The following is a 53,002-nucleotide window of genomic DNA, read 5'->3' as shown; positions in this document are numbered from 1 at the left end:
CCGACCGGGAACCTGGACAGCCGCTCCACCGAGGAGGTGCTCGGGATCATCGAGGGCCTCAACCGGTCGGGCCGCACGGTGGTGATCATCACCCACGAGGACGAGGTGGCGGCCCGGGCCCGCCGGGTGATCCGGCTGGTGGACGGGGCGGTCGTCTCGGACGTCCGGCAGCACGAGGAGGTGGCGGTGTGATCGTCTGGCAGATGGTGCGGTTCGCGTTCGGCGGGCTGGCGGCCAACAAGGTGCGCTCCGCGCTCACCATGCTCGGCGTGCTGATCGGCGTGGCCGCGGTGATCCTGCTGCTGGCGGTGGGCAACGGCTCCTCCGTCGCGGTGAAGAACTCCATCACCGCGCTCGGCACCAACTCACTGACCGTCAGCTCCTCCAGCCTGCGCGGCTCCGCCACGGCGGCCAAGCCGCTCACGGTGAACGACGCCAAGGCGATCGCCCAGCAGGGCGCCGGGGCGGTCAAGTCGGTGGCGCCGGTGGTGACCACCTCGGCCGCCGCGCTGTACGGGAACGTCTCGCACACCCCCGGTTCGGTGGTGGGCACCTACCCGGCGTACTTCGAGACGGCCAACCAGAAGGTGGAGAAGGGCGACTACTTCTCCAACGACGACGTGCTCAACTCCCGCAAGGTGGCGGTGATCGGGGCCACCACGGCGACCCAGCTGTTCGACCGGGAGGACCCGGTGGGGAAGCGGATCGTGGTCGGCGGCACCCCGTTCACGGTGACCGGCGTGCTCAGGGCCAAGGGCTCCACCGGCTTCAACGACCCGGACGACGTGGTGATCGCCCCGCTGCCGACCGTGCAGAACGCCTTCACCGGCTTCGGCTCCGTCAACCAGATCCTGGTGCAGGCGAGTTCGGCCGAGACCACCACCGAGGCGCAGGCCGAGGTGAGCCGGGCCCTGCTCTCCTCGCACGCCATCGCCGACCCGGCCAAGGCCGACTTCCGGATCTCCAACCAGGCCTCGCTGCTGACCGCCCGGGAGTCCACCACCAAGACCTTCACCGTGCTGCTCGGCGCGGTGGCCGCGATCTCGCTGCTGGTCGGCGGGATCGGGATCACCAACATCATGCTGGTGACCGTCACCGAGCGGACCAGGGAGATCGGCATCCGGAAGGCGCTGGGCGCGCCCCGGATGGCCATCCTCGGACAGTTCCTCACCGAGTCCACCCTGCTCTCGGTGCTCGGCGCCGGGCTCGGCGTGGTCGCCGGGCTGGTCGGCGCCCGCTTCACCATCGTCGGGATCACGCCCGTGGTGATCCCCGAATCGGTGCTCGGCGCCTTCGGCATCGCCGTCGCGATCGGGCTGTTCTTCGGCAGTTACCCCGCCAACCGGGCCGCCGGGCTGCGCCCGATCGAAGCCCTCCGCCATGAATAGGAGTACGAGTCCGATGGACGACAAGGACGTGCTGGCCACCCCGCCGGACGCGCGGGACATCGCCGCCGAGCTGGCCGCGCCGCCCCGGCGCAAGCTGCCCTGGCTGACCCTGGTGCTGGGCGGGGCGGTCCTGGCCACGGCGGGCTTCGTCGGCGGTGTGCAGTACCAGAAGAGCGACTCCACCGGCTCGAACGCCCCGCGCGCGGCGGCCGGCCAGGGCCAGGGCCAGGGCGGGTTCGGCGGTGCCAACCGCCGGGCCAACGGACAGAACGCGCAACCCGGGCAGAACGCCCAGAGCGGACAGAACGCTCAAGGTGGACAGAACCGGCAGGGCGGCTTCACCCGGGGCACGGTCAAGGCCGTCGACGGCACCACCGTCTACCTGACCGACGCCAACGGGAACACCGTCAAGGTCTCCACCACCGACGCCACCAAGGTCCAGCTCTCCAAGCAGGGCAAGGCCTCCGACCTGACGCCCGGCCAGAGCGTCACCGTGGTCGGCACCCCGGACGGCAGCGGCGGATACGCCGCGACCCAGCTCACCGAAGGTGCCGGAGGCTTCGGCGGGGGCTTCCCGGGAGGCGGTCAGGGCACCCGTTGAGTACGGGTGCGAGCAAGCTCATCCCCGCTTCATGAAACGCGCGTAGCCTCGCCGGGCTATCGTCCATCGGAGGACAACCGGGGGACAGGGCAGACCGGGAGGCGGATCTACCGTGCAAGGGACAGCGACCAGGGCGACGGGGCAGCCGGGGACCACCGGCGGCGAGGCGTACCTGTTGGTGGTGGACGACGAGCCGAACATCCGCGAGCTGCTCTCCGCTTCGCTGCGGTTCTCCGGCTTCCGGGTGGAGTCGGCGGCCACCGGTGAGGAGGCGCTGGCCGCGGTCGCGGCCGAGCGCCCCGACCTGGTGGTGCTCGACGTGATGCTGCCGGACCTGGACGGCTTCACGGTGGTGGAGCGGCTGCGCGAGCAGGCGCAGTGGCCGCAGCCGGCCGACCACGTGCCGGTGCTGCTGCTGACCGCCAAGGACGGCACCACCGACAAGGTGCACGGCCTGGCGGCGGGGGCGGACGACTACGTCACCAAGCCGTTCAGCCTGGAGGAGCTGATCGCCCGGATCCGGGCGATCCTGCGCCGGGCCGGCGGCCCGGTCGAGGACGGGCGGCTGACCGTCGCCGACCTGACGCTGGATCCGACCGCCCACGAGGTGACCCGGGGCGGGGAGCCCGTCGGCCTCTCCCCCACCGAGTTCAAGCTGCTGCACTACCTGATGGCCAACGTGGGCCGGGTGGTCTCCAAGGCGCAGATCCTGGACCACGTCTGGGCCTACGACTTCGGCGGCGACCTCTCCATCGTCGAGTCGTACATCTCCTACCTGCGCCGCAAGCTCGACGCCGGCCCGGCGGTGCACGGCCCCAAGCTGATCCACACCGTGCGCGGCATCGGCTACGCCCTGCGCAGGCCCCCGCAGTAGCCGCGCCGCCCGTGCTCTCCAAGGTCTCGCTCCGCACCCGTCTGCTGGTGCTCGTCCTGCTGCTGGCCGCCGCCGGACTGGCCGTCAGCGACGTCGTCGTGCTCGGCACCGTCCGGGGCAACCTGGTGGGCCGGGCCGACCAGCAGCTCAAGCGGTTCGGCGAGCAGGTCTCCCGGCGGCCGCCGGACAAGGTACTGGACGGCGGCCGCCCGCTCGGCGAGCGCCGGGTCGCCCTGGCGCTGCCCAGCCAGTACGTGCTCCGCTACCTGGAGACGGACGGGCGGGTGCAGTCCGAGAACAAGGTGCCGATGGGCGAGGAGGTCAGCGGCCCCCGGGTGACCGGGCTCGGCCCGGCGGTGGGGCGGGCCTTCGACGCTCCCGCCCAGCGCGGGAAGGGGAGTTGGCGGGTGCTGGTGCTGCCGCTCGGCAAGACCGCGCAGGCCTCCGCGTCCGCCTCGCCGTCCGGTGCCACTACCCCGTCGGGCTCCGCCGAGACCCCGCGCTACGTGCTGGTCGCGATGGCGCTGGACGACGTGGAGGACACCGTCGACCGGCTGGAGGCGGCCTTCCTGGCGATCGGCGCGGTGGTGCTGGTGGCCCTCGCCGGGGTCGGCGCGTTCGCGGTCCGGGCCGGGCTGAAGCCGCTCAGCCGGATCGAGCAGGACGCCGAACTGATCGCCGAGGGCGGCGTCTCGCACCGGATGGCCCAGCCCCCGGGCCGGACCGAGGCGGCCCGGTTGACCGCCGCGCTCAACAGCATGCTCGCCCAGCTGGAGGAGGCCTTCGCCGCCCGGGCCCGTTCCGAGGCGCGGATGCGCAGCTTCGTGGCGGACGCCTCGCACGAGCTGCGCACCCCGCTGGCCGGCATCCGCGGCTTCGCCGAGCTGCACCGGATGGGCGCGCTGGAGGACGTGGACCGGGCGATGGACCGGATCGAGTCGGAGGCGGTCCGGCTGGGCACCCTGGTCGAGGACCTGCTGACGCTGGCCCGGCTGGACGAGGAGCGCCCGCTCGACCTGGGGCCGATGGATCTGCGCACCCTGGCGGCGGACGCCCTGCACGACCTGACCGCGCTGGACCCGGGCCGCCCGGTCACCCTGACCGGCCCGGGCGGCGGCACGGTCCCGCGCCCCGCCCCGGTGCTCGGGGACGAGGCCAGGCTGCGCCAGGTGGTGACCAACCTGGTCGGCAACGCCGCCAAGCACACCCCGCCGGGCACTCCGGTGCGGATCGGGGTCGGCCGGACGGAGGACGGCTGCGTGCTCGAAGTGGCGGACGCCGGACCGGGTCTGACCACCGATCAGTCCGAGCGGATCTTCGACCGCTTCTACCGGGTGGACGCCTCCCGGACCCGGCAGGAGGGCGGGGGAGCCGGGCTGGGCCTGGCCATCGCCTTCGCGCTCACCCAGGCCCACCGCGGCGAGCTGACCGTCAGCTCGGCGCCCGGCGAGGGTTCGGTCTTCCGCCTCTGTCTGCCCGCCGTCTGACCCTCCCTCAGCCCCGCCCGTCGGTGTGACACCGACCACGTACCCCCGGTGTTCGAACCTCCGTAAGGATCGGGGATACTCACCTTGTGAACGTGTTCACGTTCACAAGCGGGCAAGCTTTGCCGGTTTTCCTGGGACGACCTGGTAAAAGTGCTTTTTGTCCGTTATGTGAGCATCGGTCAGGAAGAAGGCGAAGTGGACCTAGCAGTCGCTCACGAGACCGTCGCGCGGTGGCAGTTCGGTGTGACCACCGTCTACCACTTCCTCTTCGTACCGCTGACGATCAGTCTGGCCGCCCTGGTGGCCGGTCTGGAGACCGCCTGGGTGCGGACCGGCAAGGAGAAGTACTTCCACGCCACCAAGTTCTGGGGAAAGCTCTTCCTGATCAACATCGCCATGGGCGTGGTCACCGGCATCGTCCAGGAGTTCCAGTTCGGGATGAACTGGTCGGACTACTCCCGTTTCGTCGGGGACGTGTTCGGCGCCCCGCTGGCGATGGAGGCGCTGATCGCGTTCTTCTTCGAGTCCACCTTCATCGGCCTGTGGATCTTCGGCTGGGACAAGCTGCCGAAGAAGATCCACTGCGCCTGCATGTGGATGGTGGCCCTCGGCACCGTGCTCTCCGCCTACTTCATCCTGGCCGCCAACTCCTGGATGCAGCACCCGGTCGGCTACGCGATCGACCCGGTGACCGGGAAGGCCCAGCTCACCGACATCGCCCGGGTGCTGTTCCAGGACACCACCGTGGTGGTGGTCCTGCACACCCTCACCGCCGCCTTCCTGACCGGCGCCGCCTTCATGGTCGGCATCTCCTCGTACCACCTCTGGAAGGCCAGGCGGACCGGCGAGAACGACCCGAAGAAGACCGCCGTGATGCGCACCTCGCTGCGGCTGGCCCTGGTGGTCGCGGTGGTCGCCGGCCTCGGCACCGCGCTCAGCGGCGACAGCCTGGCCAAGGTGATGTTCCGTCAGCAGCCGATGAAGATGGCCTCGGCCGAGGCGCTCTGGGACACCGAGGCGCCCGCCCCGTTCTCGATCTTCGCGGTCGGCGACGTCAACGAGGGCCACAACAAGGTCGCGCTGGAGATCCCGGCCATACTGTCCTTCCTCGCCAACAGCGACTTCACCTCGGCCGTGCCCGGCATCAACGAGACCGCCGCCAGTGAGGCCGCCAAGTACGGCGGGCAGCCCCAGGACTACATCCCGAACATCTTCGTCACCTACTGGGGCTTCCGCCTCATGATCGGCTTCGGGATGACCTCCTTCGTGGCCGCGGCGATCGGGCTCTGGACCACCCGGAAGAAGTTCTTCCTGGACCGGGCGTACCGGACCGGGGACGAGGAGCCGCCGCGCCTGATGCTCTGGAGGAACAAGGAGCTGGGCACCTTCTTCACCAAGTGGAGCTGGCGGATCGGCATCCTCACCATGGGCTTCCCGCTGCTGGCCAACAGCTTCGGCTGGATCTTCACCGAGATGGGCCGTCAGCCCTGGGCCGTCTTCGGCCTGATGACCACCGCCGACGCCGTCTCCCCCAACGTCAGCGTCACCATGCAGGTGGTCGCGCTCACCACCTTCACCACGCTCTACGCGATCCTCGCGGTGATCGAGGTGAAGCTGCTCGCCAAGTACGCCAAGGCCGGGCCGGTGGTCAGCGAGCAACCGCCCGCCAAGGACCCCACGCTGCGCGGCGGGGACCCCGAGGACGCCGACAAGCCGCTCGCCTTCGCCTACTGATTCGCTGACTGGGGATCTCGGATGCAACTCCACGACGTCTGGTTCGTGCTGATCGCCGTGCTGTGGATCGGCTACTTCTTCCTCGAGGGCTTCGACTTCGGCATCGGCGTGCTGACCGGGCTGCTGGCCAAGGACCGGACCGAGCGCCGGGTCCTGATCAACACCATCGGCCCGGTCTGGGACGGCAACGAGGTCTGGCTGCTGACCGCCGGCGGCGCCACCTTCGCGGCCTTCCCCGACTGGTACGCCACCCTGTTCAGCGGCTTCTACCTGCCGCTGCTGATCATCCTGGTCTGCCTGATCGTGCGCGGCGTGGCCTTCGAGTACCGGGTCAAGCGGGACGGCGAGCGCTGGCAGCGGAACTGGGAACAGGCCATCTTCTGGACCTCGCTGATCCCGGCCTTCCTCTGGGGCGTGGCCTTCGCCAACATCGTGCGGGGCGTGGACATCGACGCCGAGAAGAACTACATCGGCGGCTTCTGGGACCTGCTCAACCCCTACGCCATCCTCGGCGGCCTGGTCACCCTGGCGCTCTTCACCTTCCACGGCGCGGTCTTCGCCTCGCTCAAGACCCTCGGCGACATCCGCGGCCGGGCCCGTGCCCTCGCCCTCCAACTCGGGCTGCTCACCGCCGTGCTGGCGCTGGTCTTCCTGGTCTGGACCCAGTCCGAGGGCGGCAACGGCTGGAGCCTGGGCGTCATGGTGCTCGCGGTGCTGGCCCTGGTCGGCTCGCTGGCGGCGATCCGGCTCGGGCGCGAGGGCTGGTCGTTCGCGCTCTCCGGCGTCACCGTCGCGGCGGCCGTGGCGATGCTCTTCCTGGTGCTCTTCCCGGACGTGATGCCCTCCACCCTGGACCCGGCGTACTCGCTCACCGTGGAGAACGCGGCCTCCTCGCCGTACACCCTGAAGCTGATGACCGTCGTGGCGGCGGTCTTCACCCCGCTGGTGCTGCTCTACCAGGGCTGGACCTACTGGGTGTTCCGCAAGCGGATCGGCACCCAGCACATCCCCGCCGCGCACTGAACCTTCGCCCTCCTGGAGAGCCGAGCCATGCCGAAGGACCGCAGAGGGCCCGTCGATCCCCGACTCCTCCGGGAGGCCCGGGCCACCCGGGCCTTCCTGGCCGGATCGGTGCTGCTCGGCGGGGCGGGAGCCCTCCTGACGGTGGCTCAGGCGGGCGTGATCGCCGAGATCGTGGTGCGGGCCTTCCAGCGGGGGGAGTACGGGCTCACCGGCCCGCTCCTCCTGCTGGCGGCCACCGCGCTGGGCCGGGCGCTGGTCGCCTGGCTCACCGAACTGACCGCCCACCGCTCGGTCGCCCGGGTCAAGTCCGACCTGCGGCGGCGGCTGCTGGAGCACGCCACCGCCCTCGGCCCGGCCCACCTCTCCACCCGGCGCACCGGTGAGCTGGCCACCCTGGCCACCCGGGGCATCGACGCGCTGGACGACTACTTCGCCCGCTACCTCCCGCAGTTGGCGCTGGCCGTGGTGGTGCCCGGGGTGGTGCTGCTGCGGATCCTCGGCGCCGACCTCACCTCGGCCGCGATCATCGCCGGCACCCTGCCGCTGATCCCGCTCTTCATGGTGCTGATCGGGATGGCCACCCAGAGCCGGATGGACCGTCAGTGGACCAGCCTGGCCCGGCTCGGCCACCACTTCCTCGACGTGGTGGCCGGGCTGCCCACCCTCAAGGTCTTCAACCGGGCCAAGGCCCAGGCCGAGACCGTCCGCCGGATCACCGACGACTACCGCCGGGCCACCCTGCGGACCCTGCGGATCGCCTTCGTCTCCTCCTTCGCGCTGGAGCTGCTGGCCACCCTCTCGGTCGCCCTGGTCGCGGTCGGCATCGGCTTCCGGCTGGTGAACGGCTCGATGAGCCTGGAGACCGGCCTTCTGGTGCTGGTGCTCGCCCCCGAGGTGTACTTCCCGATCCGCCAGGTCGGCGCGCTCTACCACTCCAGCGTGGAGGGGCTGAGCGCGGCCGACCAGGTCTTCGAGGTGCTGGAGACCCCGCTGCCGCCGACCGGTGACCGGCCCGCGCCCGACCTGCGCACCGCCGCGGTCACGGTGGACGGGCTGACCGTCGGCGACCGCCTGGCGCCGGTCTCGCTGACGCTGGAGCCGGGGACGGTCACCGCGCTCACCGGGCCGAGCGGGGCCGGGAAGTCCACCCTGCTGGCCGCGCTGCTCGGCTTCGTCCCGGCGGACAGCGGCACCGTCCGGGTCGGGGGAGTGGAGCTGTCCGAGCTGGACCGGGCGAGCTGGCACGCCCAGATCGCCTGGGTGCCGCAGCACCCCTACCTGTTCGCCGGCACCGTCGCCGAGAACCTCCGGCTGGCCCGGCCCGAGGCCACTGACGAGCAGCTGCGGGCGGCCCTGGCGGCCGCGTACGCCTCCGACTTCGCCACTCCCGAGCTGGTGCTCGGCGAAGCCGGCGCCGGGCTCTCGGCCGGGCAGCGGCAGCGGCTGGCGCTGGCCCGCGCCCTGCTGACGGACCGTCCGCTGCTGCTGCTGGACGAGCCCACCGCCAACCTGGACGGGGCCGGCGAGCAGGCCGTGGTCGACGGGCTGGCCGCGCTGACCGGCACCGGGCGGACGGTGCTGTTCGTCGCCCACCGCCCCGCTCTGCTCGCCATCGCCGACCGGCACCACCACCTGACGGCGGCTCAGGCCCCGGCGGGCGCCGTTGTTTCACGTGAAACCGAGCCGGTCGCCTCGCCGGTCGCCTCGCCTGTCGTGGGGCCCGCCGTGGGGCCCGCCGTGGAGCGTGCCGCCGAGCCGGAGCCCGGGCGGACCGCCGCCGTGCGGCCTCGGCTCACCCTGGCCATCGTGCTCGGCAGCCTCGCGCTCGGGTGTGCGGTCGCGCTGATGGCCACCTCCGGGTGGCTGATCTCGTACGCGTCCGAGATGCCGCCGGTGCTCTACCTGATGATGGCCGTCACCTCCGTCCGGGCCTTCGGCATCGGGCGCTCGGTCTTCCGCTACGCCGAGCGGCTGGTCTCGCACGACGCGGTGCTCCGCGCCCTCGGCTCCGTGCGGACCACCGTCTACCGCCGGCTGGAGCGGCTGGCCCCGACCGGTCTGCCGGCGTTCCGGCGGGGGGACCTGCTCTCCCGTTTGGTGGCCGACGTGGACGCCGTCCAGGACCACCACCTCCGGTGGCGCCTGCCGGCCGCGGTGGCCGCCACCGTCTCGGTGTTCGCCTCGGTCGGTCTCGGTCTCTTCCTCCCCGCCGCCGGTCTGCTGCTGGCGTTCGGCCTGCTGTTGGCCGGGGTGGCCATACCGGCGCTGTCGGCGCGGCTCTCGGCCCGGTCGGAGCGTCAGCAGGCGCCCGCCCGGGGCGAGTTGGCCACCGCCGTGGTGGACACCCTGACCGGTACCGCCGAGCTCACCGTGGCCGGTGCGCTGCCGGCCCGGCTGGCGGCGGCCCGCGAGGCGGACCGGCGGCTGACCGCGCTGGCCGCCCGTTCGGCCGCCGCGCTCGCGCTGGGCGGCGGTCTGATCGCCGCCGTGACCGGTCTGACCGTGGCGGCGGCCGCCGCCCTCGGCGTGCACGCGGTCTCCACCGGGGCGCTGGCCGGTGTCTGCCTGGCCCTGGTGGTGCTCACCCCGCTGGCCGCCTTCGAGGCCGTCTCGGGCATGCCGTCGGCCGTCCAGGCCCGGGCCCGCAGCCGGGGCGCCGCCGCCCGGCTGGACGAGCTGCTGGCCGCCGAACCGCCGGTGGCCGAGCCCGCCGACCCGGTGGTGCCGGAGCAGCCGGGCTCCCGGGTGACGGTCCGCGGCCTGACGGTCCGTTGGCCCGGCCGCGCCGAGGCCGCTCTCGACGGCGTCGACCTCGACCTGGCCCCCGGCCGCCGGGTGGCGGTGGTCGGCCCGTCCGGCTCCGGCAAGACCACCCTGGCGCTGGCCCTGCTGCGCTTCCTGGAGCCGGCCGCCGGGCGGATCGAGCTGCACTGTCCACAGCCTGTGGACACTCGGCGGATGGACTCCGACCTGGTCCGCCGTTCGATCGGCCTCTGCGCCCAGGACGCCCACCTCTTCGACAGCTCGCTGCGCGAGAACCTCCGGCTGGCCCGCCCCGGCGCCACCGACGCCGAGCTGCGCGGCGCCCTCGCCGAGGCCCGGCTGCTGGACTGGACCGAGGGCCTCCCCGACGGCCTGGACACCATGGTCGGCGAGCACGGCGCCCGGCTCTCCGGCGGCCAGCGGCAGCGCCTCGCGCTGGCCCGGGCACTGCTCGCCGGGTTCCCGGTGCTGGTGCTGGACGAGCCCGCCGAGCACCTCGACCTGCCGACCGCCGACGCGCTCACCGCCGACCTGCTGGCCGCCACCGGCGACCGGGCCACCCTGCTGATCACCCACCGGCTGGCCGGGCTGGAGGAGGTGGACGAGATCCTGGTGCTGGACGGCGGCCGGGTCGTCGAGCGCGGTGGCTGGCGGGAGCTGACGGCCGATCCGGCCGGGCGGCTGACCGCCATGTGGCAGCGGGAGCAGCTGGCCGACGGTGCGCCCGGCCGGATTCCCGAGACCCGCCACGAGCGCTCGCACACCCCCCTACAAACCATCACAAACTAGGCTCAACCCATGGAGACTCCGGACCAGGCCACCGACCCCACCGCGCACCGCGTGCCCGAGATCGCCTCGCTCGGTCTGGACACCCTGGTCACCGAGGTCTCCGAACGTCTCCAGTCGGCCGCCGCCGTCACCGACCGGATGCAGCGCCTGCTGGAGGCGGTGGTCTCGGTCGGGGCCGGGCTCGACCTGCACGCCACCCTGCAGCGGATCGCCGGCGCCGCCGCCGAGCTGGTGGACGCCAAGTACGCCGCCCTCGGCGTGGTCTCCCCGCACAACGACGGTCTCTCCGACTTCATCCACGTCGGCATCGACGACGAGGCGGCCGCCGAGATCGGTGAACTCCCCACCGGGCGCGGCATCCTGGGCGCGCTGATCGAGCAGCCCGAGTCGCTCCGGCTGGCCGACCTCTCGGCCGACCCGCGCTCGGTCGGCTTCCCGCCGCACCACCCGCCGATGAAGTCCTTCATCGGCGAGCCGATCCGGGTCCGCGGCGAGGTGTTCGGGAACCTCTACCTGACCGAGAAGAAGTCGACCACCGGCGCCTTCACCCCCGAGGACGCCCAGGTGGTGCACGCCCTGGCGGCCGCGGCGGGCGTCGCGATCGAGAACTCCCGGCTGTACGAGGAGGGCCGCCGCCGGGAGCGCTGGATCGCCGGCGCCTCGGCCGTCACCACCGCGCTGCTCTCCACCGACCGGGCCCAGGTCGCCCTCACCGTCGCCGCCGAGCAGGTCCGCGAACTGGCCGACGCCGCCCTCGGGATGATCCTGCTGCCGACCGGCGACGGTCAGATGCGGGTGGCCCACGCCTCCGGCGAGAAGGCCGAGTTCGTCCAGGGCGAGCTGCTGCCGCCCAGCAGCTTCGCCGCCGAGCTGCTGCGCGGCGAGAGCGTCCACCTCGACGACATGTCCACCGACCCGACCGTGGTGCTCCGGCTGGCCCGCTCCTTCGGGGCCTCGATGGCGGTGCCGATGATCGCGGCCGGCCGGGTGCTCGGCGGCCTCTCGGTCTGGCGCAGCGCCGGGGCACCGCCGTTCACCGAGTCCGAGAAGCAGCTGGCCGAGGCCTTCGCCTCGCAGTCCGCGCTGGCCCTGCGGCTGGCCGAGGGCCAGCGCGACCAGCAGCGGCTGGCGGTCTTCCAGGACCGCGACCGGATCGCCCGGGACCTCCACGACCTGGTCATCCAGCGGCTGTTCGCCACCGGGATGATGCTGGAGGGCGCCGCCCGGCGGGCCCTGGTGCCGGAGGTCAAGGTCGGCATCGGCAAGGCCGTGGACGAGCTGGACGCCACCATCCAGGAGGTGCGCACCACCATCTACGCGCTCCAGCACGACGACCACGGCGACGAGCCCGACAACCTGCGGACCCGGGTGCTCCGGGAGGGCAGCCAGGCCGCCGCCGCGCTCGGCTTCAAGCCCTCGGTGACCTTCACCGGCCCGGTGGAGAGCCTGGTCGGCGAGAAGACGGGCCGTCAACTGCTGGCCGCGCTGCGCGAGATGCTCTCCAACGCGGCCCGGCACGCCCGGGCCTCCCGGGTCGGCGTGGAGCTCGACGCCACCGTCCACCTGGACGCCGAGGGCCACCCGCTCTCCGGCGACCCGGACCTGGCGGACCGGCCCGGCTGGCCCGGCGTCCTGCTCACCGTCACCGACGACGGGGTGGGCATCCCGGACGGCGGCCGTCGCAGCGGGCTGAAGAACCTCACCCGGCGGGCCGAGGTGCTCGGCGGCGACGCCTGGCACGAGCCGGGCCCGGACACCCGGGGCACCAGGGTCCGCTGGACGGCCCGGCTCTGACGCGCGGTCAGCTCACGGGCGCAGTCCCAGCAGCTCCTCCACCACCCGGGCCACGCCGTCCTCCTCGTTGCTGAGGGTGTGCTCGGCGACCGAGGCCAGCACGTCCGGGTGGGCGTTGGCCACCGCGTAGGAGCGGCCGGCCCAGGCCAGCATCTCCAGGTCGTTCGGCATGTCGCCGAAGGCCACCACCTCGCTGCGGTCGATGCCCTGCTCGGCGCACCAACCGGCCAGTGTGGTGGCCTTGGTGACCCCGAGCGCGCTGATCTCCAGCAGCGCCACCGGGGCGGAGCGGGTGATCTCGGCGTACCGGCCGGCCACCGCCCGGGCCTTGTCCAGGAAGACGTCCGGATCCAGCTCGGGGTGCTTGACCAGCACCTTGAACAGCCCGTCCACCCGGCCCTCGGCCAGCAGCTGCTCGGCCGGGGCGACGGGGTGCTCGTTCTGCGAGTCCCACATGAAGAGCGAGTACTCCGGCTCCCGGGCGAAGCCGCCGGGGAACTCGAAGGCGAAGGCGCTGCCCGGCAGTTCGGCGCGGAGCAGCTCGACCACCCGCAGGGTGTCGGCCGGCGCCAGCGGGAAGCTCCGCAGCAGCTCGCCGCGGTGCACGTCCACCACCGCCCCGCCGTTGGAGCAGATGGCCACCCCGTGACCGCCGATGTGCGGGCTGACCTGCTCCATCCACCGCGGCGGACGGCCGGTCACGAAGACCACCTGCACCCCGGCCCGCTCGGCCGCGGCCAGCACGGCGGCGGTCCGCTCCGAGACCACCCCGCCCGGGCAGAGCAGCGTGCCGTCCAGATCGGTGGCGATCAGCCGGGGCGGGCGGGGCAGCGGGCGGGAGGATTCGGTCACCGCTCCATCTTCGCTCACCCCGCCCGCGGCGGTAGGACTACGGGTGCCAGACCTCGCGGATCTGGGTGATCTTGCCGGTGCCGTCCAGCACGATCTCGTAGATGCCGCCGGAGCAGCTGTACGGGTCCTTGACCTGCGCCCGGTCCACCAGGCAGTCCCCGATGTGCTGCCACAGCTCGCCGACCGGCACCACCTTGGCGTTGCCGGCCCCGGTGGAGATCTGCGCCTTCACCGTGGTCGCGAACATGTAGGTCTTCTCGGCGCCGGCGCCCTCGTAGTGACCGTCGTTCGGGTCACAGACGAACTTGGCGTCCTTCACGTAGAGGGTGTCCTGCTTGGGCGGCTTCACCGCCTGGACGTACTTCCAGTTCGGCTTCGGCGCGGGGGTGCTGCACCCCTCCACGTCCTCGCCGGTGCCGGTGCCGGTGCTCGCCGCGGCGGTCGGGCTCTTGCTCGCGCCCGCGCCCGTGCTCGGCTTCGCGGTGGCGCTCGGAGCGGCCGACGGCGCGCTGCTCACCGTCTCCGACGGGGCGGCGACCACCTTCCCGCCGCCCTCGTCCTTCTTCTGGCACCCCGTCAGCCCCAGCACCAAGGCCGAGACCACCGCAACACCCGTCACCAGTCCACGAGCTGACATACCGACGACTCCCCCCGTGCATCCACGCGACAACCAACGAGCGGCCAGGCTACCCACCTCCGCGGACGCCCGCTCCCGGACCCCCGGCTCTGCCTCTGCCTCGGCCTCAGCCGACGGACACCTCGGTCAGCACGCCGTGGTCCACGGCGACGGTCAGCCGGTTCCGGTCGAGCTCGTACGTGAGGGGGAAGGACGTCCCGTCGATCCGCCGGACCTCGAACCTGCGGCCCTCCCGTGCCGCCAGCGCCCGGGTCTCCAGCAGGTCGGACAGGACGTCGTGCCAGCTCACCTCGCGCCTCCTTCGCTCTCACCGACTCCCACGAACGAGCGCGCGGTTTCGTTGGGGGCCGGAGCGGAGCCGGCGGAGGGCGGCCGGGTGGTGGCGCCCTCCGCCGGGGCGGCTCAGCCGAGTTGGGCGAGGCCCTCGGTGGCGATCCGTTCGAAGACCGCGAGGTCGTTGGCGAAGATCGAGTCCGGCACCGGCCAGTGGACCACCAGCTCGGTGATGCCGATCTCCCGGTACGTCCCCGCCCAGTCCACGAAGGCGTCCAGCGACTGCAGCGGCTTCTCCGCCGTCGAACCCTGGAGCAGCACCTTCTCCAGCTCGGCGACGTCCCGCCCGCGGGCCTCGCAGGCCGCCGTCAGCTTCGCCAGCTGACCGGCGATCACCTCCGGCGCCTGCTCCACCGGTACGTCAGCCGGCCCGCGCGGGTCGCCGTACGTGACCCAGCCCTGGCCGTGCTCGGCCGCCAGCCGCAGCCCGCGCGGCCCGGTGGCCGCCACGTAGAACGGCACCCGCGGCGTCTGCACGCAGCCCGGGACGTTCCTGGCCTCGACCGCCGAGTAGTACGTCCCCTCACGGGTGGTGGCGTCCGTGGTCAGCAGCTCGTCCAGCAGCGGCACGAACTCCGCGAACCGGTCCGCCCGCTCCTTCGGCGACCACGCGTCCTGCCCCAGCGCCGTCGCGTCGAACCCCGCACCGCCGGCCCCGATCCCCAGCGTCAGCCGCCCGCCGGACACGTCGTCCAGCGTGATCAGCTCCTTGGCCAGGGTGACCGGGTGCCGGAAGTTCGGCGAGGTGACGAGCGTGCCGAGCCGGATCCGCTCGGTCACCGTGGCCGCCGCCGTCAGGGTCGGGACCGAGCCGAACCACGGCTCGTCGCGGAAGCTCCGCCAACTCAGGTGGTCGTAGGTGTAGGCGGTGTGGAAGCCGAGGTCTTCGGCCCGCCGCCAGATCTTCTGCCCCTCACTCCACCGGTGGATGGGGAGGATCACCGTGCTCAGTCGCATGTCCCGACCCTACGTCCGGCGGTCGGTGCCAACACCCACGTGGAAGTCCACGCAGCCGTCGCTGAGCTGGGCGTCTGCGAGGACCTGGCAGATCACGGCAAGCGCGGCAGCGGGAAGGCGCTGCTGACCTGGCCCACGTCCGCCGGGGCGCGCAACGTCGCGGGAATCTCCGATGGAAGAAGCCACGCGCCCACTCGGAGAGGAATTCCCCGCGCCGCATACGGAAGAAGCCGGTCGGCACCGGCCGAGACGGGCTCGGCGGTGTCGACCGGCTGCGGGTCGGTTGGGTCACTTGAGCGGGGTGCCACCCGCGTTGTGGTTGGCGATCGTCTTGTTGATCAAGTTCCCGCCGTCGGTCTCGGGCGTGGTCTGCTCCGACCAGCCGGCGCCGAACAGCAGGGCGGCGACGTGCGCGTTCGCCGTCTGGTCCAGGTGCGAGAAGAACCAGTCGACCTTGTCGTCCTTGTAGTGGCCGGGGGTGTTGTTCTGCGCCATGTTGCCCAGGGGGACCTGCCACAGGACCACCGGCTTGCCCACCGCCTCGGACATCGTCTTGTAGAACGAGAGGGAGGCGAAGCCCTTCTGGTCGTTCCAGTAGGTGTCACGGCTGCCGTGGGCGGGCAGCGCGTACCAGCCCGCGTCGCGGTCGGTCACGTCGGAGACCAGGAAGTCGGCGTTCGATGCCCCGAGGTCCGCGTAGTCCTTGGCGCACTGCGCGGTGTTCTGCTGCCAGTCGAAGCAGGACAGGTGCAGTCCCACCCCGGCGTTCGGCGCGTACTTGTGCGCCATCGAGATCAGGCACTGGGCCAGGCCGGAGGCGCTGTTCTCCTGCGATCCGCAGTCCGTCGGGCTCGCCGCCTTGACCTGCGCGGGCACCTGGTGCAGGTTGCCGAGCGACCGGGCGAAGCCCCAGAAGTCGGGCTCGAGGTCGATCATGTCCGGCGAGGTGCCGATCTTCTGCAGGAAGAAGCGGTAGTCGTTCAGGTACTTGGTGAGCAGGTCGGCCCGGTTGATGGCGACGACCTCGCCCGGACCGTCGCCCTGGCCCGCCGCGTCTCCGAGGTCACGCAGCGAGTACCAGGTGAAGAGGGTCTTCTGCGGGCGCGGCTTGCCCTGGTACGTCGCCTTGGACGCGCGGTCCTTGTACACGGTCACCTGGGTACCGGGCGCCGTGGTGTTGCCGGTCCAGCAGCCCCACCACCCCGACCACTCGGTCTTGCAGCGCGAGGCCGTGTAGGCCTCGGGCGAGGGCGCGGGCTGGCTGTGGATGTAGGCGTACCGCACGTCGAACGGCGCGGCGTTCGCCGTGGAGTCGTCCATCAGGCCGCCGAGGAGCACCGTGCTGCTGCCCATGAACCGCTTCGCCGAGCTGCCGCCCGCGGCGGTCGGAGAGGCCGGCGGCGTCGAGGCCGGGCGGGTGCCGCTCGGGCTCTGGCTCGTCGGAGCGCTGCCGCCCTGCGTGCTGGGCGTGGCGGGGGTGGCGGGGGTGGCCGGTGCGGCGCTGCCGCCGGCGTTCCCCGTGTTCCCGGTGCCGTCGGCGCTACCGGCCGGGACGAGCTGCCACTGCTGCTGGGGGCCGTTCCAGTCGTGGTACTGGGCGATGTGGCTCCCGTCGGTCTTGGAGCCGCCAGGGACCTCGACGGCCTTGCCGCTGAAGCGGTTGATCAGACGCACGTAGCCGTCCGACGACTTCTCCAGATGGAACTGCTGGTTGGCGCCGTTCAGGTCGCGCCACTGCACCAGCTCGGAGCCCTCGGTCGTCGACCAGTTGTAGGCGTCCAGAACCTTGCCCGAATGCCGGTTCTGCAGCCGGTAGTTCCCGTCACCCGAGTCGATGAACCTCCACTGCTGGTTGGTCGCGCCGCTACGGCTCCACTGCACCAGCGGAGCACCGTCGTTCGTGGCGAAGCCGTAGTCCTCCAGCGCCTTGCCGGTGCTGCGGTTGACCAGCATGTACCAGGGTTTCGTGTCCACGGTGGTTCCCGCCGAGGCCGTGTTGACCACGACCACGGAACCACCCACGACCGCCAGGCCGACGGCCGCCCAGAAACTCCGACGCTGGTACAGCCGGCGGCCGCGGTGCTTCTGCCGCCGCGACGCCTTCGGCGACGTGGATGGGCGAGGGAACATGTCGGTGCTCGCTTTCAGCCGATGCCTCTGACCAGACCACCTGTCCGGACACCACCCAGTTGCCGCCGCCCCCGGAAAGGTTGCCGCGCACCCCGAAGACCTTTCCGGCCACACCGAGCCCGTGCACCAGCTGAACGGAGGAGATCGCCCGTGCCGCGAGCAAGCTGCTCGTGGCCGAGGAACTGCACGGCCACGAGTACGCCATCGACGCGATGCTCGCGGCCACGGCTCACCGCGAACGCGGCGACGTCACCGTCGTCACGAACGACACCGAGGACCTGCGCAGGCTCTGCCACCCGCGCATCGCGGTCGAGTCGATCTGATCGGTGTTCCGCCCGACGGTCCGTCAGAAGCCGCGCAGGCCCGGGAGGGTGAGCTCACCGCCGCCGGCGGTGTGCAGGGCGAGCAGCATGCCCGCGTTGCCGGTCGCGACGTCCATGGAGAGCTTGTAGAGCTGGTCGCCGGGGAAGGCGAGTCCGTTCGCGTAGGGGATGGCGTGCCAGGAGAGCAGCCGGACGTGGCGGGCCAGGGCTTCGGCCGCGGCCGGGTCGGACCGGTGCTCGGCCAGTAGGGCCATCAGGCCGGCCCGGCCGTTGAAGAGGCCGCTGAAGGCCACCACCTTGGCCCGTGCGGCGAGCAGGATGCCGTCGAGGGTGGTGGCGAACTCCTCGTCCTGGGCGTGGCGGAGGTAGTGCCCGAGGGCCAGGCCCACGCCAGCGCTGCCCCGGATGTAGGGGAGCAGCCGGGTGCCGTCCAGGAGGTTGACCGCGCCCTCCTCGCTGGTGCGCAGGTGGGGGAGGTCGGCGAGCAGGGCCCGGCGGGCGAGGGCGAGGTGGGCGGGGTCGCCCTCGTCCTCGTACAGGTGCAGGAAGAACTCGGCGGTTCCGCTCGCTCCGCTCAGCAGGCCCGGCCTGCTGTCGGGGTGGGGCGGGGCGTCGAGGGTGTCGGCGAGGCGCTTGGCGGTGGCCGCCAGTTCGTCGCGCAGTCCGCCGTCGCCGGTGTCCGCGACGAACCGACGCAGCGTCAGGCCAGCTCCGGCCAGGCCGTTGTCCAGTGCGGCGGAGGTGTCGGGACCGGTGGCCTCGACGGCCCGTCCGAGCACCTCCAGGGCCTCCTCCGGACGGCCGAGGCGGTGCAGCGCCAGGGCCGCTCCGTGCAGGCCCTCGTACAGGCCGGGGCGGGGGTCGGTGGCGCGCCGGGCGGCCTGCCAGAGCCACTCGGTGTGCTCGGGGTCCACCGGGCGCCCGGTGGCGGCGAGGGCGTACAGGACACCGGCGGCGCCGTGGGCCAGGGTGTACCCGCCGTCGTGCAGGCCCGCCGGGTCGCCGGGGAAGAGCCGGTCCTGGCGCTGCGGCGTCGCGGAGGTCAGGACCGCCCGGGCCAGGGCCGAGCAGAGCTCCTCGGTGTCGCCCGTGTCGAACCCGTGCACCGCCGGAAGTGCCGCACCCCGAGCGGGCGGCCGCAGGCCGGTCCGCAGGCGCTCGACGTACTCGGCCGGGACGGGGAAGCACTCGGCGACGGCGTCGGCGAGCTCATCGGCCTTGCCGGGGTCGAGGTCGATCAGCATGGTGAGCGGGAGGAAGACGAAGAGCCTCAGGCAGTCGAGGGCGTACAGGTCGCGGGCCCGGGCCGTGTCGGCGTGCGGGGCCATGAAGCCGGGGCAGCCCATCGCGGGCACCGGGTCGTCCGCCGGTCCGGCCACCTCGAAGTCGATCAGGCGGACCCGGCCGTCGGACTGCACCATCACGTTGGAGGGGTGCAGGTCGCCGAAGGCGACGCCGCGTTCGTGCATGGACCGCACGGCCCGCTCCAGCTGGTCGACGAGGTCCAGGGCCTGCCGGGTGTACTCGGCGATCTGCTCCGGCCCGGCGTCCGGACGGACCAACGGGTTGTTGCGGGCCAGGAACTGACGCAGCGTCTCGCCCTCGATGTACTCCTCGGCGAGGTAGGTGTGCTCCCAGACGGTGAACTCGTCGAGGACCGCGGGGACGCAGTCCAGCCCCGCCAGGGTCCGCAGCACCCGGGCCTCGCTGCGCAGCCGGCTCACGGCGTCGGTGCCCGTGCCGTCGAGCCCGGCGAACGGCCGGGCCTCGCGCAGCACCAGCTGCTCCCCGCTCTGCCGGTCGCGGGCCAGGTAGATGCCGCCGCCGTTGGAGAAGTGCAGGGCCTCCTCGACGCGGTAGGGGATGGTCTGGGCCTTGGCGGTCTCCCGGTCGGCGGCCAGCTGCTCGGTGACCAGGGCCGGCGGCACCACCCAGTCGGGAATCCGGAAGACCGGCTCGCGGAGGTCGGGGACGAGCCCGCCGTCCGGCCTCCGGATGGCGGGGACGCGCTCCCCCGACTCACTGGTGCACCAGAGCTCGCGGAAGCCGCCGTAGCGCAGGTAGAGCGGCCCCTCGCGCCAGCGCAGGTCCCCCAGGACGTACGGGCCGGGCCGGCCGGCGAGCAGCGGATCGAGGTCCGCCAGGATCCGCGCCAGGTGCGCGTCGTCCACCGGGTAGAGGGTCAGCAGCTTGCCGCTGCTGCCGCGGCGGGCGTACTTGCTGTTGATCCGGCGGTAGGTCGACGGGTCGGGCAGGAACTTGTACTGGACCCCGGCCCCGAGGCAGTAGGCGCTGACCAGGTCGATGGTCTCCTCGGCGCGGGCGGCGTCGACGGACACGTGGATCTTCCAGCCCTGCTCGGGCAGCGAGGCGCCGTCCGGGACCAGGTTCACCCACACCCGCTCCTCCTTCCGCCACCAGCCCGGGGGCACCGGGCGGTCGGCCGCGGCGTAGCGGCGCTGGTCGGCGGCGGGGGCCGGGTTGTCGTAGAAGTACGGATCGGTGTCCGCGTACTGGTGGTAGCCCTTGTTCACGAGCCTGCCCTCGCTTTCTCGTCGGCCGAAGGGGGAGTACGGGGCACCCGGGCGCCGACCGGGTCGGCGGGCGGCGTGGTGGCCGGCGCGGTGGTCTCGGGTCGCACGCGCAGGTCGGGGATCTGCCGCAGCCCGCCGCTGACGCTGCTGAAGACGGCCAGGACCGCCAGCACGCCGCCGTACACCAGCACCACGGACGCGGTGTCGAGGCGGTCGAGCAGGAACCCGGCCAGCAGCGGGCCGAACGGGACGATCAGCGCGGGGACCAGCGAGCAGGCCGTCTGCACCCGCCCCTGCAGGTGCGCGGGGACCACGTGCAGCTGCGCCGCCGCCACCACGGCGTTGGCGGCCGGGGCGGTGAGGCTGCACAGGAAGATGACCGTCCCGGCCACCACGAGCCCGTCGCCCAGCGCCAGCAGCGGGACCAGCAGGGCGGTGCTCCAGACGATGGCCAGCACCAGGGCGCGCGGGGTGAAGGTCCGGCCGGCCCAGGCGGAGGTGAACGCGCCGATCAGGTTGCCCGCGCCGGACAGCGCGATGACCGTCCCGTTGTGGAAGCCGGCCGAACCGTCGCTGCCGGCCGCGGCCCCCCGCGCGAGCAGCACCAGGATCACGCCGCCGAAGGCGAAGTTCACCACCGCCGCGTTGACCAGCGTGTAGCGCAGGAACGGGCTGCGCCGCACCTCGCTCACCCCGGTGGTCAGATCGCGCAGGAAGTGCGGCGGCGCGGCGCCGCCCTCGGGGGCCTGCGGCTTGCCGCGCGGCAGGCGGACCGAGATCACGCAGGCGGCCGAGGCGAGGTAGGAGAGCGCGTCGACGACGAAGGGGAGCACCGGTGCCACGGTGTACAGCCCGGCTCCGATCAGCGGACCGGCCAGGGTCACCGTGGCGGCCCTGGCCTGGCTGTACGAGACGGCGGTGGTGAGCTGCTCGGGCGGGACGACCTCGCGCAGCGAGGCGGAGGCCGCCGGGCCGAAGGGCGCGCTCAGCACGCTGTTCAGGACGGCCAGGGCGACGGCGATCGGCAGCGAGACCTGGCCCGCGGCCACCACCAGCGCGAACAGGCCGAAGGCGACCGCCCGGCCCAGGTCGCACCAGAGCATCACGAGCTTGCGCGGCAGCCGGTCCACCAGCACGCCCGCGGGCAGGCCGGTGAAGACGGACGCCGCGACCTCGACGAAGGTGACGATGCCGAAGTCGGTGACCGAGTGGGTGGTCGCGAGCAGCACCAGCGGCAGCGCGATGTAGGTGGCTTGCGATCCGAACGCGGACAGCGCGTGCGCCAACCACAGCCGCTGGTAGTCGGAGTTGCGGTGGAGCGGGGGGAGGGTGGCGGCGTCCATGGGGGCTCCTTCGCCTTCGCGCCTGGTCCGGACGCGTCGCGGGGCGCGGGAGACCACGCGCGACGACGGGTGCCGGGGTGCCGGCGCCGGTGGGATTCCGGCGCGGGACACCCCGGCCACGGGTTCACGGGCGGACGGACCTACTACACCGGGGACTTGGTGTTGTGGCAGCCGCTGCTGACCGTGCTCCACTCGCCGACGGGCTCGGTGCCCTCGGGCTCGCTCACGGAGAGGTTCTGCAGCTCCAGCACGGAGTGCGCCTCGACCTCGGGAGCGTCCTCGGACGGGTCCTGCACGGGCTCGGTGTTCTCGGCCATGACGGTCTCCTCAGATTTCCGACGGCTTGGTGTTGTTGCAATCGGTGCTGACCGTGCTCCAGTCACCGATGGGCTCGGTGCCCTCCGGCTCGCTCACGGAGAGGTCCTGCAGCTCCAGCACGGAGTGGGCCTCGACCTCGGTCGGGTCCTGCTCGGGCTCGGTGTTCTCGGCCATGACCGTCTCCTCTACAGCTGGACGTGGGTGTTGTTGCAGCCGCTGCTGACGGTGCTCCAGTCGCCGACGGGCTCGGTGCCCTCGGGCTCGCTGACGGAGAGGTCCTGCAGCTCCAGCACGGAGTGCGCCTCGACCTCGGCGGCGTCCTCGGACGCGTCCTTCACGGGCTCGGTGTTCTCGGCCATGACGATCTCCCATCGTTCGAGGTGCAGTTGGTGACCCACCGGCGGTCGGTGACCGGTCCGGCGAGACAGGAACCTAGGAGTCCGGAGTTCGACAACGGTCAAGCAGCGGTATGGAATCGGACAGCGCGCAGGTCAACGACCGTTCCGGGACGATGAGTTGACGGTGTCCTGCGCCGCCGCGACCAACCTGAGCTGCGGCCATACCGGTTCCGAACCGTTGGTGAACCCCCGCGCAACTGCCCGGCGCCAGGCTGTGCCACGCAGGTGCCGCGCTCGACCGGGGGCGGACCGAACGGACGGGGGCGGGAGATGGAACTGGCCGAGCTGGTCGGGCTGCGCCCCGTCCCGTGCGCCGGTCTGCTGCTCACCCTCACCCGGCGCTGCCCGCTGAGCTGCGCGCACTGCTCCACCTCGTCGACGATGGCCGGCGAGGAGCCGTCCGCCGGCCAACTGCTGCGCTTCGTCGGCTCGTTCACCACCGCAGACCGGCCCGAGGTGGTGCTGCTGACCGGTGGGGAGCCGCTGCTGCTGCCGGGCCTGGCGGGCGAGTTGGCCGGGCTGGCCCGGGCGGCCGGCTCGCGCAGCGTGCTGCTGAGCGGAATGTTCTTCGCCCGGGGCGGGCGCATCCCGGCTCCGGTGCGGCGGGCGATCGGCGCGGTCGACCACTTCTCGGCGAGCCTGGACGCCCACCACGAGCGGGAGGTGCCGCGCGCCGAGGTGTTCCGGGCGGTCCGGGAGGTGCTGGACGCGGGGACCCCGGTCAGCTTCCACCTGACCGGGAGCGGCCCCGGGGACCCGTACCTGGCCGAGGTGGTCTCGGCCGTCCGGCGGGAGTTCGCGGACCGGGTGCCGATGCTGGTCAACGAGGTGCGGTCGGTAGGCCGGGCCGCCGCCTGGGCCGCCGCCCGTCCGCACGCGCCGTCCGCACAGGCCGCCGCCGGGCGGGTCGCCCCCTGCGCCATGGCCGCCTGGCCCACGGTGGCCTTCGACGGCGCGGTGCTGGCCTGCTGCAACCAGCGGACGGTGGACCGCAGACCGGTCCCCGCGCACCTGTCGCTGGGTCACATCGCCGAGGACGACTGGGGAACCGTCCGCCGCCGCTCGCTGGCCTCGCCGGTGCTGCGGATGGTGCGGGCGGTCGGCCCCGTCCACCTCCACCAGCGCTACGGCACCGCCCCCGCACCCGCGGCCGGCCCCTGCGCGGCCTGCCGGGCCCTGCCCGAGCACCCCGAGGTGCTCGCCGGGGCGGTGCGGGACGCCGCCGGGCCGGTCGGTGAACTGCTGGACCGGGAGGCCGCCCGGATGCAGGCCGAGGCCGGGCCGGAGGCGCTGCTGCGGCGCTACGGCTGCGCCCCGTACGCCGGCCTGGTGGCGCTGCGTGGCCCGGCGGCGCTCCGGCCCCCGGTGGTGGCCGGCGGCACCGGGGGCCGGCCGTGACCGCCGCCCCCGCCACCTCGGCGGCGCTGCGGGTCAAGCTCGGTCTCACCGCCCCCGCGCTGCACGCCGCCACCTCGGCGCTGTGGTCCGCCGGGCCGGCCGAACTGCGCCGCCGCTACCTCGCCTACCTGCACGCGATGCACGCCGTGATCCGGGCCTCGGTGCCGCTGATGGAGCTCGCCGCCCGGCGCTGCGCCGAGTTGGCCCCGGACGACCCGGTCGCCGGGCCGCTCGGCCGCTACCTGGAGCAGCACGCCGAGGAGGAGCGCGGCCACGACGACTGGCTGCTCACCGACCTCGCCGCGGCGGGGGAGGACCCTCGCCCGGTACGGCGGTCGATGCCGTCTCCGCTCGTCGCCGAGCTGGCCGGCGCCCAGTACTACTGGATCGAGCACCACCACCCGGTGGCCCTGCTCGGCTACGTCCGGGTGTTGGAGGGCAACGCGCCCGCGCCCTGGCTCGCCGACCGGCTGGCGCACCGGACCGGCCTGCCGCCGGCCGCCTTCCGCACCGTGCGCGAGCACGCGGAGCTGGACGGCGGCCACCTGGCCGGCCTGGACGCGCTGCTCGACGCGCTCCCGCTGACACCGGACCAGCAGACGGCGGTGGCCGTCAGCGCCCTCCGGACCACGGACGGGCTCCTCCGTCTGTTCTCACGACTCGCATCCGCCCAAGGGGGCCGGCCATGACCGACGACCGCGCAGCGCTCGACCGGCTCCGATCCGCGGGGTTCGCCGTGGAGGCGCTCTCCGAGGAGCAGTTGGAGGTGCTGGGGGGCCTCACCGCGCCCGAGCTCGACCTCCTGGTGGACATCAAGGAGCGCCTGGACCTGGTCGCCCCCGAGGTGGAGGCGCACGGCGAGTTCGCCGGCGGCGCGCTGTTCTGACGGGCCGTCAGGCCTGCGCTCCCCGTCACCGTCCCGGAAAGGCAACAGGACCATGCCCTGCTCCGCCTGTGGGTGCGCACTGCCGCCCGACGCCCGCTTCTGCCCGTCCTGCGGCACCGCTGCCGCCGCCCCCGCCGCGGCGGAGGCCGTCACCGAGTCCCGCAAGGTCGTCACCGTGCTCTTCTGCGACCTGGTCGGCTCCACCGCGCTCTCCGGCCGGCTGGACCCGGAGACCCTGAGGTCGGTGACGCTGCGCTACTTCGAGCTGATGCGGGATCAGATCGAGTTCCACGGCGGCACGGTGGAGAAGTTCATCGGGGACGCGGTGATGGCGGTGTTCGGCGTACCGGTCCTCCGCGAGGACGACGCCCGCCGGGCGCTGGCCGCCGCGCTCGGCATGGTCGCCGCCCTGGACGGGCTCAACGCCGAGCTGGAGGCCACCCTCGGAGTCCGGCTCGACATCCGGATCGGCGTCAACACCGGCCAGGTGGTGTCGGGTTCGGACGCCTCGGTCCGGCAGGCCCTGGTCTCCGGCGAGACCGTCAACGTGGCCGCCCGGCTGGAGCAGAACGCCGGCCCGGGCCAGATCCTGATCGGCCCCGACACCCGGCGCTCCGCCGACGCGGTGCAGGCCGAACCGGTCGGCCCGCTCCTGCTCAAGGGCAAGAGCGAGCCCGTCACCGCCTACCGGCTGCTCGGCCTCGGCGAGGACGACCCGGAGCTGGTCCGCCGCTTCGACGTGCGCTTCGTCGGTAGGATCCCCGAACTCGCGGCCCTGGACGAGGCGTTGGCGGAGACCACGACCCTGGGCGCCCGCCACGTACTGGTCCACGGCGAGGCCGGGCAGGGCAAGACGCGGCTGCTGCGCGAGTGGATCGACTCCCGCGGGCTGCGGCCGGGCAGCGGGCGCTGCCGCCGGTACGGCGACCGGGGCAGCCTCGGGCCGCTGGCCGACGCGGTCGCCTCGGTGCTCGCCGACCAGGCCCCGCCCGGTGTCGGCGAGGCGCTGCGGGTGCTCGCCGACGGCCTGCTGTTGGACGGGACGCCCAACCCCTCGGTGGGGGAGACCTGTTCGGCACTGGTCCGGGTGCTGACCGCGCTGTCGGTGCGCCGGCCGGTGGTCCTGGTGATCGACGACTGCCACTGGGCCACACCGCTGCTGCTGGACGTACTGGCCCGGCTGGTCAGGGAGTTGGACCGGGCGGCGGTGCTGCTGGTGAGCGTGGCCCGGCCCGACCTGCTGGAGACCGCGGCCGACCTGGCCGACCAGCCGGTGCGGACCCTCCCGCTGCGCGGGCTCTCGCCGCGGGAGACGGCGGAGCTGGCCGCCGAACTGGCGGACGTCCGGGCGCACTGGGACGCGGTGCCGGCCCGGCTGCTGGAGCGGGCCGGGGGCAATCCGCTGCACCTGGAGCAGCTGCTCTCGGCGGCCGCCGAGACCGGGTCGCCGGACGAACTGCCGCCCACCGTGCAGGCCGTGCTGGGGGCGCGGATCGACGCCCTCGCCCCGCCGGAGCGCAACGCGCTGGACCAGGCCTCGGTGATCGGCCGGGAGTTCGTGCTCGGAGACCTGGCCCGGCTCTGCGACCCCGGCAGCGGGGTGCGGTCGGCGGTGGTGCGGCTCAACCGCCGCAGGCTGGTCGAACCGGGCCCCTTGGTGACCTTCCGGTTCAGCAGCGGCCTGGTGCAGGAGGTCACCTACGCCTGCATGTCCAAGCGGGCCCGCGCCGAGGGCCACGAGAAGGCCGCCGAGCTGCCCGCCGTACGCGCCTCGGGGCTCGCCGCGGTCGGCTGCCACCTGGAGCGCGCGCACGGCTACCGCAGCGAACTGGGCCAGCTCAGCGAGGCCACCGAGAGCCTGCGGCTGCGCGCCGCGCAGGCCCTCGGCCAGGCCGGGGCGCAGGCGCTGGCCCGTTCCGACCTGCCCTGGGCCGAGGGCCTGCTGACCCGCTCCACCGCGCTGTACCGCCCCGGCGAGCCGGGTGCCGACGCCGCCGTGCGGCGCCTCGGCGAGGCCCGCTCCGCCCTGGGGCGCACCGAGGAGGCCAGGGCCCTGCTGCAGGGCCTGCTGGCCGCCCCCGTCGACCGGGTGGAGGCCGCGCACGCCCGGCTGGCGCTGTCCGCCGTCAGCTCCGAGGGCGAGTCCCCGGCCGAGGCCGCCGAGGACGTGCTGCCGGTGTTCGCGGCGGCCGGGGACGAGCTGGGGCAGGCCCGGGCCTGTCTGCGGCTGGCCCAGCGCAGCCAGTCCCAGGGCCGGCACGGCGAGGCCGACGACCGGCTCACCCGGGCCCTGGACCACGCGGTGCGGGCCGGCGGCGAGCCGGAGCGGGCGGCCGCCCTGGGGGCGATCGGCATCTCGCTCTGGCGCGGGCCGCTCCCCGCCGGGCAGGCGGTCGAGCGCTGCCTCGCGCTGCTGGAGCGGCACGGCGAGGGCCGCCGGACCGTACGGCTGACCCTGAACCTGCCGCTGGCGGTGCTGTTCGCGCTGCAGGAGCGGTGGACGGACGCGCACGACAGCCTGGCCGAGTCCGGGCGGCAGGCCGAGGAGCTCGGCTACGCGGAGATGCGGATCATGCTGCCGCTGTTCACCGCCATGGTGGAGGCGCTCCAGGGCGGTGCCGGCCGCGCCCTCGCCCTGCTGGACGAGGCGGCCGCCCGGGCCCGCCAGCTGGACGCGCCCGCGCTGCTGGTCGGCATCGGCCTGGAGGCCGCCCGGCTGCACCTGGACGGCGGTGACCCGGTCTCGGCCGGCCGGGCGCTGGAACCGGTCCGCCGGGCCGGGGAGCGCCGGCTCGCCGAGGCGGTCGACTTCGACGGCCTGTCCGCCCGGCTGGCCGCCGTCGAGGAGCGGCCGGACGAGGCCCTGCGGCTGGCCGCCCGCGCGGTGGCCGCCGCCGGCCGGACCGACTCGCCGGTGGTCCGCGCCCTCGCCTGGCTGGACCAGGCGCACACGCTCCGGCTGCTCGGCCGGGACGTCCCCGCCGCGCAGGCCGCCGTGACCGCCCGCGCGGTCTTCGCCGCCAAGGGACACCTGCCCGGGGCCCGCCGGTCCGCCGAATTCCTCCAGCGACGGAATGAGCCACGATGACGACAGCCCCGCCGCAGGGCCTGACCTGGCGCCTGCTCGGCAAGCGCCCCGAGGACATCCCGGTGGCCGCCGGCCGGGTCGGCCCGCCGGACGCCTGGAGCGCGGCCACCGGGCGCGGGGTACGGGTCTGCGTGGTCGACTCCGGGGTCGAGCGCGACCACCCCGCCGTGGGCCGGGTCGACGGCTCGTACGTGGTGCTCAAGGACGCGGACGGGATCCGGGTCGAGGAGACCACCACCGGGGACAGCTGCGGCCACGGCACCGCCTGCGCCGGGATCATCCGCCGGGTCGCGCCGGAGTGCGGCCTCTACAGCGTGCGGGTGCTGGGCGAGGCGTTCTCCGGCACCGGAGAGGTCCTGCTCGAAGGACTGCGCTGGGCCGTCCGGCAGGGCTTCGACGTGATCAACCTCAGCCTGTCCACCACCAGGGCCCGGTTCGCGGAGGAGCTGCACGGCCTGGCCGACGAGGCGTACTTCAACGGCAGCGTGATCGTCGCCTCGGCGCACAACTCCCAGGTGGAGAGCTACCCGTGGCGGTTCGCCTCGGTGGTCTCGGTCGGCAGCCACGCCGAGCAGGACCCGGGGCTGCACCTCTACAACCCGGAGCCGCCGGTGGAGTTCTTCGCGCCCGGCCAGAACGTGGAGGTGGCCTGGCTCGGCGGGCGGACCATCCGCTCGACCGGCAACAGCTTCGCGACCCCCTTCATCAGCGGCCTGAGTGCCCGGATCCTCTCCGGCAGCCCGCACATGACGCCGTTTCAGCTGAAGAGCGCGCTCTACTCCTGCGCAGCCAACGTCCACTAGCCGAAGGTGCCGCCATGTCCTCCGACCTCCAGCCCGCCAGAACCTCCCCCGATCCGATGGCCCTCGAACTGCTGCAATCCGTCGTCGACGTCGCCCGCGCGATCTTCGGCGCCCAGGCGAGCTCGGTCTTCCTGCTCGACGAGGAGGCCGACGAGCTGGTCTTCCAGGCGGTCTCCGGCCAGGGCGAGGAGTTCCTGGTCGGCATGCGGTTCCCGGCCGGGCGCGGGATCGCCGGGTGGGTGGCCCTGTCCGGCGAGCCGATCATCGTCGACGACCTCACCGACAACTCCGCCTTCGACCGGTCCCTGGCCCAGTCCACCCAGTACGTCCCCGACGCGCTGATGGCGGCCCCGCTGATCCACGGCGACCGGGTGCTCGGCGTGCTGGAGGTCCTCGACCCGGCCCCGCAGGCGCGCTCCAGCCTGCCCGAGCTCGACCTGCTGTCGCTGTTCGCCCGGCAGGCGGCGGTCGCGCTGCACTACACCACGGCCCGGCGGGCCGTGGCGGACGACGCCGGTGCGGGCCTCGCCCCGCCCAGCCGCGCCGAGGCGACCAGGCTGGCCGGCGAACTGATGGCCCTGTTGGGCGGATCCCGTGCCTGACCTGCTCACCGGCGGGTTCACCGAGCAACGCCTCGCCAACGGCCTGCTGGTCGTGCTCGCCGAGGACCACCGCGTCCCGCTCGCCGCCGTCCGCCTCCGGCACGACGCCCCGGGCACCGACCACGCCGAGACCGTCCCCGCCCACCAGTTGGAGCTCGCCCTGTGGCGGGGGGCCGAGCTGACGGCCCGTCGGGTGGCGGCGCCGGCCCGGGAGCCCCGGGACGCCGTGCTCGTGGTCGTCGGCGAGCTCGATCCGGACCGCACGCTCGGCTGGATCGAGAAGTACTTCGGCTCAGACCGGCCGGCAATTGGGGGGCGGCGTCGCGGCGCCGGGGCACGCACCTCAGTCCCGGCCCGGGCCTCCGGCCCCGAGCCCGACGCGCCCGCCGCCATCTGGGAGGAGGCCGCCGCACCCGCCCTGACCGCCACCTACCGGCTCCCGCCGGACGGCACCCGGCAGGCCGACGCGGCCGGCTTGGCCCTCGCGGTCCTGGGCGGCGGGGCGTCGGCCCGGCTGCACCGGCGCCTGGTGCGGCGGGACCGCTCGGCCGCCTCAGTCCACTTCCGGCTGCTCCGGCTCGCCGGGACGCCCTCGCTCGGCCGGCTGGAGGTGCGGGACTCCTCCGGCGGCACGGCGCCGGCCATCCAGGCCGCCGTCGACCAGGAGCTGGCCCGCTTCGCCGAGCACGGCCCGACACCGGCCGAGCTGGAGCTGGCCCGGGCCGTGCTGGACCGCGCCTGGCTGGAGCGTCACGTCACAGTCGGCGGCCGCGCCGAGGAGATCTGCCGGTCCGTCAGCCTGTTCGGCGATCCGCGGCCGGCCCTGGCCCCCGCGCGGCAGCCGCACGAGATCACCGCCGAGGAGGTCCGCCGGGTCGCGGCGGACTCCCTGCGCCCGGACGGCCGGGCCGTCCTGACCCACGAACCCACCGCCCGGGCTGCCCGGGCGGACGACCGGAGGGACAGCCGCCCGTGACCGTCCTCGCCCCCGGCATGACCTTCCACCCCCGCCCCGTCGCCGCCCCGCCCCGGCCCTGGCACTTCCCGGCGCCGCTCCGCACCGTGCTGGACAACGGGCTGACCGTGCTGCGCTGCCACCGCCCCGGCCGGCGGACCATCGCCGTCGAGGTGCTGCTGGACGCGCCGCCCGACGCCGAGCCCGAGGGTCTGGACGGGGTCACCGCCGTACTGGCCCGGGCCCTGCGCGCGGGCACCGACCGCCACGACGCCGAGGAGTTCGCCGCGCGGCTGGACCACTGCGGCGCCGGCCTGGAGGCCGCCACCGGCCCCCTCGGCGTACGGCTCTCGCTCCAGGTGCCGGCCTCCCGCCTCGGTCTGGCGCTGGACCTGCTCGCCGACGCCCTGCGCGGGCCCGCCCTGCCCGAGGAGGAGGTCCGCAGGCTGGTGGACAACCGCTTGGACCAGATCCGGCAGGAGGCCGCGAACCCGGCCCAGCGCGCCTACGACACCCTGGTCGCGGAGCTCTTCGCACCGGAGCTGCGCTGCTCACGACCCGTCAGGGGATCGGCCGGGACGGTCGCCCGGATCGACCCGGCGGCGGTCCGGGCCTGCTACCGGGAGCGGCTGCGGCCCGCCACCACCACCGCGGTGGTGGTCGGCGACCTCGACGGCGTCGACCTGGACGGGCTGCTCGCCCGCAGCCTCGGCCGGTGGGCCGGTCCGCCGGCCGAGCGGTGGCGGTCCGCCCCGGTCGGCTCCGGGGCCGGCGGCCGGATCGTGGTGGTGGACCGGCCCGGTGCCGCGCAGACCCAGCTGATGGTCGGCGGCCTCGGCCCCGACCGGCACTCCCCGGCCTGGCCGGCGCTGGTGCTGGGCGTGCACTGCCTCGGCGGCACCCTGCCCTCGCGGCTCAACCGGGTGCTCCGGGAGGAGAAGGGCTACACCTACGGGGTCCGCGCCCAGGCCCAGGTGCTGCGCTCCACGCCCGACGGCACCGGCGCCTCGCTGGTCAGCATCGCCGGGTCCGTCGCCACCGCGGTCACCGCCCCCGCGCTGGCCGACACCTGGCAGGTGCTGCGCGGCGTCCGCACCGGAGGGTTCACCGACCGGGAGCTCGCCCCGGCCGTGCACAACCTGGTCGGGACGGCCCCGCTGCGCTACGAGACCGCGTACGCCCTCGCCGCGACCTTCGCCGACCAGGTGGAGCAGTACCTGCCCGACGACCACCAGGCCCGGTTCCACACCCGGCTCGCCGCCGTCCGCGCCGACGAGGCCACCGCGGCGGCCGTCGAGGCCTTCGACCCGGCCCGGCTCACCGTCGTCCTGGTCGGCGACGCCGAATCCGTCGCGGGCCCCGTCGCCGCGCTCGGCCTCGGCCCGGTGGAGGTGCTCGCGGCCCGTCCCTGAGCCGCCGTCCGTCCCGCCGCCCTTCTCCCTGTCCCGCCAGCCCCCTCCGGAGGAGGTCCCCATGTTCGACGTACTGTCAGAAGCCTTCGCCGACGAGCAGTTCTACGCCCCCCTCGGCACGATGGCCGACCCCGGCCCGCGGTTCGCCCCCGCCCGGGTCCCGGCCGGCTGGCGCGGCACCGACCGGGACATCTGGACGGCGTGGAGCGGCCCCGGGGTCCGCCGTGCCGAACAGGGCTGGAAGGTCCACGTGTCGGCCCGGCTGGAGCGGGCACAGGCCGTCCTCGACGTGGTGGCGGCCACCTGCTTCGCCGAGCGGGTGCCGTTCAAGCACGTGTCGGCGCACTTCTTCTACCTCGCCCTCCACCACAAGCACGCGCCCCGGCCCCAGGCGGGCAAGTTCTGCGCCGTGTACCCGCCGGACCAGGAGACCGCCGGACGGCTGCTCGACGCCCTCGCCGAGGCCCTGCGCGGGGAGGAGGGCGCGTACGTCCTGACGGACCGTCGGTACCGCGACTCCCGGACGGTGCACTACCGGTACGGCGCGTTCGGCCGCAGCGGCCGGCTGCTGGCCGACGGCACCGTGGAGCCGCTGGTGCGGGACGGGCACGGGGCGGAGGTGCCGGACCTCCGGCTGCCGTTCTTCGCCCTGCCCGCCGGGATCACCTACCCCTTCGTGGCCGAGGAGCCGGCCCGGCACCGGGGCGCGATCCGGATCCGGGACTACGAGGTGGTCAAGGTGCTGCAGCCGAGCAACGCCGGCGGCGCCTACCAGGCCCGCGACACCCGCACGGGACGCCTGGTCCTGGTCAAGGAGGCCCGCCCGCACAACGGCTACAGCTGGGACGGCGTCAGCGCCCAGCAGCGGCTGCGGCGCGAGTACGACGCCCTCACCGCCGTGCACGCGGCGGCCCCGGGCGCCTGCCCCGAACCGCTGGACCACTTCACCGAGTGGGAGCACGACTTCCTCGTGACGGAGTACGTCGAGGGCGCCCCGCTGGTGAAGTGGATCAACCGCAGCTCGCCGGTCCTGCTGGCCTCCCGGCCCGCCGGGGACTTCGACCGCTACCACGCCGACTGCCGCCGCCTGCTCGCCTCGCTGGACGAGACCCTCGGCCGGCTGCACGCGCTGGGGCTCCGGTTCGGCGACGTGAACCCGGGGAACGTCATCGTCACCCCCGCCGGGGAGGCCAGGCTGGTCGACTTCGAGACCGTGACCCCGGTGTCCGCCGCCCCCGCCCGGATGGGCACCCCGGGCTTCGTCCCGCCCCGCGACCTCGCCGCCGGGCACCCCGGGGACGAGCTCCTCGGGGACCGCTACGGCACGGCGGCCGTGGTGCTCACCCTGCTCGCGCCGTTCCCCAACGCGCCGCAGCTGCGCTCGGCCAACTTCGCGCTGCTGCGCCGCGACCTGGCGGCGGTCTCGCCGGTGCCCGAGGACCTGTGGCGGCGGGCCACCGCCTTCCACCGGCCCGTTACGGACACGGGCGTCCGGCTGCCCGGCCCCGAGGAGGTGGACGCCGATCCGCTGGGCTGCCTGGCGCGGCTCGCCGGGTGGACGGCCACCGGCTTGCTCGGGCTGGCGGCCCCCGAGCGGCCCGACTGGGTCTTCCCGCCCTCGCCGTCGGCGTTCCACACCAACACGGTGTGCCTGGCGTACGGGACGGCCGGCGTGGTGCACGCCCTGCACCGGGCCGGCCTGCCGGTCCCCGACGCGGTCGGCGAGCGGCTGCGGCGGGACGCGCTGTCCTCGGCGGACGCGCTGCCTCCCGGACCGGCGGTCGGAACGGCCGGTGTCGCGCGGGTGCTGGCCCGGGCCGGCCACCTGGACGAGGCGGCCGAGCTGCTGGGCGCCGCCGACGGCCATCCGCTGACGGCGACGACGAACACCCTGGCGGGCGGCCGGGCCGGGATCGGCCTCGCCTGGCTCGCCCTGCACCGGCGGACCGGCGACCCGCGCCACCTGGAGCGGGCGGCCGCCACCGGCGACGCGATCCTGCGCACCGCCGACCTGGGGCCGACGCTCGGCGCCCAGGACGCCCGCGGCCTGTTCCACGGCCGCTCGGGGCTCGCGCTCTTCCTGCACCACCTGGCCGACGGCACCGGGGAGCAGCACTACCGGAAGGCCGGACTGGCGCTGCTGCACGAGGAGTTGGACCGCGCGGTGGAGCTGCCCGACGGCTGCCTGTCGTTCGCCGACAACGCCGTGAACCGGCGGGTCATGCCCTATCTGGCCACCGGCTCCGCAGGGGTCGGGACGGTCCTGACGCGCTACGCGGCCGGCCCGGACGGCGAACGCTTCGCCACCGCCCTGCCCCGGGTGGCCGCGGACGTCCGCAAGGTCAGCGCGGTGCAGCCCGGCCTGCACGACGGCTTCGCCGGCCTGGTCCACCTGGCCGCGGAGTACGCCGACTTCACCCGGGACGAGGCCGACCGCGGGCACGCGGTGCGGCTGGCGACCGGCCTCCTCAAGTACGCCGTCCCGCACGGTGACGGCGTCCGCTGGCTCGGGACGGGCTCGCTCCGGTTCAGCGCCGACCTGGCCAGTGGCAGCGCGGGGATCCTGCTGGCACTGTGCCGAGCCCTCCACGGCCCGGGTGACGACTGGTTCACCCTGGATCCCGCCAACTCGCCCGATGACGAAGGGAGTCGTCCATGACCGAGGTGCTCGCCCTGCAGCTGCTCGAACTCGAGGCCGAGGAGGGGACGGAGGAGTCCGCCTTCCCCTGCTTCAGCATCTACGCCAGCACGATCACCCAGTCCGACTACTGACCGGCGAGGAGCCGCTCCATGACTGAGATCCTCGCTCTGCAGCAGCTCGAGACCGAGGTCGAGCCCGAGTCCGAGCTCGACGCGCAGTACCCGTGCTTCAGCGTCTTCGCGAGCTACTACTACAACACGATGTAGCCGTGCGCGCCGCACCACCGGCTCCCCCAAGGGCCGGTGGTGCGGCCGTGGTTGACGGACCGTCAGCGAACGGTCCGGTCGTACGCCGACCAGGCGGCGGCCTGCTCCCGGGCGAGCACCCGGGTGAGGTGCGGCAGCGTGTACACCGCCGCGTGCGCGGTCACCTCGCTGTCCGGCGAGAGGACCAGACCGGCCTCGATCAGCCGCTCGATCTGCCGCCGGGCCCCGTCCGGGGCGCACCCCAGCACGATCGCGGCGTGCTCCGCCGTGAACACCGAGGAGTCCGGCAGCCCCCCGAGGCGCAGCAGCGCGGCGCGGTGGGCCTCGTCCAGGCAGCGCCACTCGTCGGCGAGCAGCCTGCGCACGTCGAGGTCGCCGACGGCGAGTTCGTCCAGCACGGTCCGCGCGTCGGCCAGCCGGTCCGCGTACTCGGCGAGCGGCAGGTGCCGCAGGACGGTGAGCTTGAGGCCGGCGACCCGGACCGCGAGCGGCAGCAGGCCGCAGGCCCGGACGATGCGTTCGGCGGCCGCCGGGTCGCCGTGCACCCGGCCGGTGATCCGGTCGAGCAGTTCCAGGGCCTCCTCGACGGAGAACGGCGGGAGGTCGATCCGGTGGGTGCCGGCCAGCCCGGCGAGCCTGGTCCGGGAGGTGACGACGGTGGTGTTCGTGCCGGGGCAGGGCAGCAGCGGACGGACGCTCGCCTCGTCGGGCGCGTCGTCCAGCAACAGCAGCACCCTGCGGTCGGCCAGCCAGTCGCGCCAGGCGGCGGCCGCCTGGTCGGGGTGCTCCCGCGGCCTCGCGTCCCGGCCGGTGTACCGGGCGAGTTCGGCCGCCAGCGACGCGGGTGAGCGGCGGGAGCCGTCCTGTTCGCGGAGCCGGAGGTGGACCAGCCCGTCGGGGAAGCGGTCGGCCAGCCGGTGCGCGGCGTGCACCACCAGCGTCGTCTTACCCACCCCGGCCGAGCCGGTGACGAGCGCGACGGCGCCGCGGCCGGAGGCCGCCGCCAGCAGCTGCCCGGCCTGCTCGTCGCGGCCGGTGAAGTCCGGGACGTCGAAGGGGAGGCTGTGCGGCGCGCGGCGGTGCCCGGCCGCGCCCGGCCGCGGTGGGCCCGGGGCGTGCGGGCCGTCCGACAGGATCGACTCGTACAGGGCGGTCAGGGCGGTGCTCGGGGGCAGGCCCAGCTCCCGGGAGAGGTGCTGCCGGACCTCCTCGTACGCGGCCAGCGCCTCGGCCCGCCGTCCGGAGCGGTGCAGCGCCGACATGTGGACGGCCCGCAGCCGCTCCCGCAGCGGGTGCCGTTCCAGCAGCTCCGCCGTCACCTCGGCGACCTCCCCGGGCCGCCCGGCCTCCAGCGCGGCCTCGGCCCAGTCCTCGCTGACCGCCAGGTAGCGGCCGACCAGTTGGTCGACCTGGGCGCGCACCGGCTCGGAGCAGCGCAGCTCGGGGAGCGGGGGCCCGCTCCACAACCGCCGGGCCCGGTCGAACAGTTCGGCGGCGGCCTCCGGCCGGCCCTCCAGGGTGCTCTGACGGGCGGCCCTGGCGAGGGCCTGGAACCCGAGCACGTCGAGCTCGGGCTCGGCCAGCCGGAGCAGGTAGCCCCCCAGCCCGTGCAGGATCCGGTCCCCCGTGCGCGCCAGCGTCCGGCGCAGGGCGGAGACGTAGACCTGGATGTTCTTCCGTGCGGTGCGCGGCGGTTCGCCGGCCCACAGCGCCTCGGTCAGCTGGTCGACCGAGACGAACCTGTTGGGCTGGCACAGCAGCATGGCGAGGACGATCCGCTGCTTGAGCGGGCCGAGCGGCAGCACGTCCTCCCCGACCTGGACCGACAGCGGGCCGAGCAGGGAGAACCGGACGGCCGCCCCGCCCTGCCACGGGAGCGAGGCCTCACGCATGGGCCGGATCCCCCGTGGCCTCGCTGCTCTGCCGGTGACGAGCGATCATGGGTGACCACCTTTCGATCATCTGTGCGCAGGCGTCATCGGTGGCGGGGCATGGGGGGAGGGTAGTCCGTCGCGACTTGATGACGGACCGTCAGTTCCCGGGTTACGTGTGCGATTACGTGGTTCCACTGAGGGGGCCCCGGGCATGCCCCTCCGGTCACTGCCGTTGCTACCGTCGCCTCCTTACGGACGCCTCGGACGGAGAGAGGACCCCTTGACGGCCCGCATCGAACTGGACGCACTCGACAAGACCCTGATCCGGCGGCTCCAGCAGGACGGCCGTGCCTCCTACACCGACCTGGGCCGGGAGGTGGGGCTGTCCGCTCCGGCCGTGCGCGCCCGGGTGCAGCGCCTGACCGAGCGCGGCCTGCTCCAGTTCGCCGCCGTCACCGACCCGTTGAAGCTCGGGCTGCCCGTCATGGCGCTGCTCGGCATCACCGTCGACGGCGGACTCCCGGACATCATCAAGGAGTTGGAGGCCATCGACAGCGTGATCTACCTGGTCTCCACGGCCGGCTCCCGCGACCTGTTCGCCGAGGTGGTCTGCCGGACCATGGACGAGCTGTGCGCGCTCGTCAACGACCGGATCCGCACCGTGCCGGGGATCCGTTCCGTGGAGTCCTTCCCCTACTTCGGGATCCACGTGCACCGGTTCACCTGGGACATCCCCGACTGAACAACTGCGGTGTGAAGGAATGACGTTGAAAACGACACCGAAGTGGGCATGTTGCTTCAGAATCGGAGGCAGAACACAGGGGTTCCACTCGGTGACAGCTCCTGTCGGTGCCCTGCCAGGGGAGGACGGCGGACATGGCCGCAGCGCTCGGAACGGCGGCCGGCCCGCTCCTGGTCGGGCGCGAGGCCGAACTCGCCTCGTTCGCCGGTGCCTTGGACGCCCTGGAGCTCGGCCGCGGTCCGGTCGTCGAGATCCCCGGGGAGCCCGGCATCGGGAAGACCCGCCTGGCCGCCGCACTGGCCGGCCTGGCCGAACGGCGCGGGATCCCGGTGGCCCGCGCCCACGCCCCGCGCGGTGACCTCACCCCCTTACGGGTCTTCCGCGACGCCTGGGAGAGCCGGTACGCCGGCGGCCGCCGGCCCCGTCCCTTCGACGGGACGGGCGATGGCCTCGCGGACTGGGCGGCGGGCGGAGTCCTGCTGCTGGACGACGTGCACCTGTGCGACCCCGCCTCCACCGCGCTGCTGGTCCGGACGGTCCGCTCGCTCGCACCCGCCCCGTTCCTCCTGGTGCTCACCCACCGCCCGGCGCGGAGCGCGCCACAGCTCCTCGAAGCCCTGGAGAACGCCGCCCGGGCTGGCCGGTCCACCCGCGTCGAGCCCGGCCCGCTCGGCCCGGACGCGGTGGCCGCCCTGATCGCCGGCCAGTACCCGGCCGCGGGCCCCGGCTCGGCCGATCCGGTCGAACTCCACGCCTACGCCGCCGAGTTGTGCGCCGCGGCCGAAGGAAACCCCCGGTACCTGCACCTGCTCCTCGCGGCCGGCTGGCAGCCCGAGCACTGGCCAGACCGCCCCGGCACCGACACCGCCGCCCTGCTCCGCGCCGCCAAACCGCTCGCCGCCGAGTTCGACGCGCTCTCGCCCTGGGCCGTGCTCGCCGCCTCCGCCGCCGCCGTCGCGGGCAACCCCTTCCGGCCGGAGGACATCGCCCACCTCACCGGGCTCGGAACGGACGGCACCCTCGACGCCCTCGCCGAACTGGAGACCGCGGACCTGGTGCGCCAGGTCGACTGGCGGGGCAGCCTCACCTTCCGCCACCCCGTCATCGGCCACGTCGCCCACGAACGCGCCGGACTCTCCTTCCGGCTGCGCGCCCACCGCCGCGCCCTGGAGCTGATCACCGCCCGGCCCGGCCGGGCCCGCGACCGGGCCCGGCACGCCAACTACCTGCTCGGCACCGACGCCGCCCTCGCCGCGCACACCCTCGCCCACGCGGCCACCGAGATCACCGCGCGGGATCCCGCCACCGCCGCGCTCTGGCTCCGCCTCGCCCTGGACTCCCTCCCCGACGACGGAGCCGGCCCCACCAACCGCGACGACCTCGAACTGGCCCACTGCCGTGCCCTGATCGCCTCCGGCCAGCTCGGCGAGGCCCGCACCCGCGCCCACGAACTCCTCGGCCGGGCCGCGAAGCTCGACCGGCGCCAGCTGATCCAGGCCCATGCCGTCTGCGCGGCCGTCGAACGGCAGTTGGGCCGCTACGCGGAGGCGACCGCCATCACCGACGCCGGCCTCGAACTGCTGCCGAGGCCGCTGCCCGCCCCGCTGCCAGCCGAAGCCGCCGAGCTGATCGCCGAACACGGCCTGGTGCACGTCCTGCGCGGCACCCACGACCAGGCCCGCGCCCTCCTTCAGGAGGCCGTCCGGACGCCGGGCGAGGCCGACGCCACGGTGCTCAGGGTGCTCGACGCCCTCTGCCTCACCCACGTCGGAGACCTCACCGAGGCCCTGGCCGCGGTCACCCACTGCGCCCGCCTGGTCGACGCCCTCCCCGACCCGCTGGCCGGCCGCACGCCCGAGACCCTCGCGCTGCTCGGCAGCGCCGAGCTCTACCTCGAACGGTTCACCGACGCCGCCCGCCACCTCAGCCGGGGTCTGGACCGCGACCACCAGGGCCCCCAGCGGCCGATCCTGCTGCACCGTCTCCTCGGACTCGCCATGGCCGAGCAGTGGACCGGCCACCTGGAGGCCTCCCAGCGGCACGCCCGGGAGGCCGAGGACCTCGCCCGCTCCCTGGGGGCCCGGCCCGCGGTGGCGCTCACCCAGGCCATCCGCGCCACCTCGCTGCTGTGGGCCCGCGGCCGCGAACACTCCACCGAGGCCCTCGCGCTCATCGAGGAGGCGGCCGGCGCCGACCCGGCCGGCCAGAGCTGGTGGACCGCCTCCGCGAACGGCCTGCTCGGCCACGCCCGGCTCCTCGCCGGCGACCCCGCCGGCTGCCGCCGCGCCCTGCTGGACAGCGCGCGCGGCAGGCGGCTGCCCCAGGTCCGGCCGTTCTCCCGGCCCTTCCTGCTCGCCGCCCTCGCCACCGCCACCCTCGAATGCGGGGACCGCGAGGAGGCGGAACGCCTCACCCGCGCCGCCGAGAAGGACGCCGAACAGCTCGGGCTGCCCGTCCAACGGGCCCACGCGCGCTGCGCCCGCGCCCGGCTTCACCTCGCCGCCGGCCGCCCCGACCGCGCCGCCGGACTCTTCACCCGCGCCGCCGAGGCCTTCGAGACCGCCGGAATGCCCGTCCAGTACGCCTGGACCCTGGTCGCCGCCGCCCCCGCCTTCCACCACGCGCACGGCCCCGCCGAGGCCCTCCGCTGCCTGGACACCGCCGAGACGATCGCCCGCAGCCACGGCGCGCAGCTCGTCCGCGAGCAGGCGGCCCGGGCCCGCGCCGACCTCGCCCAGGGCACCCGCCCCGCGGACCCGCTCGCCCTGCTCAGCGATCGCGAACGGCAGATCGCCGAACTCGCCAGGACGACGCTGCGCACCCGCGAGATCGCCGAACACCTCTTCCTCAGCCCCCGCACGGTCGAAACGCACCTGTCCCGCATCTACCGCAAGCTCGACGTCCCCTCCCGGCTCGCCCTCTCCGACCTCCTCCGTCGCACCGCCTGAGCCCGTCCCATTGCGGTTGGGTCACGGAGCGTCCGATTGGGCGGGCATTGTGACGGATCGTCGGGGAAACCGGGTTGGAGGTGGGGGGCGCGCGAACCATAATCCGAGCTGTCATGCGCGGGATCCGGCTTCGGAGGTGAGCCGGGGCCGCGCGTTCGGTACTTCCGGGGGAGTCCCTTGTCCGCGTCCGAGTACGCGTCAGAACCCGTGCCCGCAGCCGTTCCCGAGCACGCACCCGTGCCCGTGCACGCACCCGTGCCCGTGCACGCACCCGTGCCCGTGCACGCACCCGTGCCCGTGCCCGTGCTCGCGCCCGAGGGCGGTCCGGCCGAGGCGGAGCGGCCCGGCGGCCGGGTGCCGCGGGCGGCCGGGATCACCCTGGCGGTGGCGGGGTTGGTCGCGGTCACCGCTGCCAGCGCCACCGTCACGGTGGCGGTCGGCAAGCCGTCCGAGCGGCCGAGGGCGGTGGCCGCCGCGCCGGGTGCGAGCCCGAGCGCGAGTCCGAGCCCGACGCCGAGTCAGAGCCCGTCCCCGAGCCCGTCGGTGACGCCGTCCGCGACCCAGCCCCCGGCGCCCAAGCCGGCGCCGTCGTCGACGCTGCACGGCACCGTGGACGGCGCGACCCACGGCGGCGACCTGCGCTACTTCCTGCTGCCGATGCCCGACGGAGCCGAGTCGTACGGCCCGGCGGAGGGGATGAAGCTGAGCACCGAGGAGGTCTCGGCGCAGTTCTCCAACGCCGAGGAGATGGGCGAGGTGCTCGCCTCCTACGGCTACCGGGACGACGCCGCCACCCGCCGCTACCGCACCGCCGACGGCCGCCAGGAGGTCAACGTCCGGCTGCTGCGCTTCAAGTCCCGGCAGATGGCGAAGGAGTTCGCCGAGGGCATGACGATCAGCAAGGGCGACAGCTTCGACATCGTGGGCGACCCGGACGGTCGCGGCATCATGCTCAAGCCCGAACAGGAGGCGTGGACGGGGAAGATGGTCGGCATCTCCTTCGTCGGCGACGTCGAGTACCAGGTCACCGTGTACGTGAAGGGCACGCCGGACCAGTTCGCGCTCCACGACGCGATGAAGCGCCAGCGAGAGAGGTTGTCCTCCGGTGGCTGAACCCATCACCACACCCGAACCCGTCACCCCGCCCGCAGCAGTGCCGGCCGAGCCCCCCGCGCTCGCGCAGCCGCCCGTCGCGGAGCCCGCCGAGCTGCTCGCGGCCGGCGGAGACCCGGAGCCCACCGCGCCGCGCCGCCCGCTCTCCGCCACCCGCCTGCTGCTGGCCGCCCTGCTGATCGGCCCGCTGCTCGGCGGCGCGGTCGGCTACGCCGTCCAGGCCGGGAGCCCGCCCACCCCGCTGCCCGTGCTGGCGATGCCCTCGCCGGCCTACCCCGCCGCCCCGGCGGATCCGCAGGCCGTGGCCGAGGCGGCGGTCGCGCCGCTGAAGATCGACGGTGACCTGCGCACCCTGCTGCTGCCCCGGCCGCAGGGCGCGGAGGACTGGGACTACGACTACGTCGACGGCTCCGGCTGGTTCACGGTGGGGGGCAGGGCCAAGTCGGTCGGCAGCTCCGCCACCCACTTCCGAGGCCTGCTCCAGGACGGGTTCCGCCGCGACGCGGTGGCCGTCTGGCGCAAGGGGGACGTGAAGTGGCGGCTGGAGCTGGTCCAGTACCACTCGGACCAGGCCGTCGGCGCGCAGCGCGACGCGGCGGTTCACGAGCCGGGCGCCGTGCCGCTGGCGGGCGTCTCCGGCGGGGTCTACCAGACCACGGACAAGCCGGAGAAGTACGTGGACAGCACCGAGGAGTACTACTCCGGGGAGGCGGTGGCCCGGCGCGGGGACGTGGTCATGCGGATCACCGTGTTCTCACCCGCGAAGGTCGACCGGGACGAGCTCGCCCGCATCGCCGGGCAGCAGTGGGAGCGGCTGGTATGAGCATCGTCGAGGACTCCGGGATCCCGGAGCTGACCGAGCAGCTGACGGACCGTCCGGACGGCGGGCGCCCCGGCCGGGCCCGGCGCACCGCGCTGCGTGCCGGTGCCGCCGTGGTGGCGGCGGCGCTGCTGGGCGTCGGCATCGGGATCGGCATCCTGCGCACGCAGTACCCGGAGGGCGGGCCGGTGGCGGCCGCACCGCCCACGGCTCCGGCCATGGCCCAGGCCTCGCCCTCGGCCTCGCCGAGCCCCTCCTTCGGCACCAGGGAGAACGGCAGTCACTTCGGTTCCCTCCGGGACCTGCTGCTGCCGATGCCGGACGACCACCGGATCGGGCCGGACGCCGGTGCGTACGGCAACGACACCGAGCTGACCGAGGACCAGCGCAAGGGCTGGGTCGAGGACCAACTGCACGGCCTGCCAGAGAAGTTGCGGGACGCGCTGCGCAAGGACTGGCAGGACCAGCCGCTGACCGGCGCCGGCGTGCGCAGCTACGTGGCGCCCGACCGCTCCTACGTGGTGACCATCTGGCTGCTGCGCTACCACCAGGAGGCGGTCAAGGCGGACGCCGCCTGGCAGAACGCGCTGGGCTCGGACTCCGGCCTGTTCCGCATCGGCCCGACCGTGGCCGGGCACGACCAGGCGCGCTGCTTCCTGCCGTACGCCGCCCCCGGGGCGAAGATCGACCGGCTGGTCTGCTCGGCGGCCGAGGGCGACCTCCGGGTCGAGATGCAGGTGGAGGGGATCGCCCCGCTGCCGAAGGAGAAGACCGTCGACCTGTTCAGCCGTCAGCTGGACCGGCTGGCCCGCCCGGGAGCGTCCGCATGACCGAACAGCCCGACCAGCCCGACCTGACGCTGGATCCGACCACGCCGACCACGCCGACCGAGCAGCCCGCACACCCCGAGCAGCCGCCCCGCCCCCGTCGCCGGGTGCGGGCCCGTTGGGTGGCCGCCGTGCTGGTGGCGGTGCTGACCGGCACCGGTGCCGCCGCCGCGGTGATCGCCCCGGAGCGGACCGAGCTGCCCGGACTGGAGACGCCGAACGACGGCCGGTACGTCTTCCCGGAGTTGACGCTCCCTCCGCTGCCCTCGGGCCGGCCCGCCCCCTCGGCGAGCGGCGCGGGCAACCGGCACCACGCCGACCTGCGGCAGCTGCTGCTGCCCGCGCCGGTCGGGGTGGCCGCACCGGCCGACCGGAAGAGCTGCGCGGACTACGCCGAGCTGGACAAGGAGCCGGCCGAGGCCCGCGCGATCCTGCTGGAGAACGCCTGCCGCGACGCCGTCCGCCGGGTCTGGACGGCGGCCGACGGCACCCGGACCGAGCTCTGGCTGCTCCGCTTCGGCTCCGCGGACGAGGCCAAGGGCCACTACCTGGTGATGAACAACGGCGCCCTCAAGGAGCCGGCCGGGATGGAGGCCTCCACGGACGGCATCGACCCGGAGATGGACCGGAACAGCACCGTCAAGGTCAGCGGCACCAAGGCGGGCAAGCCCGGCGAGACCCCCCGGCCGGTGGCCAGGGCCGCGTACTTCCAGCACGGCGACGTGACGGGACTGGTACTGACGAGCAATCAGAACGGCGTCCCCGCCCAGGCCTTCCGCCAGGTCGCCATGGGCCAGTACGCCATGCTGCGCTGATCCCGAGCCCTGCCAGGGCCGCCCGCCCCCTAGGGGAAGGGCGGCCCTGCGTCATCCTGGAGTAGTGGTCCCGGTTCCTCTCGCCAGCTCATTCCACCGGTCGGGCGGGGCCACTAGGTTGGAACGGTGTCCACCACTGTCATCAAGACGGACGCCCTCACCAAGAAGTTCCCCCGGGTCACCGCACTGGACCGGCTCACCGTAGAGGTGCAGCCCGGTGTGGTCGGTCTGGTGGGGGCGAACGGCGCGGGCAAGTCCACACTCATCAAGATCCTGCTCGGGCTGGCCCCGGCGACCTCCGGCACGGGCCAGGTGCTCGGTCTGGACATCGCCACCGAGGGCTCCGCGATCCGCGAGCGGGTCGGCTACATGCCCGAGCACGACTGCCTGCCGCCGGACGTCTCCGCGACCGAGTTCGTGGTGCACATGGCCCGGATGGCCGGGCTGCCGCCCGCCGCCGCGCGTGAGCGGACCGCCGACACGCTGCGCCACGTCGGCCTGTACGAGGAGCGCTACCGCCCGATGGGCGGCTACTCGACCGGCATGAAGCAGCGGGTGAAGCTGGCCCAGGCCCTGGTCCACGACCCGCAGTTGGTGCTGCTGGACGAGCCGACCAACGGCCTGGACCCGGTCGGCCGGGACGAGATGCTCGGCCTGATCCGCCGCATCCACAGCGACTTCGGCATCTCGGTGCTGGTCACCACCCACCTGCTCGGCGAGCTGGAGCGCACCTGCGACCACCTGGTGGTGATCGACGGCGGCCGGCTGCTGCGCTCCTCCTCCACCGCCTCCTTCACCGAGGTGACCCAGCTGCTGGCGGTCGAGGTGACGGACCGTCCGGACGACCCGGCCTTCGACGCCGACGGGGCGGTCCGCGAGCGGCTGACCGCCGCCGGGGTGGTGGTCCGTCAGGACGGCGCCAAGATCCTGCTGGTGGAGATCGCCGGCGACGAGACCTACGACACCGTCCGGGACACCGTGGCCGACCTGGGCCTCGGCCTGGTCCGGCTGGAGCAGCGCCGTCACCGGGTCTCCGAGATCTTCACCACCGAGCCCACGGAAGGCCCCGCCGATGTCTGAGCAACTGCCCCCGGGGGGCGCGCCCGCCGCACCCGTCGACGGCGGGGTCATCCACAACATCGGCTACCGCAGCTACCAGGGCCCCCGGCTCGGCCGCGGCTACGCCACCCGTTCGCTCTACGTGCAGAGCCTGCGCGCCGCCTACGGCCTCGGCCGCTCGGGCAAGTCCAAGGTGCTGCCGATGCTGGTGGCCTCGGGGCTGACGGCCGCCGCGGTGGTGATCGTCGCGCTCGGGCTGTTCCTCCAGGGGCCGGTCAAGACGGACCTGTTCCCGGTGGACTACGCGCAGTTCCTCTCCGCCTTCGGCGTGCTGGTGCAGATCTTCGTGGCCGCGCAGTCCCCGGTGCTGATGTCGCGGGACCTGCGCCACCACACCGTGCCGCTGTACTTCTCCCGGCCGATCACCCGGGGCGACTACGTCCGGGCCAAGTTCGCCGCGATGACCTCGGCGATGCTGCTGATGACCGTGGTGCCGCTGCTGGTGCTCTACCTGGGCTCGATCCTGGGCGGGATGCCGCTCGGCAAGAACACCGGGCACTTCCTCCAGGGCCTGGCGGTCGCGGTGGTCACCTCGGTGCTGTACGCCGCGCTGGGCCTGGCGATCTCCGCGCTGACCCCGCGCCGGGGCTTCGGCGTGGCCGCCATCATGGGCGTGCTGGTGGTGAGCCAGCCGGTCTCGGCCATCGTCTACGTGCTGCTCGGCGGCAACCGGCTGGACCCGCCGGAGTCGGCCCACTGGGCCTTCCTGCTCTCCCCGACCAACGCCGTCGAGGCACTGATGAACGAGGCGCTGGACATCAGGACGGCCGGGATCCTCACCGCCCCGGGCGGGATCGGCGTGGCGGTCTTCGCGCTGGTCGTGGCCGCGATGATCGGCGGCTCGTACTGGGCGCTGCTGCGCCGCTACCGGAAGGTCTGAGGGAACGTCATGGCCGTCATCACCATCGACAAGGTCTCCCGCTGGTTCGGCAACGTGGTCGCCGTCAACGACGTCAGCATGGAGATCGGGCCGGGCATCACCGGTCTGCTCGGGCCGAACGGCGCGGGCAAGTCCACCCTCATCCACATGATGAGCGGCTTCCTGGCGCCCTCCGCCGGGTCGGTCACCCTGGACGGGGTGCCGATCTGGCGCAACCAGGAGGTCTACCGCAAGATCGGCCTGGTCCCGGAGCGGGAGTCGATGTACGACTACCTGACCGGCTGGGAGTTCGTGCTGGCCAACGCCGAACTGCACGGGCTGGCCGACCCGGGCGCGGCCGCCAAGAAGGCGCTCGGGCTGGTCGAGATGGAGTATGCCCAGGACCGGAAGACCGGGACGTACTCGAAGGGCATGAAGCAGCGGGTCAAGATGGCCTCGGCCCTGGTCCACGACCCCGAGGTGCTGCTGCTGGACGAGCCGTTCAACGGCATGGACCCGCGCCAGCGGCTCCAACTGATGGAGCTGCTGCGGCAGTTCGGCTCGGCCGGGCGGACGGTGCTGTTCTCCTCGCACATCCTGGAGGAGGTCGAGCAGCTGGCCCGGCACATCGAGGTGGTGGTGGCCGGCCGGCACGCCGCCTCCGGTGACTTCCGGAAGATCCGCCGCCTGATGACCGACCGCCCGCACCGCTACCTGGTCCGCTCCAGCGACGACCGCCGGCTGGCCTCCGCGCTGATCGCGGACAGCTCCACCGCCGGCATCCAACTGGACTGGCACGAGCGGGCGCTGCGCATCGAGGCGATCAACTTCCCGCAGTTCACCGCACTGCTGCCGAAGGTCGCCAAGGAGGCCGGGATCCGGCTCTACACCGTCTCCCCGGCCGACGAGTCGCTGGAGAGCGTCTTCTCCTACCTCGTCGCCAACTGACGCCCCGCCGCTGCCCGCTGCCTCCCCGCCGCCGCTGCCCCGCCGCCGACGCCTCGTCGCACCCGAAAGGCTGACCCCTGTGAACCTGACCGTCGCCAGGCTGACCGTACGCGGTCTGCTCGGGCGCCGCCGTGGCCTCCTGCTGCTGGCCGCACCCGTGCTGCTGCTGCTGATCTCCGTGATCGCCCGCAGCGGCAGCGAGGACAAGCACGACCTGGCCACCACCATCCTCGGCCAGCTCTCGCTCGGCACCCTGCTTCCGCTGCTCGGCCTGGTGATCGGCACCGGCGTGATCGCCACCGAGATCGACGACGGCTCGATCGTCTACCTGCTGGCCAAGCCGCTGCCCCGCTGGCAGATCATCACCACCAAGCTCACCGTGGCCGTCGTGACCACCTGGGTCTTCGCCGCCGTCCCGACCCTGATCGCCGGACTGATCCTGGTCGGCACCGAGGACCGGCTCGCGGTCGGCTACGCGGTCGGCACCCTGGTCGCCGGGGCCGCCTACAGCGCGGTCTTCCTGCTGCTCTCGGTGGTCACCCGCAACGCCGTGGTGGCCGGGCTCGGCTACGCCCTGATCTGGGAGAGCCTGATCGGCAACTTCGTCGCCGGCGCCAAGACCCTCAGCATCCAGCAGTGGGGCCGCAGCATCGCCGAATCGGTAGCCGCCGAGGGCGCCATCGACGCCACCGTCGCCACCTCGGTCGCCATCCCCCTCCTGATCGTGGTCATCCTCGGCGCCACCACCCTGGCCGCCGTCAAACTGGCCGGCCTCACCCTCGCCTCCGACGAGTGACCCACACCCGAACCGACGAGGAGGGCCCCGGCATCCGCCGGGGCCCTCCTCGTTTCACGGGCACCCACCCGGAACCCTTCGGGGGCAGCCAAAGGGCCACCTCCCCCGACGGCCACACAGCGCCCCCGAAGGTGAGCACATGCTCACACCGTGTGGATCACCCCCACCACCCCCGTTCGGCGGGGTGCGAACCAGGCTGCCCCGTGCTAGACGGAGTGTCAGCTAGGCGGCGCCTCCATGGCGGAACGCTGGGCCGCATCCACGCGTCTCCACAGATCGTCGGTGATCCGCACCGTCCGAGTGGTCCCTCGGCCTCGCGCCGGAAAGGCTCCGTGCTGACGTCATGGGATTCCTGAAGGAAATCGCCAAGTACCTGCTGGTCAACGCCGTCATCTGGGCGGCATTGATCCCCACGCATGCGTTCGTGTTCCTGGAGGGGGATCCGCTGGAGCTCCTCGCCGGGCTCTCGCTGTTCATGGGGATTCCGGCGGTGATCGTCATCGGACTGGCCAATCCGCTGGTCTGGAGGTTCCCGGGCGTTCCACTGAGGATCCCGCTCGCCGTCGGCCTCCTCCTGGCCGCCGCCCCGTTCCTGCTGGCGTCCACGCGTGCGCTCCTCGTGGTCCAGCTCGTGATCCAGGTCGGCTACCTCCTGGTGGCACGGCCGATCTGGTCCGAGGAAGCGGAGCCGCCCCCAGTTGTAGGATGACCGGACAAGAGGTTGTAGGATGACTGGCGTCCACTGCTGAGCGAACCCGGGAGGAGTCCCCTGATGAGTGCGGACGGGCTGCAGGCCGCCGGGCGGCGTTCGCTGGTGGACGTGACGATCGAGCAGCTGCGGGAGCAGTTGAGTGCCGGGAGCTGGCCGGTCGGGGCGCGGATTCCGACGGAGCACGAGCTGGCCGAGCGCCTCGGGGTCGGGCGGAACACGGTGCGGGAGGCGATCCGGGTGCTGGTGCACGCGGGGATGCTGGTCTCGCGTCAGGGGGAGGGGACCTTCGTCACCTCCACCACCGACCCGGCCGCGGTGCTGCGCGGGGTTCAGCGCTCCGGAGTCCGCGACGTGCTGGAGGTGCGGGCCGCGCTGGAGGCCGAGGCGGCCCGGCTGGCAGCCGTGCGGCACACCCCGGAGGACATCGCCCGGATGCGGGCCGCGCTGGCCCGCGAGGCAGAGATCATCGCCACCGAGCCCGACCGGGCCGGCCGCGAGGCCACCGTCGAGCACGACCTGGAGTTCCACACCGCGGTGGTCGAGGCCGCTCACAACCCGGCGCTGACCGAGGTCTACCGCTACTTCGGCGCCTCGGTGCGCGAGTCGATGCGGACCGCCTTCGGCGACCACGAGATGCCCGAGGTGGTCGTCGCCACCCACGAGGCGCTGGTGGACGCGATCGAGAGCGGTGACCCGGAGCTGGCGGAGGCCGCGTGTCGCCGGCTGCTCGCGGAGCCGACGGCCGCCGTGGAGCAGCTGCTCGCCGCCATCGCCGCGCGGAAGTGACGACCGCTCAGCCCGAGTCGTAGCCCGCGCACCTCGCCGACCGCCGCGTCGGCCCCTTCCTCGCTCACCGTTCCTGTCCTGCCCGGAGAAGACACCACCGCCATGTCGGTCACCCACGCCCAGACGCAGCTCGCCGCCCCGACGGTCCGTACCCGCACCAGGCTCGCCCACCCCGCACTGATGCTGCTCGGCATCGTGCTGGTGGCGCTCAACATGCGGGCCTGCCTGGCGGCGATCTCGCCGCTGGTCAAGGAGATCGAGGTCACCTTCGGCCTCTCGGCCACCGCCAGCGGCCTGATCACCACCGTGCCGGTGCTCTTCCAGGGCCTGGGCGCGCCGCTGACGCCCCGTCTGACCCGGCGCTTCGGCGCGGAGAAGGTGGTTCTCGGCGCGGTGCTCACCCTCGGCGCGGGTGTGCTGCTCCGGGTGCTGCCCAACGTGGCGGCGCTGTACGCGGGTTGCATGGTGATCGGCGTCGCCATCGCGGTGCTGAACGTCTCGATGCCGGGCCTGGTCAAGCGGGAGTTCCCGGAGAGGGCCGCCACCATGACCGGCGTCTACTCCACCACCATGCTGGTCGGCGCGACGCTCGCGGCGGCGACCTCGGTGCCGCTGGGGAAGCTGCTCGGCGGTGGCTGGCAGGGCTCGCTGGCGGCCTGGTCGGTGCTGGCGCTGGTGGCCGCGGTGGCCTGGCTGCCGCAGGTGCTGAAGTCGCGTCAGGAGAAGGCCGTGGTCGCGGCCGCACCGACCGGCACGCCGATCGCCGGCATCTGGAGGAACGGACTCTCCTGGCGGATCAGCGTCTTCATGGGCGTCTCCTCGCTGATGGTCTACACGCTGGTGGCCTGGATGCCGAGGATCCTGGCGGACCACGGCATGGACCCCGGCAAGGCCGGTCTGGTCTTCGCGTTCAGCAACCTGGTGCAGGTGATCGGCGCCTTCCTGGTGCCGCTGATCGCCGGCCGGATGACCCGTCAGCGCGGCCTCGCGGTCGCGATGGCCGGGCTCAACGCGGTGGGCATCACCATCCTGCTGCTGGCGCCGGTCTCCGGTGCCTGGCTGGCCGCGGGCGTGCTCGGCATCGCCCAGGGCGGTTCGCTCGGCCTGGCGCTGGCCTTCATCGTGCTGCGCACCCGCAGCGCGCTGGGCGCGGCGCAGCTCGGCGGCATGACCCAGGCGGTGGGCTACCTGGTGGCGGCCGCCGGGCCGGTCGGCGCGGGCGCGCTGCACCAGCTGACGGGTGGTTGGGAGCTGCCGCTGGTGCTGCTCCTGGTGCTCGCCGCGGTGGCGGCGGTGGCCGGCTGGGGCGCCGGGCGCAACCAGGTGCTCTGACCCGCTCCGCCGCGGGACCTGACACAGTTTCCGGCGCCCGGCGCCCCGGCCCCGCGCAGTGCCACCCAACCACCGTTCGGGTCCCTACGGTTGACGGCATGACAGCTGCTTCCCAGGCCATCTCCCAGGCCATCTCCCAGGCCATCTCCCTGGCCACCTCGCAGGTCTCGCTCGGCGACCCCGAGGTCCGCCACCCGCTCTGGCCCGCCCTCACCGCCGGGTGCCCGGTCACCAGCACCCCCGAGCTCGCCTACCCGGTCGAGGTCGACTACGACTACGCGGCCGTCCCGGCCGGGCTGTTCACGCAGCCGCCCGGCCCGGGGCTGGACCGCTGGGCCCCGCTGCTGCCCCCGCTGGACGCGCCCACCCTCGGCGAGGGCGGCACCCCGCTGCTCGCCCTCCCCGACGGCACCCTGGTCAAGGACGAGTCCCGGAACCCGACCTGGAGCCACAAGGACCGCCTCAACCGCGTCACGGTGAGCGCCGCCGTCCACCAGGGCGCGCCCGGCATCGTGGTGGCCTCCTCCGGCAACCACGGCGCCTCGGCCGCCGCGTACGCCGCCCGGGCGGGGCTGCGCTGCGTGGTGCTGGCCTCGGCGAGCTCGCCGCCGGCCGTGCAGTCCTTCCTGAACGCCTACGGGGCGCTGGTGCTGCCGGTGCCGGTCGAGGCCCGCTGGCCGCTGCTGCGGCGGATCGCCGAGCGGACCGGCCTCCACCCCGTCAGCAACCACACCCGCACCCACACCGGCCACGGCTTCGGCGCCGAGGGCTACAAGACGGTGGCGTACGAGCTGCACGCCGAAGTCGGCACCCCGGCGGCGGTGTTCGTGCCGACCGGCTACGGCGAGCTGCTGTACGGGGTGTGGAAGGGCTTCGCCGAGCTGCACCGGCTGGGAGCGGCGGCCCGGGTGCCACGGATCTTCAGCTGCGAGCCGGCCGTCGGCGGCCCGCTGGCGGCGGCGGTGCGGACGGGCGTCCCGGCGGCGGTGGTGGAGGTCGGCCCGACGGAGGCGTACGCGATCGACGTCACCAACGGGGGCTACCGCGGGGTGCGGGCGGTGACCGCGAGCGGCGGCGGCGCGCTGCTGCTGACGGATCGGGAAGTCCGGGCCGCGCACGGGGAGTTGGCGTCCCAGGGGCTGTGGTGCGAGTTCTCCTCGGCGATCGGGCTGGCCGGGCTGCGGCAGCTGGGCGGGCCGGCGGCCTTCGACGGCCCAGTGGTCTGCGTCTCCACCTCCAGCGGCTTCAAGGACCTGCGGGTGGGCACCGAGCGGGCCGAGGCGCTGGACCCGGACTGGGAGGTGGTGGCGGGCCGGCTGAAGGCGGCGGGGATCGAGGTCTGATCAGCTGCGGTGCGAAGGTGGAGCACGTCGGAGGAACCAGGCGGCCGTACCCTGCGTTTCTCCGTTCGCCGTTCCCCTCTCCCGGAGTTGGAGTACCACCCCATGGTGTTCAAGAAGCTGCTCGGTGCCCTCGGTGTCGGCGGCCCGGCCGTCGACACGGTGCTGTCCACGCCCGTGGTGCGCCCCGGCGGCCTGATCGAGGGTCAGGTCCAGCTGACCGGCGGCACCCAGGAGGCGAAGGTCAACGCGATCACCCTCGACCTGGTCGCCCGGGTGGAGATCGAGCACTCCGAGGGCGAGGCGAACGGCCTGGCCGGCTTCGCCCGGCACGTGGTGACCGGCCCGTTCACCCTGGCGGCGGGCGAGCGGCGCTCGCTCCCCTTCTCCTTCCCGGCGCCGTACGAGATCCCGGTGACCGAGCTGGACGGCCGGCAGCTGCACGGCATGGCGCTGGGCGTGCGGACCGAGGTGGACATCGCCGGGGCCCGGGACAAGGGCGACGCCGACCCGCTCGGCGTGGAGCCGCTGCCGGTGCAGCGCCGGCTGCTGGAGGCCTTCACGGCGCTCGGCTTCCGCTTCCACGGTGCCGACCTGGAGGCCGGGCGGATCCACGGCACCGGGCAGGGCCTGCCGTTCTACCAGGAGATCGAGTACCTGGCCGCGCCGCAGTACGCGGACCGGTTCGGCGCGCTGGAGCTGACCCTGATCACCTCGGCCGAACGGGTCGAGGTGGTGCTGGAGTTCGACCGTAGGAGCAGCGACCTGATCAACCACCACGTGGTGGAGCACGCGGCCGCCGAGCAGGACCTGACGGGGCTGGTGGACGGCTGGATCCAGGAGGCCCTGGCCAAGGGCTCGTACGGCCACGGCCACGGTGGCGGGCACGGTGGCGGGCACGGCGGTCACGGCTTCGGCGGCGGTCTGGCGGCCGGGGCGGCCGGGGCGGCGGTCGGTGTGGTCGGCGGCCTGGTGGTCGAGGAGTTCATGGACGAGGTGGTCGAGGAGGCCTTCGAGGACACCTTCGAGGACGCCTTCGAGAACTGATCCGACGGGGTCACGGGGATTGGTGGTTCCTGCAATCGGGAGCCCGCCCCGTGACTCCGCAATGTTGCCTTTATATGCTCCGCAGAAGCTCTCCACGGTTGTATGCGGTCCTTCCGGGCCGCCGGGGCCCTGGGGCGGAAGCTGACGGAGCAGTACCTGGCTGCTGGTGGAGGGTGTGCGAATGTCTGGCCAGAGGCCGGGGTCCCCGGACCACGCCGAATGGTGGCGCGACGACGCCGCCCACGGGGGGGCCTACCAGGACCCCTACCAGCAGCAGGGGCAGTACCCGCAGCAGGGCCAGTACCAGCAGGGGTACTACCAGCAGCCGCAGGCGCCGTACCAGCCGCAGGAGACCTACCCCCCGCAGCAGTACCAGCAGGCGCCACAGCAGGTCCCGCCGCAGGAGCGCGCCCACCGGGCCGCCCCGGAGCCGGAGCAGGGGCCGGAGTTCTTCGACCAGGAGCCGGTGCCCCGGCAGCCGACCGGGGGCCGGGCGGAGGCGCGGCGGGCCCAGCAGGCGGCCGCCCTGGCCGCGCAGGGCGGGCCGGCCACCGAGGAGGGCATGCCGCCGTCCGGGCCCGGCCGGGCGGCCGCC

The 53,002-nt window shown here is 73.8% G+C and carries 44 protein-coding genes and 2 pseudogenes; 35 read left to right on the top strand and 11 right to left on the bottom strand.

Going from position 1 to position 53,002, the window contains the following annotated elements; genetic code table 11:
- From ACZ6ZR_RS33975 to ACZ6ZR_RS33935, 9 genes and pseudogenes are all read left to right on the top strand, one after another.
- Window positions 1–192 (top strand): annotated as a pseudogene (locus ACZ6ZR_RS33975) (ABC transporter ATP-binding protein); the annotation flags it as partial.
- The gene (locus tag ACZ6ZR_RS33970; protein ID WP_465649074.1) at window positions 189–1,388 is read left to right on the top strand and encodes an ABC transporter permease; all 1,200 of its coding nucleotides are present in this window, start codon (window positions 189–191) and stop codon (window positions 1,386–1,388) included. The pseudogene ACZ6ZR_RS33975 and the gene ACZ6ZR_RS33970, both read left to right, overlap by 4 nt.
- A gap of 13 nt (window positions 1,389–1,401) precedes the next feature.
- Window positions 1,402–1,989 (top strand): hypothetical protein, encoded by a 588-nt coding sequence (locus ACZ6ZR_RS33965; protein ID WP_465649072.1) that lies wholly within the window; start codon window positions 1,402–1,404, stop codon window positions 1,987–1,989.
- A gap of 112 nt (window positions 1,990–2,101) precedes the next feature.
- Window positions 2,102–2,863, top strand: coding sequence for a response regulator transcription factor (locus ACZ6ZR_RS33960; protein ID WP_465649070.1), 762 nt, complete (start codon window positions 2,102–2,104; stop codon window positions 2,861–2,863).
- 11 nt (window positions 2,864–2,874) lie between these two features.
- Window positions 2,875–4,350 carry a sensor histidine kinase gene (locus ACZ6ZR_RS33955; protein WP_465649068.1) on the top strand — a complete coding sequence of 492 codons (1,476 nt, stop codon included), beginning with the start codon at window positions 2,875–2,877 and terminating at the stop codon, window positions 4,348–4,350.
- A 195-nt stretch (window positions 4,351–4,545) separates the two neighbouring features.
- A complete protein-coding gene (locus ACZ6ZR_RS33950) occupies window positions 4,546–6,084 on the top strand; it encodes a cytochrome ubiquinol oxidase subunit I (RefSeq protein ID WP_465649066.1) in 1,539 nt (512 codons plus the stop codon).
- Window positions 6,085–6,105: 21 nt separating this feature from the next.
- Window positions 6,106–7,107, top strand: a complete 1,002-nt coding sequence (gene cydB, locus ACZ6ZR_RS33945; protein ID WP_465649064.1) for a cytochrome d ubiquinol oxidase subunit II — start codon at window positions 6,106–6,108, stop codon at window positions 7,105–7,107.
- 27 nt (window positions 7,108–7,134) lie between these two features.
- Window positions 7,135–10,659: a thiol reductant ABC exporter subunit CydD gene (gene cydD, locus ACZ6ZR_RS33940; RefSeq protein WP_465649062.1), complete on the top strand. Its 3,525-nt coding sequence runs from the start codon at window positions 7,135–7,137 to the stop codon at window positions 10,657–10,659.
- A gap of 9 nt (window positions 10,660–10,668) precedes the next feature.
- Window positions 10,669–12,453 (top strand): GAF domain-containing sensor histidine kinase, encoded by a 1,785-nt coding sequence (locus ACZ6ZR_RS33935; protein ID WP_465649060.1) that lies wholly within the window; start codon window positions 10,669–10,671, stop codon window positions 12,451–12,453.
- Between the two features lie 12 nt (window positions 12,454–12,465).
- Here the strand turns inward: ACZ6ZR_RS33935 and ACZ6ZR_RS33930 are convergent, their stop codons facing one another.
- From ACZ6ZR_RS33930 to ACZ6ZR_RS33910, 5 genes are all read right to left on the bottom strand, one after another.
- Window positions 12,466–13,305 carry an HAD family hydrolase gene (locus ACZ6ZR_RS33930; protein ID WP_465649058.1) on the bottom strand — a complete coding sequence of 280 codons (840 nt, stop codon included), beginning with the start codon at window positions 13,303–13,305 and terminating at the stop codon, window positions 12,466–12,468.
- Between the two features lie 37 nt (window positions 13,306–13,342).
- Window positions 13,343–13,942, bottom strand: a complete 600-nt coding sequence (locus tag ACZ6ZR_RS33925; protein WP_465649056.1) for a hypothetical protein — start codon at window positions 13,940–13,942, stop codon at window positions 13,343–13,345.
- Window positions 13,943–14,048: 106 nt separating this feature from the next.
- Entirely contained in the window at window positions 14,049–14,231 is a 183-nt protein-coding gene (locus ACZ6ZR_RS33920; protein ID WP_465649054.1) for a hypothetical protein, read from the bottom strand.
- Window positions 14,232–14,344: 113 nt separating this feature from the next.
- Complete coding sequence (locus ACZ6ZR_RS33915) at window positions 14,345–15,232, bottom strand: LLM class flavin-dependent oxidoreductase (protein WP_465649052.1); 888 nt, start codon at window positions 15,230–15,232, stop codon at window positions 14,345–14,347.
- Between the two features lie 288 nt (window positions 15,233–15,520).
- Window positions 15,521–17,206, bottom strand: coding sequence for an RICIN domain-containing protein (locus tag ACZ6ZR_RS33910; protein ID WP_465649050.1), 1,686 nt, complete (start codon window positions 17,204–17,206; stop codon window positions 15,521–15,523).
- Between the two features lie 326 nt (window positions 17,207–17,532).
- On the opposite strand from ACZ6ZR_RS33910, the gene ACZ6ZR_RS33905 reads away from it, so the two are divergent.
- Window positions 17,533–17,685, top strand: coding sequence for a hypothetical protein (locus tag ACZ6ZR_RS33905; protein WP_465649049.1), 153 nt, complete (start codon window positions 17,533–17,535; stop codon window positions 17,683–17,685).
- A gap of 23 nt (window positions 17,686–17,708) precedes the next feature.
- Here ACZ6ZR_RS33905 and lanKC (ACZ6ZR_RS33900) read toward each other — a convergent pair whose 3' ends face one another.
- The 5 genes from lanKC (ACZ6ZR_RS33900) to ACZ6ZR_RS33880 all read right to left on the bottom strand — a co-directional run bounded on the left by lanKC (ACZ6ZR_RS33900) (window position 17,709) and on the right by ACZ6ZR_RS33880 (window position 22,239).
- The gene (gene lanKC, locus ACZ6ZR_RS33900) at window positions 17,709–20,219 is read right to left on the bottom strand and encodes a class III lanthionine synthetase LanKC (RefSeq protein ID WP_465649047.1); all 2,511 of its coding nucleotides are present in this window, start codon (window positions 20,217–20,219) and stop codon (window positions 17,709–17,711) included.
- Entirely contained in the window at window positions 20,216–21,562 is a 1,347-nt protein-coding gene (locus ACZ6ZR_RS33895) for an MFS transporter (protein WP_465649045.1), read from the bottom strand. The genes lanKC (ACZ6ZR_RS33900) and ACZ6ZR_RS33895 overlap by 4 nt, the downstream gene beginning before the upstream one ends.
- A gap of 143 nt (window positions 21,563–21,705) precedes the next feature.
- Window positions 21,706–21,879, bottom strand: coding sequence for a hypothetical protein (locus ACZ6ZR_RS33890; protein ID WP_465649043.1), 174 nt, complete (start codon window positions 21,877–21,879; stop codon window positions 21,706–21,708).
- Between the two features lie 10 nt (window positions 21,880–21,889).
- Complete coding sequence (locus tag ACZ6ZR_RS33885) at window positions 21,890–22,054, bottom strand: hypothetical protein (RefSeq protein ID WP_465649041.1); 165 nt, start codon at window positions 22,052–22,054, stop codon at window positions 21,890–21,892.
- 11 nt (window positions 22,055–22,065) lie between these two features.
- Window positions 22,066–22,239, bottom strand: a complete 174-nt coding sequence (locus tag ACZ6ZR_RS33880; RefSeq protein WP_465649039.1) for a hypothetical protein — start codon at window positions 22,237–22,239, stop codon at window positions 22,066–22,068.
- A gap of 309 nt (window positions 22,240–22,548) precedes the next feature.
- On the opposite strand from ACZ6ZR_RS33880, the gene ACZ6ZR_RS33875 reads away from it, so the two are divergent.
- The 9 genes from ACZ6ZR_RS33875 (at window position 22,549) to lanKC (ACZ6ZR_RS33835) (ending at window position 34,081) form a co-directional block, all read left to right on the top strand.
- On the top strand, window positions 22,549–23,676 hold the full coding sequence (locus ACZ6ZR_RS33875) for a radical SAM protein (RefSeq protein ID WP_465649037.1): 1,128 nt from the start codon (window positions 22,549–22,551) through the stop codon (window positions 23,674–23,676).
- Window positions 23,673–24,365, top strand: coding sequence for an iron-containing redox enzyme family protein (locus ACZ6ZR_RS33870; RefSeq protein WP_465649035.1), 693 nt, complete (start codon window positions 23,673–23,675; stop codon window positions 24,363–24,365). Before ACZ6ZR_RS33875 ends, ACZ6ZR_RS33870 begins: the two co-directional genes overlap by 4 nt.
- Window positions 24,362–24,562, top strand: coding sequence for an aroma-sacti cluster domain-containing protein (locus tag ACZ6ZR_RS33865; RefSeq protein ID WP_465649033.1), 201 nt, complete (start codon window positions 24,362–24,364; stop codon window positions 24,560–24,562). Before ACZ6ZR_RS33870 ends, ACZ6ZR_RS33865 begins: the two co-directional genes overlap by 4 nt.
- A 52-nt stretch (window positions 24,563–24,614) precedes the next feature.
- The gene (locus ACZ6ZR_RS33860; protein WP_465649031.1) at window positions 24,615–27,650 is read left to right on the top strand and encodes an adenylate/guanylate cyclase domain-containing protein; all 3,036 of its coding nucleotides are present in this window, start codon (window positions 24,615–24,617) and stop codon (window positions 27,648–27,650) included.
- Complete coding sequence (locus ACZ6ZR_RS33855) at window positions 27,647–28,453, top strand: S8 family peptidase (RefSeq protein WP_465649029.1); 807 nt, start codon at window positions 27,647–27,649, stop codon at window positions 28,451–28,453. The genes ACZ6ZR_RS33860 and ACZ6ZR_RS33855 overlap by 4 nt, the downstream gene beginning before the upstream one ends.
- Window positions 28,454–28,467: 14 nt before the next feature.
- Entirely contained in the window at window positions 28,468–29,055 is a 588-nt protein-coding gene (locus ACZ6ZR_RS33850; RefSeq protein ID WP_465649027.1) for a GAF domain-containing protein, read from the top strand.
- Window positions 29,048–30,031 (top strand): M16 family metallopeptidase, encoded by a 984-nt coding sequence (locus ACZ6ZR_RS33845; RefSeq protein WP_465649025.1) that lies wholly within the window; start codon window positions 29,048–29,050, stop codon window positions 30,029–30,031. Before ACZ6ZR_RS33850 ends, ACZ6ZR_RS33845 begins: the two co-directional genes overlap by 8 nt.
- Window positions 30,028–31,422, top strand: coding sequence for a M16 family metallopeptidase (locus ACZ6ZR_RS33840; protein WP_465649023.1), 1,395 nt, complete (start codon window positions 30,028–30,030; stop codon window positions 31,420–31,422). The genes ACZ6ZR_RS33845 and ACZ6ZR_RS33840 overlap by 4 nt, the downstream gene beginning before the upstream one ends.
- A 61-nt stretch (window positions 31,423–31,483) precedes the next feature.
- Entirely contained in the window at window positions 31,484–34,081 is a 2,598-nt protein-coding gene (lanKC, locus tag ACZ6ZR_RS33835; protein ID WP_465649021.1) for a class III lanthionine synthetase LanKC, read from the top strand.
- A gap of 310 nt (window positions 34,082–34,391) precedes the next feature.
- Here the strand turns inward: lanKC (ACZ6ZR_RS33835) and ACZ6ZR_RS33830 are convergent, their stop codons facing one another.
- Window positions 34,392–36,221 carry an AfsR/SARP family transcriptional regulator gene (locus ACZ6ZR_RS33830; protein WP_465649019.1) on the bottom strand — a complete coding sequence of 610 codons (1,830 nt, stop codon included), beginning with the start codon at window positions 36,219–36,221 and terminating at the stop codon, window positions 34,392–34,394.
- 262 nt (window positions 36,222–36,483) lie between these two features.
- Between ACZ6ZR_RS33830 and ACZ6ZR_RS33825 the strand changes: the two genes are divergently transcribed.
- The 16 genes and pseudogenes from ACZ6ZR_RS33825 to ACZ6ZR_RS33750 form a co-directional block, all read left to right on the top strand.
- A complete protein-coding gene (locus ACZ6ZR_RS33825) occupies window positions 36,484–36,945 on the top strand; it encodes an Lrp/AsnC family transcriptional regulator (RefSeq protein ID WP_465649017.1) in 462 nt (153 codons plus the stop codon).
- A 134-nt stretch (window positions 36,946–37,079) separates the two neighbouring features.
- Window positions 37,080–39,893: a helix-turn-helix transcriptional regulator gene (locus ACZ6ZR_RS33820; RefSeq protein WP_465649015.1), complete on the top strand. Its 2,814-nt coding sequence runs from the start codon at window positions 37,080–37,082 to the stop codon at window positions 39,891–39,893.
- 291 nt (window positions 39,894–40,184) lie between these two features.
- Window positions 40,185–41,006, top strand: a complete 822-nt coding sequence (locus ACZ6ZR_RS33815; protein WP_465649013.1) for a hypothetical protein — start codon at window positions 40,185–40,187, stop codon at window positions 41,004–41,006.
- The gene (locus tag ACZ6ZR_RS33810; protein ID WP_465649011.1) at window positions 40,999–41,829 is read left to right on the top strand and encodes a hypothetical protein; all 831 of its coding nucleotides are present in this window, start codon (window positions 40,999–41,001) and stop codon (window positions 41,827–41,829) included. Before ACZ6ZR_RS33815 ends, ACZ6ZR_RS33810 begins: the two co-directional genes overlap by 8 nt.
- Window positions 41,826–42,656 (top strand): hypothetical protein, encoded by an 831-nt coding sequence (locus ACZ6ZR_RS33805; RefSeq protein WP_465649009.1) that lies wholly within the window; start codon window positions 41,826–41,828, stop codon window positions 42,654–42,656. The genes ACZ6ZR_RS33810 and ACZ6ZR_RS33805 overlap by 4 nt, the downstream gene beginning before the upstream one ends.
- Window positions 42,653–43,468 (top strand): hypothetical protein, encoded by an 816-nt coding sequence (locus ACZ6ZR_RS33800; RefSeq protein WP_465649007.1) that lies wholly within the window; start codon window positions 42,653–42,655, stop codon window positions 43,466–43,468. Before ACZ6ZR_RS33805 ends, ACZ6ZR_RS33800 begins: the two co-directional genes overlap by 4 nt.
- Before the next feature lie 126 nt (window positions 43,469–43,594).
- Entirely contained in the window at window positions 43,595–44,548 is a 954-nt protein-coding gene (locus tag ACZ6ZR_RS33795) for an ABC transporter ATP-binding protein (RefSeq protein ID WP_465649005.1), read from the top strand.
- Entirely contained in the window at window positions 44,541–45,467 is a 927-nt protein-coding gene (locus ACZ6ZR_RS33790) for an ABC transporter permease (protein ID WP_465649003.1), read from the top strand. The genes ACZ6ZR_RS33795 and ACZ6ZR_RS33790 overlap by 8 nt, the downstream gene beginning before the upstream one ends.
- A gap of 9 nt (window positions 45,468–45,476) precedes the next feature.
- Window positions 45,477–46,394 (top strand): ABC transporter ATP-binding protein, encoded by a 918-nt coding sequence (locus ACZ6ZR_RS33785; RefSeq protein WP_465649001.1) that lies wholly within the window; start codon window positions 45,477–45,479, stop codon window positions 46,392–46,394.
- 79 nt (window positions 46,395–46,473) lie between these two features.
- On the top strand, window positions 46,474–47,190 hold the full coding sequence (locus tag ACZ6ZR_RS33780; protein WP_465648999.1) for an ABC transporter permease: 717 nt from the start codon (window positions 46,474–46,476) through the stop codon (window positions 47,188–47,190).
- Window positions 47,191–47,533: 343 nt separating this feature from the next.
- Window positions 47,534–47,899 (top strand): hypothetical protein, encoded by a 366-nt coding sequence (locus tag ACZ6ZR_RS33775; protein WP_465648997.1) that lies wholly within the window; start codon window positions 47,534–47,536, stop codon window positions 47,897–47,899.
- 63 nt (window positions 47,900–47,962) lie between these two features.
- Window positions 47,963–48,688: a FadR/GntR family transcriptional regulator gene (locus ACZ6ZR_RS33770; protein ID WP_465648995.1), complete on the top strand. Its 726-nt coding sequence runs from the start codon at window positions 47,963–47,965 to the stop codon at window positions 48,686–48,688.
- 102 nt (window positions 48,689–48,790) lie between these two features.
- Complete coding sequence (locus tag ACZ6ZR_RS33765) at window positions 48,791–50,020, top strand: CynX/NimT family MFS transporter (RefSeq protein ID WP_465648993.1); 1,230 nt, start codon at window positions 48,791–48,793, stop codon at window positions 50,018–50,020.
- A 98-nt stretch (window positions 50,021–50,118) separates the two neighbouring features.
- Window positions 50,119–51,363: a threonine synthase gene (locus tag ACZ6ZR_RS33760; RefSeq protein ID WP_465648991.1), complete on the top strand. Its 1,245-nt coding sequence runs from the start codon at window positions 50,119–50,121 to the stop codon at window positions 51,361–51,363.
- A 102-nt stretch (window positions 51,364–51,465) separates the two neighbouring features.
- Window positions 51,466–52,407: a sporulation protein gene (locus ACZ6ZR_RS33755; protein WP_465648989.1), complete on the top strand. Its 942-nt coding sequence runs from the start codon at window positions 51,466–51,468 to the stop codon at window positions 52,405–52,407.
- Window positions 52,408–52,588: 181 nt separating this feature from the next.
- A pseudogene (locus ACZ6ZR_RS33750) lies at window positions 52,589–53,002 on the top strand (hypothetical protein); the annotation flags it as partial.

The organism is Kitasatospora sp. NPDC088742 (assembly GCF_055584905.1).
This window is presented reverse-complemented; position numbering and strand designations above follow the sequence as displayed.

Excerpts from the sequence above, each read along its gene's own strand:
- ACZ6ZR_RS33965 (WP_465649072.1), top strand. The coding sequence starts at position 1,402 with ATGGACGACAAGGACGTGCTGGCCACCCCGCCGGACGCGCGGGACATC.
- cydB (WP_465649064.1), top strand. The coding sequence starts at position 6,106 with ATGCAACTCCACGACGTCTGGTTCGTGCTGATCGCCGTGCTGTGGATC.
- cydD (WP_465649062.1), top strand. The coding sequence starts at position 7,135 with ATGCCGAAGGACCGCAGAGGGCCCGTCGATCCCCGACTCCTCCGGGAG.
- ACZ6ZR_RS33935 (WP_465649060.1), top strand. The coding sequence starts at position 10,669 with ATGGAGACTCCGGACCAGGCCACCGACCCCACCGCGCACCGCGTGCCC.
- ACZ6ZR_RS33925 (WP_465649056.1), bottom strand. The coding sequence starts at position 13,942 with ATGTCAGCTCGTGGACTGGTGACGGGTGTTGCGGTGGTCTCGGCCTTG.
- ACZ6ZR_RS33915 (WP_465649052.1), bottom strand. The coding sequence starts at position 15,232 with ATGCGACTGAGCACGGTGATCCTCCCCATCCACCGGTGGAGTGAGGGG.
- ACZ6ZR_RS33895 (WP_465649045.1), bottom strand. The coding sequence starts at position 21,562 with ATGGACGCCGCCACCCTCCCCCCGCTCCACCGCAACTCCGACTACCAG.
- ACZ6ZR_RS33890 (WP_465649043.1), bottom strand. The coding sequence starts at position 21,879 with ATGGCCGAGAACACCGAGCCCGTGCAGGACCCGTCCGAGGACGCTCCC.
- ACZ6ZR_RS33885 (WP_465649041.1), bottom strand. The coding sequence starts at position 22,054 with ATGGCCGAGAACACCGAGCCCGAGCAGGACCCGACCGAGGTCGAGGCC.
- ACZ6ZR_RS33880 (WP_465649039.1), bottom strand. The coding sequence starts at position 22,239 with ATGGCCGAGAACACCGAGCCCGTGAAGGACGCGTCCGAGGACGCCGCC.
- ACZ6ZR_RS33875 (WP_465649037.1), top strand. The coding sequence starts at position 22,549 with ATGGAACTGGCCGAGCTGGTCGGGCTGCGCCCCGTCCCGTGCGCCGGT.
- ACZ6ZR_RS33865 (WP_465649033.1), top strand. The coding sequence starts at position 24,362 with ATGACCGACGACCGCGCAGCGCTCGACCGGCTCCGATCCGCGGGGTTC.
- ACZ6ZR_RS33860 (WP_465649031.1), top strand. The coding sequence starts at position 24,615 with ATGCCCTGCTCCGCCTGTGGGTGCGCACTGCCGCCCGACGCCCGCTTC.
- ACZ6ZR_RS33855 (WP_465649029.1), top strand. The coding sequence starts at position 27,647 with ATGACGACAGCCCCGCCGCAGGGCCTGACCTGGCGCCTGCTCGGCAAG.
- ACZ6ZR_RS33850 (WP_465649027.1), top strand. The coding sequence starts at position 28,468 with ATGTCCTCCGACCTCCAGCCCGCCAGAACCTCCCCCGATCCGATGGCC.
- lanKC (WP_465649021.1), top strand. The coding sequence starts at position 31,484 with ATGTTCGACGTACTGTCAGAAGCCTTCGCCGACGAGCAGTTCTACGCC.
- ACZ6ZR_RS33830 (WP_465649019.1), bottom strand. The coding sequence starts at position 36,221 with ATGCGTGAGGCCTCGCTCCCGTGGCAGGGCGGGGCGGCCGTCCGGTTC.
- ACZ6ZR_RS33820 (WP_465649015.1), top strand. The coding sequence starts at position 37,080 with ATGGCCGCAGCGCTCGGAACGGCGGCCGGCCCGCTCCTGGTCGGGCGC.
- ACZ6ZR_RS33805 (WP_465649009.1), top strand. The coding sequence starts at position 41,826 with ATGAGCATCGTCGAGGACTCCGGGATCCCGGAGCTGACCGAGCAGCTG.
- ACZ6ZR_RS33800 (WP_465649007.1), top strand. The coding sequence starts at position 42,653 with ATGACCGAACAGCCCGACCAGCCCGACCTGACGCTGGATCCGACCACG.
- ACZ6ZR_RS33790 (WP_465649003.1), top strand. The coding sequence starts at position 44,541 with ATGTCTGAGCAACTGCCCCCGGGGGGCGCGCCCGCCGCACCCGTCGAC.
- ACZ6ZR_RS33785 (WP_465649001.1), top strand. The coding sequence starts at position 45,477 with ATGGCCGTCATCACCATCGACAAGGTCTCCCGCTGGTTCGGCAACGTG.
- ACZ6ZR_RS33775 (WP_465648997.1), top strand. The coding sequence starts at position 47,534 with ATGGGATTCCTGAAGGAAATCGCCAAGTACCTGCTGGTCAACGCCGTC.
- ACZ6ZR_RS33770 (WP_465648995.1), top strand. The coding sequence starts at position 47,963 with ATGAGTGCGGACGGGCTGCAGGCCGCCGGGCGGCGTTCGCTGGTGGAC.
- ACZ6ZR_RS33765 (WP_465648993.1), top strand. The coding sequence starts at position 48,791 with ATGTCGGTCACCCACGCCCAGACGCAGCTCGCCGCCCCGACGGTCCGT.
- ACZ6ZR_RS33760 (WP_465648991.1), top strand. The coding sequence starts at position 50,119 with ATGACAGCTGCTTCCCAGGCCATCTCCCAGGCCATCTCCCAGGCCATC.
- ACZ6ZR_RS33755 (WP_465648989.1), top strand. The coding sequence starts at position 51,466 with ATGGTGTTCAAGAAGCTGCTCGGTGCCCTCGGTGTCGGCGGCCCGGCC.